The organism is Exiguobacterium sp. TDN 0502, from assembly GCF_050846835.1.
GTDB lineage: Bacteria > Bacillota > Bacilli > Exiguobacteriales > Exiguobacteriaceae > Exiguobacterium_A.
The window spans coordinates 1-57,671 of sequence record NZ_JBOZGJ010000002.1; the positions used below are offsets into that span (position 1 = coordinate 1).

Consider the following 57,671-nt stretch of genomic DNA (forward strand, 5'->3'; position numbering starts at 1 on the left):
TGACACCGAAAAAATACGGTGTACTGGCAGCCTAATCAAGGTGTTTTATATGTGTCTCATATTGCTAGGTCAGTCTATTGAACTGGAACGGTGACGCTGGTTTTTATGATGTCATCATGGAATTTGCATCATCCACTCTGAGACCCACTCTTCGATTTCGTGCTGTGACAGGACATAATCAGTTGCTCCGCGTGATAATGCCTCCGCTAGACAATCATTTTCTTCGTTTGTGACGATCAGGACATCGATTGCCGAGTCACGCTGTTGTTTCCATTGTTCCAACTGCTGAAAATCGTCTTCGGCGATTTGATCCAATGAAAGAATGGCTAGCTGTAGCTGGGCCGTTCGCTCGTCTTCGAGTGAAATGATCTCAAATTCATACTTCGGATGTTCAGACATCGTACGTGTACGCATCTCATCCAGAAATTGACGATCGCCCCGAATATAAACGGGTACCTTAGCAATTGACATCGTCTCAGAAAAGGCAACGACACGATTCCGACCTTTTCGCTTCGCTTGATACAGGGCTTCATCAGCTTCTGCAGTCATCTGAGCAAGGGTCGTATGTGATGCCGAGTACGATAATCCAATCGAAACCGTCACTTTTAATCCGTTTGCAAAAATATGGCGTTCAACTCGTTCACGTACTTTATCCATGTTCGCGACTGCGTGTGAGATCGTCTCTGCAGAAAACAACAGCATGAATTCCTCTCCACCAAACCGAATGAATTCATCATCAAGCCGGACTGCCTGCTGAACGAGTGTAGCGAGTTCCGTGAGTACGAGATCTCCTGTCGGATGCCCATGTAAATCATTGATTCGTTTGAAATGGTCCAAATCAAAGATTGCCATCCCAAATGTCCGGTGTTCTTGCTCTAATCGAGCAATGCGTCGATCAAACGCACTTTGAAGATATTTCCGATTATAGGCACCAGTCAACTCATCGACGAGAATCGTTGATGAGACGACCCGTAACTTACGAAGGAGCCGTGCCAGTCGAACATGCCGCTCTTCATTCTTGACCGATTCGTCCCAGTAGTCGTCCGCGCCAGCCTCGTAACTCGCTTGGCGTATTTCCGGACGATTTGGACCAACGACGATGACCGGCACGAATGATGACTCCATCTGCTTCATTAATTCCTTTAACAACGCTGGTGACTCTTCAATACATGTCTGATCGATGATGACCGCGTCGATCGCCACATCATGAGAAATCGCCAAGACATCTTCGATTGAACCGAAAAAGCGCGACATATACCGTGCCTGCTCAAGCGATTTTTTCCATTTGACGTTTTCAAGGAAACGCCGTGTGATCGTTACGATCAATTCCTTGCGGATTCGATTCGCCCGTGACCGTTCTGATAATTGATCAACGATCGGTTGTAATAATATTTTTACCACTTCTTGCGAAATCGATGGTTCCGTTTGTTCCCATGCTGGTTTTTCGCGTTTGACTTGATCGGCAAGCCCTTTAAAGAGCGTGTCCTTCCCAAGCCCCTCCATCCAACTGGCCAGTGCTAACAATTCTGCTTGCGGTACACGTGGCATCCGTAATAACGTCTCGACCATGATGATCGTTTGTTGCAGCTGTTTTTCTGTACGTTGTCGATTCAGTTCCATGAAATCCCCTCTCTTTCCATACATTCGAGTCCTCGGTCCACTCGAATAAAGAGAAAGCGAGGGAATTCCCCCGCTTTATCCGTTCACGCTTTTAAGTTCGGACGAACCATATCTGCTGGTACGATCCATTGATCATATTGTGCTTCTGTTAGTAAACCAGTCGCTAGTGCCGCTTCTTTTAATGTCGAACCGGACTGGTGTGCTGCTTTTGCGATTTTCGCCGCATTCTCATATCCGATATGCGGGTTGAGTGCAGTGACGAGCATCAGCGAACGTTCGACGTTCTCAGCGATGACGGACTGTTCTGGTTCGATTCCGATCGCACAATGGTCGTTAAACGAGTGTAGGGCATCTGTCAACAGACGGACAGACTGGATGAAGTTATACATGATGACCGGTTTAAAGACGTTCAGTTCGAAGTTTCCTTGACTTGCAGCAAAACCGATCGTCGCATCATTTCCGAGGACTTGCGCTGCGACCATCGTCAACGCTTCGCTTTGTGTCGGATTGACTTTCCCCGGCATGATCGAGCTACCCGGTTCGTTTTCCGGAATCGTGATTTCACCGATTCCAGCTCGTGGACCTGATGCGAGCCAGCGGACGTCGTTTGCAATCTTCATCGCGTCCATCGCTAATGCTTTAACGGCACCATGTGTGAAGACAAGTTGATCGTGGCTCGTTAGAGCGTGGAATTTGTTTTCCGCACTCGTGAATGCATACCCCGTCTCTTCACTCATCTTCTTCGCTGCCAAATCACCGAACTCCGGATGCGCATTGATCCCCGTACCAACTGCCGTACCCCCGATTGCTAGTTCCGTTAATGGATCAAGCGTCCGTTCGATCATTTGCTTCGAAAGCGCAAGCATCCGGACCCAACCGCTGATTTCTTGACCGAGTGTGATTGGAGTCGCATCTTGCAAGTGTGTCCGTCCGATCTTAACGATATCCGCAAAGGCGTTTGCTTTTTCGTCAAGTGTCACATGCAGGGCATCAATCGCTGGGAAAAGTGATTCCAATAAGACTGTTTTTGCCGCTAAATGCATCGCTGTCGGATATGTATCATTTGAACTTTGTGATTTATTGACGTCATCATTCGGATGAATCGTCGTTTCACTGCCTTGTTCTTTCAACTTGCGTGTCGCGACCCGAGCGATCACTTCGTTGACGTTCATATTAGACTGTGTACCTGAACCCGTTTGCCAAACGACAAGCGGAAACTCATCATCAAATTTCCCTGCAATGATTTCGTCACAGACTTCAGCGATGACACCCGCTTTTTCTGCCTCAAGCACCCCTAAGTCGCGGTTCGCAAGCGCCGCTCCTTTTTTCAGTACGGCAAAGGCACGGATGACTTCAATCGGCATTTTTTCCGTTCCGATCTTAAAGTTTTCCAGACTACGTTGTGTTTGTGCGCCCCATTCCTGCGCTTCCGGCACACGAATTTCCCCCATCGTGTCACGTTCTACACGGTATTCCATAAACAAATTCCCCCTTTTGATTACTTCTCCTCTAGTTTAACGCAAAAGCAGACAGAATGGGAATGAGAGAGACAGTTTTGGGGAATAGTTTATTATCGAAAAAAGGAGTGAAGATTTCATGTGGTTGATTAATTTGATGATTGTCCTACTCTTAATTCTGGCAAACGGAATTTTTGCGATGACCGAACTCGCCTTGCTGTCCTCTAAACGGTCGAAACTTGAAAGAGCAGCAGCCGATGGTAAAAAATCAGCAACCGTCGCCTTAGAGCTGCTCGATCGACCGACCGATCTGTTATCGACCGTCCAAGTCGGTATTACGTTGATCGGGATCGTCAATGGTGCCTTCGGTGGTGCTGCCTTATCTGGTCCCGTCATCAACTGGCTCGCTCAATTCGGATGGCTCGCTCCTTATGCTAGCACGATTGGTTACATCCTCGTGGTGACGATCATCACCTATATTTCGCTCGTCATCGGCGAACTTGTTCCTAAACGGATCGCCCTTGTCAGTCCAGAGCGTGTGACCATGTGGCTCGCCACACCGATGCGCTTTTTTTCGATTTTACTTCGTCCCTTCATCTGGATTCTAAGTAAATCGACGAGTTCGATTTTCCGCCTGATTGGCCTTGATCGCCTGCAAACGGAAGATGAAACGGAAGATGAGGTACGTCAACTCTTGATTCGTGGAACGCAGGAAGGAACATTCGATCGTACAGAAGCCGAACAAGTATCCCGTGTCTTTGATTTCCATGATTTATACGCCTATGAACTGATGGAGCCTCGCACCGTTACGGAATGGATTGATTTAGCAGACTCGCCGGAAACGATCCTACAAGAACTGCGTATGGCTCGCCATCGTAACTTACCCGTCGGTCACGGCGATTTGGATCACTTTATCGGATTCATTGATGCGAAAGAAGTGTTATCGATGGAATTCCCTATCCAGGAACTAGAGCGCTTGATTCAATCGCCATTGATTGTCCCCCGTCAGTTGAAGGCGACGGTTTTACTAGAGAGGATGCGTAAAGAGACCGTATCGATTGCTTTTGTCCTAGATGAATACGGTGGTTTTTTAGGCATGATCACGCTGTTCGATATTCTTGAAGCGTTCGTCGGGGAAATTTCAAGTGTCGAAGAGGAACCTGAGCTTGTCATGCGAAAAGACGGATCATTTTTAGCGGACGGTCTGTTGCACATCGATGATTTAAAACGGACGTTAGGATATAGTGACGACTTACCGGGAGAACAGTTAAACGCCTATCATACGGTAGCCGGCTTAATCCTGTACACACTCGGAGATGTACCGACACGCGGTAGCTCCATTCAAATCGGACCTTACCGGTTTGAAGTCGTCGATTTAGATGGACGACGGGTCGATCAAATCCTCATCGAACGAATTGATGAGAAACAAACACCCCTACCTTGATGGAGGGGTGTTTCGTTCGTGCTCATACTTCATACAACCGAAGTGCCTCACGGGCAACCCGGTCCGCTTTATTTTCGGATCGTGGGATCCACTTCACGAACGCAAGCGGTAATAGCTGATAACGTTCGAAGGCAGGTTCAAAAATCGTCTGTGTCCGTTTATTCTTGACGAATTCTCGCTCTACCGCAAGCGCCACTGCTTCAGAATCGGTTCGAAACGATATGACACTCTCCCCCTGCAAGATCAGTTCATGTGCCCATTCGACCGCTTTCGCAAAAGCGATGAACTCCGCCTCATGATTGTTGATGGCTTGAATTTGGTACATCTTCTCCGTTACGATACCTTCAGAATTTTTACTAAATAGTCCGACTGCTGCTTCGTCGTTCGAAGGACGGACCGTCCCGTCAAAATATAGTTCAACCATGCTCGATTGCCGCCTCGATTCCTTTTCGAATTGCTTGTTCATCCAGTCCTTTACCGATAAAGACGAGCGTCGTCTTCGGTCGTTCACTGAAGGGTTCTCGGATTGCCGTTCCATAAATCATACCGGTTCCTTGCAAAATGACTTTTCGGTCCGTGTCTGAGAAATGGATAATCCCTTTATACCGATAGAGATCTTCTGCATAGGCTTCTAACACTTCCCGTAATACCATTGCGAATCGATTTCGGTTCAAGGGTCGTTCTTCAACGATTGTCAATGCCGTGAAGTCCTCAACCGATTGATGGATCTGATCGGTTTGCTGACTGAGCCGGACTTGTTCTTCTTTCGGAAAATGGAACGTCTCAAACAATTTCTCAGGATCGACATTTCCTTGCTCCGCCTCAAGAATTGCTGCCGAGGGGTTCCGTTCACGTAAACATGCATGCAGTGTCTCTCGGTCTGATGCATTGATCAAATCAATTTTGTTCAAGAGAAGAACATCGGCGAACCCGATTTGTTTGACGTTCTCTTGAAACGACAGTTGTCGTTCTAAATGATAGGCATCCACGACCGTCACGACGCTTGAGATTTGATAGAACTGTTCGACTGCCGGTTCAAAATAAAAAGTCTGCAGAATCGGTCCCGGATCTGCGACACCGGTCGTCTCAATCAATAAGCGGTCGAATACGAGTTCACCATCACGTCGCCGTTTAGCGATTCGAAGTAACGCATCGCGTAAGTCTCCCCGAATCGAACAACAGATACATCCATTCGTCAATTCAATCATTTCTTCGTCACTGCGTTCAATTAATGCTTCATCAATATGGACAGATCCGACTTCGTTGACGAGTAAGGCAAACTTTTCAGTTGGTTGCGATACGAGTCGATTGAGTAAGGTTGTTTTACCGGCACCTAAAAAGCCGGTGATGACCGTCGTCCGTATTTTATCTTGCATGATTTCACTCCTTAACGCCCTTGCTGTTGACGCCATTTTTCTTTTCGTGCATCGAGTAGATCGATGGCATGCAGGTACCATGCCTCAGTCGTTTGCGGTGTAACGCTTGATCCCCATTCCCGTTTACCATGATGCGACAAGACCATGTGCATAAGACGATGATAGTCGGCACGCGGCAATCGGATATCCTCTTCCCGAAGTGTTTGTTCAAGTACAAAACAGCCGTATGGCATATGTCCCATCAGTACGCCGTCTGGGTCAAGCGCGATGCCCGCCACTTCTTCCTCTTCTTCCTTCACTTGTAGCAATCTAGAAAATCGATTTGCAGATGCCCCTGCATGTGTGTACTCCCATAACTTTCCGATGTCATGCAAGAGTATACCGAGCAATAACTCGTCTGCACTCGGAAGTTTCTCAAGTAGCGCAATTCCTTTTGCCGCCTGATACAGGGCATCAAAACTCTCATCCCATGAAAACTGTCGAATCTCCCGCTCACTTGCTTGAAACAATTCGTTTTTATGATCCGCTTCCGCTTCCTGAATACACTTCAACAAAGTCAAGTAGGGCTGATCACTCTCGCAAATGCCATGACCAATCGTCATCATACACGCTGTATGTTTCAGTAAACCACCGATGTAGGCATGATGGTGAAACAATGCTGCCGGTCGCGTTGAAAAATCGGACCAATAATTCTTTAACACAGCACACGCGATGTCCTTATAAGGAGAAGCAAGTCGATGGACCAACCCAATCAGTTGATCACGATATGCCTCAAGCGATTCGTTTGCCGGTAGTTGTGGAAGGAACTGTGTTGGAGATGCATCATGGACCGGCGTGACACGCTGAACTGTCAAGGATTTGTTGCCGGACTGTGGTGGATATTCCTCGACTTTTGCTTCCACTCGAACGATCCGGGTTTCCAGATAGGGATGCATCGCCTCTTCTGCCGTCCCTTGATTGATCCATTGTTTCCCTTTACATGATCCGCCCGTCGAATTAAAAGTGAATTGTAACCATTCTCGTCCGGTCTGGCTCGTCCGAATTTCCGCAGCCGCAACGAGTAAGGTTTCCTCGATTCGTTCCCCGGGAACATGTTCTTCCATCGAAAAGCCTCCAGAAGAATCCGAGAATCCGATTGCAAAATCCTCCCCTTCATACACAGGGAACGTTACGTCCGGAAGTGCTTTGAATAATTGAATCACATCATCTCACTCCTTTTTTCGTCTCTCATATCATAGCAGACACGATTTCATCACGACTACTATCAAACATATATTGTAAGCGTTTTCTAAATGAATTATGATGAAACGGAAAGGCTATCTACACGCTCAAAGGAGGAGATACGATGATTCGACCACTGACTCACATGTATCGTGAGGCAATTTTGACACTTGATCAATACGATGCCTCTAACGTCATAACAAGAGAGCAAGTCCGTCACGCCGTTCAAACGTTTGATCCGTATCAGACGACAACGACACTCGCATTCAATCAATTACTAATGCATGAATTACGTCATGCTTGTCATGATGTTCAAGAACAAGGACTAAGCCTGCAGGATACGCAAACAGAATTACTCGTTCTCTCAGCGTTCCAAAGTGATGCCGGTTATCTGCCGGAAGAGATACAAGAAATGTCACCAGCAGCAATCAAACGACATCTGTCTTCCATCGATGCTTCCTTCACCCGCTTATTACGTCAATTATTTTTACATCAGTCGCAACCAGACATCCTCTGTCAGCGATTCTTAACGATTTTCGCTGGTGCGGTCGCTTCAAAATGTCATACACGCGCCAAACGTTTAAAAGAAGCGACACTCGTTCTTCCATAACGACATAAAAAAATCCTGACTCAGATGAGTCAGGATTTTTCATTTCAACGACCTGGCATTCCAGCTCCTTGATTGGTTTTGTATGAAAATGCGGCGTTCCGCTTCGTCATATTCTATAATCATCATCCCAAACTATTCACATCCTGTCAATTCTTTTCTAAAAAAAGTGGACCGATTTTCGATTGAAAATCAGTCCGAATGGAAGAGTGAATAATTACCATGGCAATGCTTGATTTCATCATACAATGCAATGGAAGCGTTTACAACCCTTTTCCGTTAAATTTTTTCAAGAAAATGTTCATGTGCTAATGGTAAGTGGATGACCTCGATCCCACTTTGTCGCATTAAGTTCAATCCATCACCATATTCATACCCCGTTGAGTAGACGACACGCTTAATTTTGGAAGCAATGAGTGCTAAACTGCAGGCATGACACGGACTATGTGTGACATAGGCTGTTGCATGCCGGGCGCTTGTCGAATCGGCAGCCAGCTTTCCTAGCGCATTGATTTCTGCGTGAATTTCATGTTGTTTGGACCACTCGTGGTGTTCTTCTTGATTATCGCACCGGTAAAAACGGACGCCTTCTTTTTCGATCATGTCTTCGACCGTTTGGTGGTCCAAACGGGACGTATAAAGAATTCCATCCTGCTTTAAGTAAATTTCATTACAGTTTACATGCTGACTTGGTGTTCCGTTGATTCCGATCGAGATTGGTTTTTCATCTTTAACGATGACACAGGCAACGGATTTCGATGCGCATTTCGAATGTCGATCCGCCATCATTCGTGCAAACAGTAACCATGTCGTATCCCATTTCAACTGCTTTTCCTCTGTATTCAATCAGCACACCTCTCTTTCAATGAAGGAAAGGAACACGAAAGATCGTGTTCCTTAGTATGGTCGATTCGGTAACTCTCGGTTTTTTGAAGCGACTTCGATGACTTTTTGTTTCAACTCATTTTCCATCCGCTCGAGTTCATGCTCAGCGTCCCGGCGTTTTTGTTTTCCGTCCTGTTGAATCCGCAATGTTTCGTCCAGCGTCTCAATCAGGTTTTGGTGTGCGACTTTCAAGGACTCGACGGAGACGATCCCTTTTTCGTTTTCTTCAGCGATTTCAATGGATGATTCTTTTAGAAGCTTCGAATTTTGTTCTAACAACTGATTCGTCGTATTGGTGACATCTTTTTGCATCTCGAGCGCTGATTTTTGACGGGACAAACTCAGTGAGAGAACGACCTGGTTCTTCCAAAGTGGAATCGTATTGACGACGGCTGATTCAATCTTCTCTGCTAGGATTTGATTATTTTGTTGAATGACACGGATTTGTGGCGCCATCTGCAGGCTGATCGTTCGCGACAATTTTAAATCATGGATTTTCTTTTCAAAACGATCCGTCAACTGAATGAGGTCATTCAATTCCTGCAACTTCGTCTGATCTTTTGAAATCTCGACTTCTGTCCGTAGCGGTTCGATTTCATGTTGGCGAACGTGAGCAATTTTCGTCTCACCTGCTGCAATATACAGATTCAGTTCTTCGAAATAACGCTTATTCTTTTGATACATTTGATCAAGTAACGTAATATCCTTCATCAAGCCGAATTTTGAGCGGTCCAGATTGTGCACGACTTCTTCTAGATAAGCACTCATTTTTTCATACTGCAGGAAGTACGTTTCTGCCTTTTTCTTTGCACGACCGATGACCGGTACATTTGACCAGAAACTCTTTTTTTCCTGTAATGTATCTGGATCCATCTGGCGAACGCGTTGCATTAAATCGCTCAAGAGTTTTCCTGCGTCTCCCCCATCCTTCATCTTGACCTCGCTCAACACTTGGTCAGAAAATTGAGAGAGCTCACGTTGGACGGGCGCACCAAACTGCATGACGGCATCGGTCTTTTGAAGATCAATGACTTGAAGCAGCCGTTCAATCTTTTGCCGTTGCTCTGCCGGAACATCTGATGGAATCATTTCCTCCACCGGACGGACCGGCATTTTCGGTTGTGCCTGTGTCTCCGCTATGTTCAAATCAACGGAAGGATCAGAAATGGTGGGCTGATCCTGCTCATCTGGCCATTGTTGCCATGTTTCTTTATCAGAATGGGTCATGTCGATAACTCTCCTCCTGTTTTCGTTGTTCAGTCTCTTGGGTCAATACCTTCTCAATCGTCAAGAGCTCCCGTTCTAAATCAACGGTATCTCCTTCAAGCAACAATGTCTGTTGTTGCTTCAATTTTTGACCGATCATTTTCAGGTTTGAAATCAACTGATTTTTCGTATCCAGTTGCACCTGTGCACCTCTTCGTTCCAAGTCGGCATACTTTTCAGAAATCGATAATAAAGAATCGAGATAAAAGGTGAAGAAGTCTCGGACTTTTTTAACGTCACGCGGCGATTCATACAGTTCCTCGAATAAGACGTGCGCTTCTCGTGAAACGATACGCATTTCGCCTCGAATTTCGCCATCTCGGATGGAAGGTACGATTTGATCGTAGGTCTGGATTTTGGCAAACCCTTCTTCAATCGTTCGTTGTAACACTTGCAACTCGAGATCATCTGTTTCTTCGAAGCGACGTGTCGCCCGTTCTGGTTTTAAAATGACACTACCGACAAAATCCTCTTCATCATCAAGAAGAAGTTTTTTCTTCACATTTTTTCGCTTGATTTCAGTCGACTTCCGTTCAGTCCGGTAACGTCGGCCCGGCTTTGTCCGGTAACCGCTCCAGATGAACCATAATCCAAGAGCAATGAAGATTCCTGAGAAGTTAAATGTATCGGCTAGTTGTAGAAATACGAACATCAATCCGATGGAACCGAATATCCACCACGAAGACTTCATGTCATCCCCTCTTCCTTCTGATTTGCTTCTGTTATCATCTACGTATCTTTATTTTAACATTACGTGTGGTCTAACAAAAAGTTTCCCGTTTTTACGAAATGTTATGCCTCGTCTAATTATATTTCACCATACTTTTTAAATCATGACATCCGGCTGAAGAAGGAGCTTGCCATTGATTTTCTGCATGAGAGAGTGCTAAACGCCTAGCAATGAACGTGATTTGTACTGCCGCTCATCTGAAACTGCCATTCTTTATTTCGAAGTGTGCAAAAAAAATGCAATCTTTCTCGTCAGAGAAAAATTGCACTTTGACTTCTGTCTGAGATTCATAGCATCTGCTACCTGACTGACAGTTCTTGATTTAGCCGAACAGCGGCCAAACTAGAATGATGAGAATCGCGACCGGACTGAGATAACAAACACAAATTCGCCAGACCGGGACGATTTTTTTCATGAAGGGACTCGTAACCAATTCTTGTTCAATCAGGGCACGATCGAGTTTATACCCAGCAAAAATCGAAATCAATAGGGCACCGATCGGCATAAAGATATTAGAGACGAGGAAATCGGCACCGTCGAAAAATGTTTTACCCATGAACTGAACATCACTGAGAACTCCGAACGAAAGCGCAGACGGAATTCCGACGACTGCAATCGCAAGTGTTGCTAACCAAGTCGTCCGTTTTTTATCCTGCATCGTTGCCTTGTCCTTTCGATCCGTCAATGATGCAACGACGACTTCAAGCATTGCAATCGATGAAGTGACCGATGCGAAGGCAAAGAGGAGGAAGAACAACGTCAGGAAAACGGAACCAAACTGAATTTGACTGAATACTGTCGGCAGAACGATGAACAATAAAGCCGGACCTTCCGCCGGATCAAGACCAGAAGCAAAAACAGCCGGGAAGATTGCAAATCCCGCGAGAAGAGACACGGCGACATTCATCGTCACGATCCATCCAGCAGATCGATTGATTTCACCACGTTCCTTCATGTAAGAGGCATACGTCAGCATAGCTGATACACCGAGCGAGAGTGAGAAGAATGCCTGACCTAGCGCGCTCAGGACAGATGTCCGGTTCAAGACAGAAAAGTCTGGCTGAATGAAGAACTTGACACCCTCCATTGCCCCATCCAGCGTCAAAGACCGAATGACAAGCACGATAAAGCAGAGGAATAATAACGGCATCATGATTTTACTCATTTTTTCAATGCCCGATTGCACACCGCGTAACACAATCCAGCAGGTCAAAGCCAGAAAAATAAGCTGACCGGAAATCACATAAAGAGGAGATGCTGAAATCGTACCGAAAAGTTCACCTAGGGCACTGCTGTCCATCGTCGTCAATCGACCGCTAAAACCGAGAATGGTATAGATCAATACCCATCCACCGATGACGCTATAGAAAGAGAGCAACAAGAAACAGGCAATTACGCCTAGCACACCGATGAAGGTGAACTTCTTATGACCTAGCGCAGAGAACGCACGAAGCGCTGTCTTTCCACTTGTCCGACCAATCAAGAACTCGGCGATGAGAACCGGTAGACCGAGAAGTAATGTAAAGATGAGAAATAAGAGTAAAAAGGCTCCTCCCCCGTTCGTCCCCGTCGTATACGGGAATTTCCAAATGGCCCCCAGACCAATGGCAGATCCCGCTGCTGCTAAAATAAATCCAACTTTTGAAGCCCATGCGTTTCCTTTCATGGTGCTCCACCTCCTTTTCAAAATACTTTTTCATTGTACAGAAAGAATGATTGAAAGTCATCCTTTATCAAATATTTTCTTTAAAGCGTCAAAGCATAACCGCATATACGCAGTAATTCGAAGGATAAAAAAAGAGAACATCGCATCACAACGATGTTCTCACTTCATGATTTTCAGACTTTTGACATCCCACTATACATGCGAAGATATTCAGGCAGTACTTTGACAGTGACCGGTGTATGAATCGCTTTTTCCCCATCGGTGTCGAGCACCTTTGCTTCTTTCGTCTTTAGTTGAAAGCCACTTGTCAAGATGTGCGTAAACGATGGTTCGTTCGCTAACCCGATTTTCTGAAGAATGACATCGCGAATCGTCGTCAGATTCACTTCATCAACGATTACAAGATCAAGCTTTCCGTCATTGTAGGCACCGTCTGATAAATTGGTCTCGATGCCGCCAAGGGATTCACCATTTGCTGCGAGAATCAAGACAGCTTCACCTGTCATGTGCCGTCCTTCCTCTAGTATCAATTCATATTCGAATGGTTTGGTTTCCAGACTGGATCGAATCGTCGAAAGGTAGTATCCCATCTTTCCGAGACGCGCCTTTTCTTCCGTATCAATCCCAATCGACGCTTCGGCGATAAGACCGACACCAAGAAAGTTTAAAAAGTAACTATCTTCGACTTGGCCCAAATCGACGTGGACGACCTGTTGCATCGCAATCGCTTCTGCTGCCAGTCTCGGTGCCATCGGTAGTCCAAGGGTTCTCGCGAAATCATTACATGTACCACCAGGAATGATTCCAAGGATAGGGCGTTGTTCGAGTTTCGCGATGCCATTGATCGTCTCAAAGACGGTTCCATCTCCGCCGATGACGACGACTGCATCAAAGGACGAGGAGGCTTCGGCAAACGCCATGGCATCCCCAGCCTGTTTTGTGTTCTTGATGACGATTTCATCAAATCGGGAACTTAACGGTTCAATGACTTCTCCGAGTAGACCAGTACCATTCGTTCCGGCAGTCGGGTTACTGATGAGTAGAAGTTTCATTGAATGATGCCTTCTTTCTTCAAGTAATCTTGCGCAACTTCATTTGCTGTCTTTCCACCATATGCGACCTCTTCATTCATTTTCGACATCTCTTCATCGGAGATTTTACCCGCTAATTGTTCCAAGGCTTGTTTTACTTCTGGGTACTCGTCGATTGTTTCTTGACGAAGCAGTGGTGCTCCTTCATAAGGTGGAAACAGTTGCTGGTCATCCTTCAGCACGACCATATCGTATTTTGCAATTTCAGGATCCGTCGAATAGGCATCAATGACATCGATTTCACCCGATTCAATGGCTTTGTAGCGTAACTTCGGTTCCATCGTAACAACCTTTTGGAAATTGACGCCGTATTTATCTTGAATGCCTTTATATCCATCCTGACGATCCTTGAATTCAAGTGTAAAACCAGCAGTCAATTGATTCGCAACCTGCTTTAAATCAGAAATCGTCTGTAAATCATATCGCTCGGCCAACTTACGCGGTACGGCAACAGCATATGTGTTGTTGTAATTCATTGGAGGTAATAGTGCTAGGTCTTGTTTCTCAAGTCCTGTCTTGGCTTGCTCATACACTTCCTTCGCATCGTTTGACTTCGGTTTTTCATTCGTCAAACTTGCAAGGACGGTTCCTGTGAACTCTGGATAGGCATCGATATCTCCCGATTGTAATGCTTTATAAACGAATGTCGTTTTGCCAAAATTCGGTTTGACTTGAACATTTAAATCCGTTTCGTCTTCAATGACGATTTTATACATATTCATCAGAATCTCGGGTTCGACACCGAGTTTTCCGGCTACAACGAGATCTGGTCGTTCCGTTCGTCCGAATGCGAATGGTGCCGCAACGATGGTCACCATCAGGACGATTGCTGTAACGAGACGTGCTGTTTGCCGCTTACGTGTCGCCACTTCTGTTTGACGCAATAGACCGTCAAACAATAGGGCAAGCAACGCAGCAGGAATCGCTCCTAGCAGGAGTAAATAGTTATCATTACGATCGATACCAAGAAGGATGATCGACCCCAGTCCGCCTGCCCCAATCAAGGCGGCAATCGTTGCCGTACCGATGATTAAGACCATTGCGGTTCGAATCCCGGCCATCATGACTGGTAAAGCAAGCGGCAACTCCACTTTCCATAAACTCTGCATCGGTGTCATCCCGCAGGCACGCGCCGCTTCCTTGATGGATGGATCGACTTCCGCAAGACCCGTGTACGTATTACGGACGATTGGCAACAATGAATACAGGACGAGAGCGATAATCGAAGGAAGGGTTCCAATTCCGACGAGTGGAATCATCAAACCGAGTAAGGCAAGGGAAGGAATCGTTTGGATGACGGATGTCACGCCGATGGACCATTCACTCAGTCGTTTATTTCTTGATAAATAAATGCCGAGCGGAATCGCGATGGCACATGCAATCAGTAAGGAAATGACCGATAGTTGAATATGTTCAATCAAAGCTTGTAGCAATTCACTTTTTCGATCTTGATATGTCTCAATCAATCCATTCATTCAATACTCCCCCTTACTTGACGCATGAATTCTTGTACGAACGCATCTTCGCTCGCGAGTACTTCCTCCTTCGTCCCGATAAACGCGATCTCACCATCATTCATGAGACAGATTCGACTTCCGAGCTTTAAGGCTTCATTCATATCGTGAGTAACGAACAGTATCGTCTTTCCCAGTTCTTCATTCAAGTGTAACAAGTCATTTTGTAACTGTTCGCGAGAAATTGGATCCAAGGCTGAAAAGGGCTCATCCATCAAGATGACATCCTGTTCAGCGGCAAGAGCACGCATGACGCCGACGCGCTGTTGTTGCCCACCCGATAGTTCACTCGGATATTTTTTCTTCAGCGAGGCGTTCAAGCCGGTCAAGCGGAACAGTTCATCAACCCGTTTTGATACTTTTGCCTTATCCCACTTCAACAGTTCTGGTACGACACTGACATTTTCCTCAATCGTCATATGTGGAAAAAGAGCAATTTGTTGGAGGACGTAACCAATCCGTCGGCGCAGCTCATGTTCATTGATCGACATGATCGGTTCTCCATCAATCCAGATTTGACCCTCTGTATGATCGATCAGCCGGTTGACCATCTTCATCGTCGTCGTTTTCCCGCACCCAGAAGGTCCAATCAGGCAGAATATCTCGCCTTGTTCCACTGTGAAGTTGACATGTTGTACCGCCTGCGTTCCATCTTCATAGGTCTTGCCAACATCTTTGAATTCAATCACACGACATCCCTCGTTTCCCCTTTTATTATCTTTGTAAAATTCCCCTTTATCGTTCATTCTAAAACCTTTTCATCCAAATCCTTCCCCTGTTTTTCTAATTCAAAAATGCGTTAAAACAAAAAAACGCTGGATTTCCATCCAGCGCTCTCAGGTACTTCACTTAGTTATACGACTATTGTCACTCGAACGTCACCGTCACCTGGCGACGTCCCCACTCCAGTGCTTCTTGTTTCGATCCTACTAACAGATCCATGATCTTACCGCGGATGGCACCCCCGGTATCCAGGGCGATCGCATCTCCGAATCCTTCCACGTGAAGCTTCGTTCCAAGTGGTACGACAGATGGGTCTACAGCGACGATCCGCCGACCTTCGTATGTAATCGTGTTCGTGACATCATATCCGGATGCTGTCAACGCACGACCATTATACAATTGACTGCCGTTATTTTCAGGATTCGTCGTGTATGCCGTCGTTTCAAATGTTTCCACTCGTTTTGACGACCGACTTGCCTGTTTTACAGATTGCGTTTTCTCTGTCGTTTGACGTTCGTTCTTTTTTGCTTCAGCTTTTGCTTTTGCTAATTTCTCAGCTTTTGCTTGTAAACGTGCTTCTTGTGCTGCTTCTTTTTTCGCACGTTGTAGAGCTTCTGCGCGTAAGCGAGCCTGCTTCTTTTCTTGTGCTTGCTTCCGTTTCAACTGAATCGCCTGGCGTTTCATCTCGAGCGGATTTTGGACAATCGTTTTTTCTGTTCCGATACCAATCTGTGCCGCAGATGCTTCGTGATGCGGCATCAGCATAAATATGAATCCCGTTAGACAAAGGGATAATAAGAATGAAGTTCGTTTCATGATGTTGCCAACCTTTCTTGCCGTTTTACGACCCGGACAACGTAGCACGGGGCGTATCCGTTTGAAAAGCGAACACCATCAATTGAAATATATCTGTCAAAAAGTAACGAAATGGTTACACGCTTACATAAAACGCTCTCATCCGTTGGGGCGCAACGGTTTCAGTTTTTGTAACCATTCTGTTACGTTTATTCTTTTGTTACTCTTTTGTAATAAATATATGTTTTCGGTGTTTTCAGTTTCTTTCACTGTTCAGACATTGTTTTTATTCCCAATCCACTTATCCTTATGCACCGCACTGAATGAACATAAAAGCACACCGGTTAGACCGATGTGCTTTTCTTACGTTATTTTGATTTTCGTTCCAACAATTCGATTTCTGACTTTAATAACACTTGTTTTTCAAACTCCAAGCCAAGCGCTTCAAAGTTTTTCGTATGGGAAACGTCGCCAACGACCGTATTCGTTAATACGGCAGTCACTTCCGCTACCCAGCCTTCTTTTGTTTTGACCATATCGCCCACGATATAATCGAATAATTCTTCTGTTTCTTCCATCTGACTCATCTCCTGACACGTTCAATTACATTCAATCATATAAAATAACTACCGAAAAAGCTAGTCGCGCGTCAGTTGGGATAAGAACTGACGCAGGATTTTTGCTGTTAATCCCCAGATCAGATAATCACCATGCTCATAAAAGTGTTCCGTGACCGTATAGGTTCGGTCAAGATATGCTTCTCGGTTTGCCATTCGATCCGTCGGCACTTCTTTTCCCGGGCGAATGCGCCATTCCATATCTCCTTTAATGGGGGAAGAATCCATTAATTCTCGTAAAGCAACAAAAAAGACGTGATCGACTTCTGCAACAGACGGTTCAAAGTCCGTCGTATGCAAAATCCCCAGGTATGGATAGATAATGGAACGATTAGGCGTTACGAGCGGATCGAGCGTTCCGATAAGTTCGATATCGGAAGAGGTGACATTCAATTCTTCGATCGTCTCACGCACAGCCGCCGCCTTTGGCGTTTCACCACCATCAATGCGACCTCCCGGAAACGCGATTTCACCCGGTTGAGACCGTAATGTCTTCGCTCGTACTTGAAATAATAAATAGACTTCTCCGTCCTGTTCGACTAACGGTACGAGCACTGCTGCCGCGTGACGCGGTAATCGCTCTTCAGAATTGCTATATCGCTGTCGGATATCCGCTAAATTCACACGTGTCATCGCCCTTCTTGTGCAACATGATGATATGCCTCTTCCAAATGACGCATCCGTACAATCAGGTCAGCATTTTTTGCGATGCGATCCGATAAAATCGAACCTGCTACAGTTTTATAATAGGCGTTCAGTGCATGCCGCTTTGAGAGGTGTGCCTCATTTTGACGAATGTATTCCTTGAAGTTGGCAATCAATCGTTCCGTCGTAAAAAGTTGTTCGTTCACAGGTTTCATCCTTTCACACGTCCAGCGTGTCGTCGATAGTTTAATGGTAACGAGTTTTGGCTAAGATGTAAATTAAGGGGGGTTGTCCGTGAAGAAAAAATTAGATGTTCTCATTATCGGCGCCGGGCCAACCGGCTTGACACTCGCACTCGCACTCTCGCGCTATGGACTATCCTTTCGCATCATCGAACGAGCGAGCGGTCCATCTGTCGTCTCAAAAGCAATCGGTATTCAAGCCCGCTCACTTGAACTGTTTGCACGCCTCGGCGTAGCGGAAGACTTGATGGAGAATGCCATTAAGATCAATCAGGGTAACCTTTATGTGAACGGGGCGTGGCAGGCAAAACTCGATTTTACTGATTTGAATACACCTTTTCCATTCGTTACGCTCCTGCCGCAAAGTGAAACGGAGCGCATTCTTGAGGCACAACTCGCCGCACACGGTCATACGGTTGAACGGGAGACGGAATTGACTGGATTTGCACAGTTCCCGACATTCGTCACAGCCTCTTTGCAACATAAGGGAGAAACGGAAATCGTGGATGCTTCGTTCATCATCGGAGCAGATGGTGCGAATAGCTTCGTTCGCAAGGAACTTGGTCTTCCGTTTAGCGGAAAATCCTTTAAGGAATCCTGGGCGCTCGCGGATATCGAAGTCGACTGGCCCTTGTCCTCAGAAGAAGTGCATATCTTTTTCTCTGATAACGGGGTCATCGAATCGTTCCCACTGCAATCGAACCTGTTCCGGATTACTGGTAATTTAACGAATGGTCCGGTTCCAACGGATCATAATGCAATCGACGATTTCCTAAAGAACCGAGCCAAAGTCCCGTTTCACCTTAAGAAGGTCCATTGGTATTCCATGTTCCGTGTCCATAACCGAATCATCGAAAAGTTTGGTCATCACCGGATTTATTTGATTGGTGACGCAGCACACATCAATTCACCAGTCGGCGGTCAAGGCATGAATACAGGAATTGCTGATGCAATGAATCTCGCTTGGAAGTTATGGTGTGTCCATCAATTCAAAGCTAGTTTTCCTTTGCTTGATTCCTACAGTGTTGAACGGCGGGAAGCGGCGCAAGGTATTTTACGTTCGACGAATCTTGCGACGGAACTTTTGCAACTCAACATTCCCTTCCTCTTACCATTACAGGAAAAAGTCATTCGAAATAGCCTTAAAATCGCACCGTTACACCATTTTGTAACGAATCGGATCGCGCAGCTCAACAGCCATTATCCGACCAGTCCGACATTCGTTACGCAAGGACATTTCAGTCCGCTGACCCCTAAACCGGGTGAGCCGATGCCATATAGTGAAGTCGTCCATCCACGAACGAAAAAGAATGAATTGTTATTACGTCGTGCAGACCGGAACTTTCTATTATTGTTGTTCCTGCCTAAAGGAGCAACGGACACCTTACTTGAACCTTTTAAGGAACTCGCCTATACGTATCCGGATCTTTTCGAAACCGTTCCGATTCATCAGTCGCTAAAAGAAGACGGTGTCGTTGACCAAGGCGGAGAATTGGCTCGTCGTTTTGGGATCAAACAATCCGGTCTTTACCTGATTCGACCAGATGGCTATATCGCTTACCGCCAACAAGGATTAAAAAGTAAATCATTCGCCCGTTACGTTGAACGTTTACTTTATGCGCGGTAAATCGGTATGATAGGTATGAGGTGAAGACAGCTATGGATATCCAAACAGTTCGAACAGGCTTGATCATTCTATTGATCATCGCTTTTCTCATCATCGTCATAAAGCGGACGAGAGAAAATCTTCGATGGTCCTTGCTTGGAGAAGCATTCGGGGACAAAGGAGAGGATTTATTGAAGGACGCATCACATCTTGAAGCAGCACATCTTGAAATCCGGGTCGAACGTGGCATTAAAACATCTTTTTTATTCCGCCGTTTCAGCAAAGAATTAGATGACCGTGTTGCCGTCTACGTCTTGAGAGAAGATCGGGAACAAGCTGAAGATATTTTGGCAACGCGCTCTAGACGTTGAGCCTATGAAACATGATCAAAAGGCAGTGAGTACACTACTCGCTGCCTTTTGCTCATGTTTGATGTTGTGCTAGGTAAAACGCGACTTGCTTTCGTTCACGTTCACGAACAGGAGAAGATTTTTTTGAGACGACGAATGTCCGAACATCTTGATAGGAATCGCCAATTGGAAACTTTATCCGTTCCGTTCGCATACGCTGCGCTTTAGGAAAGAGGACGATCGAATGAATGGGCAGCGTCAGACCTTGTTGTTTTAATGCTTTTCGGACAACTTGTACCGTTCGTTTCGCTTGATCAATCGGATGTGGTACGTGAGAGCGGCGTCCGTGACCAGAAGCTACGACCTGACAGGACTCCTCTGTCATCCACTCCACATCCAACTCATTTCGGAAAATAAGAAAAAGACCTTTCGGACCAATCAGCGCATACGGAATCATTGTTTCGCCGGTAAGACGAATACGTTCGAACAACATCCAATCAAAACGACACACGTGACGGATTTCATTACAGAGTGCTTCTGTCTCATATCCATTCGTTGGCTGCACCTGTTTTCCTGCGAACAGTCGACGGCGGGGTGTCTCTTTTACAGGGCTTGTCATGACTTGGAGCATGAATCATCATCCTTTGTAGTATGTATTATTGATTATCTTAACACCCTTTTCCTCCAGATGACGATTCTTTCAAAAAGAAGGGAATCAAAAAAGACATTTCTGCAACTGGGTCAGAAATGTCTTTTACCGTATCAATCTTGATGAGGACGTCCGAAAACGGCTTTCTCCAAGTTCGAAATACGACGAAGCATATCATAGTTCGATGAACTAGAGACTTGCGGCTCCGCTTGTTCGACGCGACGCTCTTCCCGTCGCTCTGGTTGAGCCGATGCTTGTTTCAACGCCTCATTTTCTTTCTTCAGACGTTCGATTTCACGTTCGAATCCTTCATAATCTTTAATGATTTGATCCAAGTATCCGTCGACATCCTCGATGACATAGCCACGAAGGCCGGTTTTGAATTCCTTTTTGTAAATATCGTCCGCTGTCAACAATGGCTTATACATCCTCTTCACTCCCACTGATCATTGTATTGTAATTCTTGTTCGAGCCAAGACAAATCATCTTGTGTGATTAAAAACAATTGGTAATCGGATTGTTCCATTTCCATTCTAGCACGCTCTACTAAAAATTTCGCGGATCCTCCGTGTTCTTCATCAAAAACCGATAACAACCCTTGGCTTTTTTGAATCATGAACTCGGTTTTATTACGCAACTGGGATGGATCCGTATAGGGTTTCTGGCTGATGGCCTCGACGAAGTCGGCTTGTTCAAGAATCGACAGATACTGTGCTTGAACCGGTTCTTTCCAACGTGCTTCCTGCTCTAAAAAGGGTAAGAGAATTCCTAGCCGGATGTCAGGATATTCTTCTTTCAGCTCAAGAATGACTTCGCACGCCCAGAGTTCACAACCGGGTGACGCACTCGTGATGAACCATTCTGTTCCTCGATCTTCAATCAAGCGAATCATCCGTTCCCGATATGCTGCCTTTAGGACGCGAATACCTGGATGTTTTTGATCAAAGATGCCTAATTCATTCGGCTTGTATCCCGTGACGGCGATAACTTTCACGACTCACACTTCCTTTTCAACCGGCGTTCTCGATGATCAATCTCTGCTAAAATTCGTTCTTTTTTCGTGATTAACCAATGATGACGCTCGACTTGCTGTCGTGCTTGTTCAGTATAATCATAAGCAAGCACCGGGTCTTTTGCAATGTGCTCCGCCCATTTCGCAAGTTCGATATAACCCAAGTAACTGTCGCTCTTTAAGAAACAATCCCGAGCTTGTTCGTGATTGTTCATTTTTTTATGCAAATATCCTTGGCGCAGCCATCCTTCAGCCGATAAGTCTTTAACCTGTTGAAAATGGGCATGAGATCCTTCATGGATTCCAAGATCGGCTAACCAAATCGCGATGTTCTCTTGGATCGGTGAAGGTGCCTCCGCCCGATGCGTGACGAGGCGGTTGCATGCATCGTAAAGTCCGACGAGTGTTAAACAGTCATCAAGGTGATGTTGCAAGACGCCCGTCATGATATCGGGATGTTGGTGTTCGACATACTGAAAATAATGCATCGGTGCTAAAAATCCAGGTAAGTCCCCTTCCCGCTCAAATCCGATTCGCTCTTCCATCGCCGTCAAGCGATACGAGTCATACATCCCTTTAAAAATCCGCCGCGCGACATGCAGAAGATCCAGATGACCGACTTTCGGCAAGCGGGGCACACGTTCACGGACAAAGACATGCCGTGTCTTGATTTGCGGCCAATCAAAACTTTTCCCATTATAGGTCACGAACCGGACATCCTCTCCGATATCGTGTAGAAAGTGATGATAAAAGGCAGCTTCAAAGTGCGGATGCGGCAAAAAATATTGCCGCATCAGTAAACCGCCCTGTTCGAAGCGGGCGAATCCGAGTAAGAAAATCGTCGTTCCGGTGCCACGCAACCCTGTTGTCTCGGTATCAAAAAAGATGACTTGTTCTAATGGAACATCGAGGGCAAGTGGTGGATGAGGTAACTGGAGTGATTCATAGACTTCGGCAAAACTCCGGTCTCCATGCCGGTCCGTAAGGGTATACCGTTTATCGATTCGAACGATCCATTCTTCTTCGAATGTTAAGATGTCAGCTCCCCGATCAATCCAGGCTTGTTGTTCTTCCGTCCATCCGATTGGTGTCTTCGGTGTTTCCGTTTCTGACGCAATAGGCGTCTGACTTTCCGGGACATCCGATGTAGATTTCAGCATTCGTCTCAGACGATTTTTCATGATAACCCCTTCTCCATTTCTGATAACAACTGAATCGTTCGTTCTTTTTCATCTGCTACTCCGACCATGCCGATACATGCCGGACAACCATCCTGGCACGGGCATGTCACGATTGAATCGCGGGCAGCACGCAACATGACACCGCGTTGTTTGTAGATGGATTGTGCTAGTCCGACGCCCCCCGGATACCGGTCATACAGATAAACGGTCGGCTGTTGTGTATGTGTCGCCTTGACTTGCGGTACGACGAAAACATCACTGGCATCACACATCAAGTACAGTGGGGCGACACGCCGCAGGCTATTTGCGACGCCTTCTAACACTTGTTCAAGCTCCGTCGAGGATCGGGCGTGATCCGGTAATGTAAACCATACTCCCGTCGTATGAATTTCCCGTTCCGGCAGATGAATTGGACCAGAGCCGATGTTTTCATGGGTGCCAAACTTAATTTTCTTGAACATCGTCGCCATCCCCCGCACACTCACGTCTCCACGAGCCACACTATATTCGCCTTCAGCATATCGTTCATCTTCTTCGAGCACGGAGAGATCAACTGAAAAATTAGCATCCGTATAATAATCGACGTCCACCGCACGCACGAACGCTTTTTTCTCTTCAAAATCCAAATGCTCGACTTGATATTGATCCGCTCCGTGAAGATAGATGGCCTCGTCATGTAACAACGTCATCGCACTGAACGTATCCATCTCACCGATGACACGATTCGGTACCTCTGTCTGATCGACGATGATGACATTCTCTTGATCGCTCGAACGAAGCGATATCCCATGTGCCGGAAATGCGTCATTCATCCAGTAATAGCGTTCGCCTCGTTCATGTAAGACACGTTCTTCGACGAGATATTCTAAAATATCTTCTGTTTCAAGCGTCCCGAATGATTCTCCTTTTGAGAAAGGTAACTCGAACGCAGCACATTTGACGTGATCGACGGCTATGATCAGATTATCTGGATCGAGTCGAGCCGCCTCCGGGGATTGATTCAAAAATAACTCCGGTCGTTCGGCAACGTATTGATCGAGCATCCCGGAAGAAGCAACAAGGATGATTAAGGCATCGTCTTGACGGCGTCCTGCCCGCCCTGCCTGTTGCCAAAGGGAAGCAATTGTTCCCGGGTACCCGTTCATGATACAGACTTGAAGTTGTCCGATGTCGACCCCTAGTTCGAGCGCATTCGTCGAGACGATTCCTGTGATCTCGCCTTGGCGTAACCGCCGTTCAATATCACGTCGTTCACTCGGCAAATAGCCTCCCCGATATCCCTCGATGGATCGTGGACCAAGTTCATGCGGATAGATGCTTCGCAAATAGGTCAATAACACTTCGACCCGGACACGGGAACGGGCAAAGACGATCGTTTGAAACTTTTTCTTGATGAATCGCATCGCTAATTGCTTCGTCTCAAGCGTCGCCGAACGTCGAATGCCGAGCTGTGCGTTGACGATCGGCGGTTGATAGACTAGAAAATGTTTACGTCCTGTCGGTGCACCATTCTCATCAATCAGACCGACTGTTTTTTCCGTTAATCGTTCCGCCAGCTCCTGGGGATTGGCAATCGTTGCACTCGTCATGATGAAAACGGGATCACTTCCATAATACCGGCAAATTCGACGTAAGCGCCGAATGACGTTGGCAACGTGGCTGCCAAACACTCCTCGGTACGTGTGTAACTCATCAATGACGATATACTTCAAATTCTCGAATAGTTCAATCCATTTCGTATGATGCGGCAAAATACCGGAATGTAACATATCCGGATTCGTAATGACGATATTTCCCGCCTTTCGTACTTTCGTCCGAACCGTCGGAGATGTATCACCATCATAGGTAAAACATCGAATCGGTGCTTCGAGCTGGTCGATCATTTCAAGCAATTCACTATTTTGATCTTGCGCGAGCGCTTTTGTCGGGTAAAGGTACAATGCCCGAGCAGTCGGATGCTGCAAGAGATGTGACAAGACCGGCAAATTAAAGCAATAGGTCTTTCCTGAAGCGGTCGGGGTAACGATGACTGTCGACTCGCCAGCTTGAACACGCTCAAACGCCAATCCCTGGTGACGATAGAGCTGCGTAATACCGCGTGTTCGTAAGGCTTGCCGTAATTTTTCGGGTAATCGTTCTGGAAAATCAACATAGCGCCCCGCTGTCGCTTCCATTGTTTTCATATACGTAATCCGTTCCATAAAGGAGCGGTCTTGTTTTAGTTCTTCGAGAAACGCAACGAGCGTCTGCTTCGCTTGCATGGCTTCACTCCCTTCCATCCTTCATTATACAAAAAAAGAGGCAAGACCAAAGAACGATCTACTCGTCTTTGGTCTTGTCTATCTTTGCAAATGTCACTTATGGGGTTGTAGTATCCGTAGAATCATTTCCACGGCCATTGTTTGAATTGGAATTGTTATTTCGCTCTGTTGAACCGTTTGAATTGTTTTGAGCGTTCGCTCCATCATTTGAATTCGGTGTATCTGTTGCTGGTTCGTCCGTCGTTGGTTCGTCCGTCGTCGGCTCATCCGTTGTCGGTTCGTCCGTCGTCGGCTCATCCGTCGTCGGCTCATCCGTCGTCGGCTCATCCGTCGTCGGTTCATCCGTTGTCGGCTCATCCGTTGTCGGTTCATCCGTCGTCGGTTCGTCCGTCGTCGGTTCATCCGTTGTCGGTTTTTCTTCCTCAGGATCTGCGACGGTCACTGTCGTCGTGACTGGTCCAGATTCCTCACCGGATGCTTTCGCGATGACCTGGAACGTTGATCGTCCTGGTTTTAGACCGCTGATACCAATCCGATTCGTCGTACTCGTCCCGACTTTAGACGTTTTTCCATCAGCGTCCGTCATTGAGACCTCGAATGAAACATTGTCATAACCATTGGCACGAAGCGCAGCGTCATTGTAGTTCCACGTCAATTCACCGCTCTTTGTGTCCTCATCGTAAGATGCTTGTAATCCAGTCGGAGCGGGTACTGTCTTTTTTTCAACGACAGGTTCCTTCGTCCCTTTCACGTACAGTTCATTGCCGATGCTAAGAACAGAACTTGGCTGTTCGAACGGCGCTGGTGTACGATCTCGTGTTTTCGTAATGAAGTCTTTCCAGATTTGCTGTGCCATCGTGCTATTATACGGACCGCTCAGTCCAGAACCATTGTTGTTTCCGGATTTTGTCGTTCCCGTCCAGACACTGATTGATACATCAGATGTATATCCGGCAAACCAAACGTCTTTATACGAGTTCGTCGTCCCGGTCTTACCGGCTGCATCAAACGATAAGCCAGCACTTGGGAATGTACCGCCTGGTTTTAAGACGTCACGTAACATATCCGTCAACATGTAAGCTGTATAGTCTTCCATCGCTTTTTTCGATTTGACTGGTGATTTGATTTTTGAGCCGTCACTGTACTCGATCGATTTGATGACGTGTGGCTTAATATAATCGCCCCCGTTACCAAGCGTCGCATACGCACCGGCCATTTGTGTCGTGTTAAAACCATGCTTCATGCCACCGATGGCATAAGCTGGCGAAATCGACTCATCGTCTTTCATTTTCAAGCCAGATTTTGCAGCGAACGCTTCGACTGCATCCCCACCAATTTCTTGGAACGTTTGAATGGCTGGTGTATTTGCTGAAATCTTCAACCAATGGCGAATCGTGTTCGTTCCACGGTATCCGTCGTAATAGTTTCCAATTTCTTTTCCATTGACTTCAATCGGTTTATCCGTCAACTGTTTCGCTGTTGACCATTTATCGTTTTCGATTGCTGGACCATACGCGAAGAACGGTTTTGCAGAAGAACCCGGTTGATGCGGTTCATTAGCGTAGTTTCGGCGTGACGTACCTTTCCCAGGATTTTTTCCGTCGACGATGGCAAGCACCTCACCGGTCTGGGTATTGATCGCTGTTGCAGCGGTTTCTGCATATTCCGGCAAATTCACGATTTGATCTTTTTTAATTGCTTCATTCATATAATCATGCATCGGTTTATCAATCGACGTATAGATCTTTAACCCTTGCCCGTAAATATCTTTCCCGTCTAGTCCGAAATCATCTTCAAGTTCTTTCGTCACCATATCGAAGATGACATTGTCATACGACTCGTCCTTCGTCGACTTCGGTGCCGGGTTGATTAATTTTGAAATCGGTTGTTTTACTGCCTTATCCCGCTGAGCCTCTGAAATGACACCCGTCGTCTGCATCGCATTGAGGACTTGTGTCTGACGCCATTTCGTCAATTTCGGATCCCCTTTAATCGGATCGTAGGCTGTCGGACGTTGTGGGAGTCCAGCAAGCATCGCTGCTTCGGCATAATTCAACTTATCGACGGGTTTATTGAAATAGGCTTTCGAAGCCGTCTGAATTCCAAAGGCATTTTGACCATAATAGTTTTTGTTCAAGTACATTTCTAAAATCTGGTCTTTCGTGTAATCCTGCTCTAACCGAATTGCGAGCCATTGCTCTTGTACTTTTCGGGTAATCGTCTTGTCAAAACTGAGGAATGACTGTTTGACGACCTGTTGCGTGATTGTTGAAGCCCCTTCGGATCCGAATCCATCGGTGACGTTGGCGATGATGGCACCACCAAGGCGACGGAAATCGATGCCGTTGTGCTGATAAAAGCGACGGTCCTCAATCGAGATGAACGCATCTTTGACGACTTCCGGCACTTCATCGATCGACACATACTCGCGACTCGTTCCGCCTTTCGTAATTTCTTCCTTATTACTTGCATAAATCTTTAACGGTAATGCATCACGAAGTTCAGCCTCATCCAGTTCTGGTGCCGTAGCAATCGCATAAGCGGCAAAGCCGCCGCCAATCAACATCATCAGGATGAATAATCCGGTAGCAATCAATAATAACTTTTTCCAGAGTGGACCTTTTCCACCGGAACCGCCACCCGATGTTTTCTTTTGAGGACGTTTTGCCCGTTTACTCTTTTTTTCAGATGACTTCGTCTCTTCTCGACGTGCGACACGACTTCTTTCCATATGCTATCCTTCTCCTTCAACCAATAATGTCTGAATTGAAATATAGTTCGTCCACTGCCTGTAAATAATCAATGGCAGGGTACGCGCCAGTCTCGACTTTTATCCCGTCTTGTTCGATTGCCGAAAGCGGAATCGATTTCCGACCGCTTTCTAGCTGATCCCACCAGGGGAACACATGCTCGACGGAAAGCACATATTGCACATTATACAGACTGAATCGAATGATGACAAAACAAATTCCTCCATGTTCGACACATTGACGCATGTGTGCGATTTGATGGGGGTGAAAGTTTTTTATGGGAAAGGACGTCTTGTTCGTCGTTTCCTTTGCTTCAAAATCAATATACTTTCCACGATAGACGCCATTATAGTCCGTCGTTGACGGTTGTTTGAAATACGCCTCCTTAACAACGGCAGCAGACCGTTTCGGATAATCCACTTGAACGATTTGTAACGGAGTGGGTTTCTTGTGAATGATTGCCCGATTATGCGTCAAGTAAAACGTATTACTTTCATTCAATAGTTTTTCCAGTGTCATGCCTCGGTTCGAAAACGTCGAAGCAGTCGAACGTGCCTTCTTGATTTGATCACCATGCGACTCGAGTGGCTTTTGAAATTTTTTCCCATTCGGGTAATTCAAAACGATTCCCCTCCTATCGCGTTTATTGTACCATGATATGTGATTGTACCGTATCGGCCGAGAGGAGTAGTTAAAAACCAATGACAATTGAACCGTTATTACAAGAGATTGAACGTATCTATCAAGCAGGACGTGCCGGAACCGAATATGACTTCAATCGAGATGTCGTGCCGTTCGTTGAACGGGCCGATCAATTGATAGCTGAGTGGCAAATGAATGCCCAAGATAGTCCTTACTTACGACCGAACATGGTTGAAAGTGCCGTTGATCAACTGAAGCAGATTTCTGTCCAAGCCTTTCAACCGAAAACAAGCCTGAAACGTTTTAATGAAACGATTAAATCCGTTCGTTATATTGATCGATTAATGAACGGTGAAGAATAACAATTAAAAAACAGGAATTATCTTCCTTGAGTCGAACATCTTATCATATGAGGAAATGTTTCTAAGTTTCCACTTGTCGGGCTATAGCTTTTCAGCCGCCTAGCGTGTAAAGTGGCATCAAGAGCATTTCTTTTTAAAAGACTGTGTAATTATCGTGCAATTGGAGGAGATTCATTTGAACAAACGGGTACAATTGAACGTCAAAGGCGTTGATGTCAAAGGATTTCCTAAGAACTCAAGCCCTGCCCCGAAGAAATACATCATGTTCGTCGACGAGACGGGAACACCGAAAGGGAATACACAATTTAACTTAACGGGTGTCTTGATGGAATATAAATATGCCATCGATTCGGATGAGACGGGTGAACCGAGTCCGCTTCGTCAACGTTTGATGGATTTCAAGGCAAAAGTCTTTGAGGATCCACACATCCCGCTTCACTTAAAAGAGATTTTAAAAGCCGAACATCCATATGGGAAAGAAGACGGGATCACGATTGATATGCTACGTCACTTTTGGGTCGCCTTACCTGAATTTTTAGTTGACATCGACTGCACGATTGTCAGCGTCGAAGTCGATAAACAGAAGCTTCAAGACTTCTTCTCGACACCGAAGGATCCGTATGTCGTGGCCTTCGCCCATCTGATGAAGTCATTCTATTCCTTCCTTGATGAAACAGAAGCGACGAGTGCACGCGTCGTCCTTGAAAGTCGTGACGATTATCAGAACTTGCTGATTCAAAAGGCTTTCTTCGATATCTTCAATTCAGGAACGGTCCATCTCGACGTCGAAAAAAGTCGTCAAAAAATCAAAGGCTTCATCTTTGCTGAAAAAGACAGCGACCTCTACCAATCTGGTCTTGAGATTGCCGATTTGGTCTGCTTACCTTTATCCCGCGTTCGTCGTGGTGTCATTGAGGTAAAACCACGGTTTGTCCATTATGGGGACGAAAACCGGATTTTTAAGGCCATCAAAGATAAGATTTACATTCGTCGCGATAGCCCGGACCAAGATTTCCGAAACTGGGGTTTCAAGAAGGTACCGATCACGAAAAAGCGTCGTGAGTGGTCAGACACTCCCTGGAATGGGTAATGACATAAAAAAGTGGATCCCTTACGGGGTCCACTTTTTTATGGTGTCGCTAAACCTTTTGTCCGCTTTTTCCCCTCTCGACACATGTCGAGTAATGGGCACGCTTCACAGTTCGGACGTTGTGCCTTACAGTGATACCGTCCGAAGAAGATGAATTGATGATGCAGTTTTGACCAACGCTCGCGTTTGAATCGTCGCATGAGTGTTGCCTCGACCTGTGTGACGTTATCTTTCCAGCGACAGATCCCGAGGCGCTTTGAGACGCGTTCAACGTGCGTATCGACCGCAAATGCCGGAACGTCAAAGGCGACAGATAAGACGACGTTTGCCGTCTTGCGTCCGACGCCTGGCAGTGCCTCTAGTCCGGCTCGTTCCGTCGGGACTTCACCGTCATGTTGCGCAAGAAGTTGTGCCGCCAGTGCCTTGATGTTTTTTGCTTTGTTCCGGTACAATCCAAGTCGTTTGATTTTATCCTCAATTTCCTCGACGGGTGCTGCAGCGAGCGAAGCGGGATCCGGATACGCCGCGAACAATCCAGGTGTCACCTGATTGACGAGCACGTCGGTCGCTTGTGCACTCAGTGCAACGGCGACGACCAGTTCGAATGGATTCCGATGGATCAGCTCACAAAAGGCATCCGGAAACATCTCTTCTAACGTCGCTTCAATCCGATCGATTTCTGCCTTCCGTAACATCTTCTTAACCTCCCCGCGCCGCGAGATCCTCAAGCGTCTTGATGCCTTCACGTTCCCACGTTCGCAGAATTTGATTGATATAGGTCATCTTACGGACATTATGATAGACCGCTTCTCGCAGTGCAGCGAGCACCAGTTCTTCCGAAATATTCTCGATCGTCAGCCACTGGATGATCTGCTCCATTTGAAACGGTGACATCATGCCGAGTTCCCGTTCGAATTGTTGGAAAACGGACGGGTTGATCGTATCAAAATTCGGTGCTTCCTGTTCCGGTGGTGCCATCAGTTTTTCGTAAAGCGGAACCAGTGAATAACGCTCTGAGCCACTGACGTTCTCCATCGCAAGCAGTCCTTTTTGCAGTAGACCTAGTGTCGTCTCAATCGTTTCCGTCTCTGACAGTCCGAGTCGGTTACTCAACTCTTCCGGAGACGGCATTTCCATCCCTTCCGCCCGACAAGCGAACAGTTGACCAATTAACGTGAACTCGACGAAGCTAATGCCCAGACGTTTTGCCTCCGTAAACAACCGCTTCGGTAAGACGACCGTCCCCTCTTCGAATAATTGAATTAAATTATGATTCATCGTATTTCCTCGATTCTCTAGTCTAAACAAGAAATCGACCCGTCGAGACGATGGGTCGATGTTTTTCTTTGCTGCTTATGGATAGAGACGGTTCAGCAGACGTGGGAACGGAATCGTTTCCCGAACGTGCTCGACGCCTGTGATCCAAGCGACTGTCCGCTCTAAACCAAGACCAAAGCCACTGTGCGGAACAGATCCATATTGACGTGTTTCGAGATACCATTTGTAGGCACCTGTCTCGTCAAGACCATGTTTCTTCATCTCAGCGAGCAGTTTTTCATGATCTTCCTCACGTTGTGAACCACCGACGATTTCCCCGTATCCTTCAGGCGCAATCAAATCATCACATAAGACGAAGTCTGGGTTTTCCGGATCTTCCTTCATGTAGAACGGTTTGATTGCTTTTGGCCAGTGCGTGATGAAGACAGGACGTGCGAAGCTGTTTGCGATCGCTGTCTCGTGTGGGGCACCAAAATCATCGCCGAATTCGATATCGTCGAACCCTTGTTCTTTGAGCATGTCGATTGCTTCCGTGTACTTGACACGTGGGAACGGTGCTTTAATGTTTTCAAGGACCGTTAAGTCACGCCCAAGTAATTCAAGTTCAGCGCGGCAGTTCTTCAGTGCCGACTGCACGAGGTGCGAAACATAGTTTTCTTGGACTTCGAGGTTCATCTCGTGATCGTGGAATGCCATCTCCGGCTCCATCATCCAGAATTCGATCAAGTGACGACGTGTTTTTGATTTTTCAGCACGGAACGTCGGGCCGAACGAGAAGACCTTTCCAAGTGCCATTGCTGCTGCTTCCATGTAAAGCTGACCGGATTGTGACAGGTACGCATCTTCATCGAAATATTTCGTGTGGAACAATTCTGTTGTTCCTTCTGGTGCGCTACCGGTCAAGATTGGCGGATCGACCTTGATGAATCCTTCTTGGTTGAAGAATTCGTACGTTGCACGAATCAATTCGTTCCGAACGACCATGACTGCATGCTGACGCTTTGAACGTAACCAAAGGTGACGGTTATCCATCAAGAAGTCCGTTCCGTGTGCTTTTGGTGTAATCGGATAATCAACTGCTTCATGGATAAGTTCAATCTTTGAAATTTCCATTTCATGACCGATTGCTGTCCGACCGCCATCAGATTTGATGACACCTGTCACCCAAAGTGATGATTCCTGCGTTAAGCCTTTTGCTTGCTTGAACAAGTCTTCACCGACCGTTTCTTTGACGACGACACCCTGCATGAAACCAGAGCCATCTCGCAGTTGAAGGAAGGCGATTTTACCGCTTGAGCGTTTGTTCGCTAACCAACACCCAATCGTCACTTCTTCTCCTACATATTTGTTTACATCCCGAATCATTGCTTTCAACAGTCAACATCCTCTCTCTATTAAACGGCCGTATGCGCCGTGATGAATCCTTCAATCCGGTCGAGTGCCTCTAGGACACGTGCCGGATCTGTCGCGTAAGATAAACGGACATAGTCCGGTGCCCCGAATCCTGAACCCGGAATCAAGGCGACTTTCGCTTCCGATAAAACAGCTGTACACCAGTCATCGACATTGTCGAATCCACACATCTCAGCAGCCTGCTTTGCATGTGGGAACAAGTAGAATGCACCTTCAGGCTTCAGACACGTCAATCCTTTGATCTCAACGAGGCGTTCGTAAATTTTTTCAAGACGTTCTTCGAAGATGACACGCATCGCTTCGACTGGTGCATCACCTTCTTCGTACGCCGCAACCGATGCTGCTTGCGCAATCGATGTCGGATTCGACGTCGAATGGCTCGCTAAGTTCGTCATCGCTGAGATAATTTCTTTTGGTCCGATTGCATACCCGATTCGCCAGCCTGTCATCGCATGCGATTTCGAGACCCCGTTGATGATGACCGTCCGTTCGCGCATTTCTGGCAAGGACGCGATCGAGATATGTGTCGCACCATTGTAGAGCAATTTCTCATAAATCTCGTCACTGATGACGAGCAGATCGTGCTTGATTGCGACATCTGCTACCATCTCGAGCTCTTCTTTCGAATAGACCATTCCTGTCGGATTCGATGGTGAATTCAAGACGAGTGCTTTCGTCTTTGGTGTGATATGTTGCTCGAGCAATTCCCGTGTCACTTTGAAGCGAGACGATTCATCCGTCTCTAAAATGACCGGTACGCCGTCACTGAGTTTAATTTGTTCCGGGTAACTGACCCAGTAAGGGGCAGGGACGATGACTTCATCGCCTGGGTCGAGAATCGCTTGGAACAACGTCGAAAGTGCATGTTTTGCTCCTGAAGCAACCATGACTTCCGAGCGTTCGTATGGCATCCATAAGTCACGGCGTGTTTTTTCAATGATCGCATCCTTCAAGGCAACGGTTCCGCCTGACGGTGTGTATTTCGTATCGCCTGCTTCTGCTGCTTCAAATGCCGCTTGGATGATGAATTCCGGTGTATTGAAATCAGGCTCTCCCGCACCTAAACCGATGATGTCTTGACCTTCTTCACGCAGTGCCTTGGCTTTCGCTGTGATGGCTAGCGTCGTAGACGGTGTCAATTGTCGTACGCGTTTCGATAACATGTGGCCCACTCCCTTTACTTGATTCGTAATCGTTTGATGAAAGAACCTTCTTGATACGTGTAATACGAATAATCATAGCCTGTCTTCGTCTTTGAAACGATCTCGATGACGGCACGGTCCTCAAAACCGTACTTAGCAGACACGATGTCTCCGAGTTCCGGATGATCCGCGATGACCGTTTTGATGGCAATGCCATCAGCGACCGGTCGTGTCTCGATCGTTCCTTTTTTCGGAACGAACGCCCGTACCGCCTGCCCGCTCTGTTTCATCGTAAAAACGACATATTGACGTTTCCCGTTAAAGACAGTTTCGAACCGGACGTCCGTCGGTTTGAGTTCTTTTTTCAGACGCGCCTCTGCTTGCTCCGCGACGTTCTGTTCCCGGTCTTTTGCTTCAGCGATCGTCACCTGATAAACGGCGGTGCCAAGCACAGCCAAGATGAGAAGTGCACTCAGCAGACCGAGCGTGATTTTCCACTTCATGTACGGTAGATGGTGAAGACCATCTGCTCCTTATCTTTTTCATCGAGAGCAAGACCGAACATTAAATCTTCTGTTTTCAGCGTCCGGTTCAACAAGTCGACGATTTTATACGTATCGTCATGGCGGTTCACTTTGACGGTCGCAAGTGTTTCGATTTTTGAATCCATCTGTAAGTCCTCCCTCATTTTTCTTTATCTATTATAATGCGATAGGGTTTATCTGAATAGACTCAATCGCCATCATTCAAGAACAATTCAAGTTCAGCCGTCAATTCGTCAAGCGGTTTTGATAAAACAGGTACTTTCGGTAGACTCGTGACGAACCGTTTTCCGTAACGCGTCGTCTCAATCCGGCGATCGAGCACGAAGACGACACCCCGGTCGTTCGTCGTCCGGATCAGGCGACCAAATCCTTGCTTAAAGCGAATGATCGCTTGCGGTAGACTGTACTCGAAAAATGACGATTTTCCGAGTTTCTCAATCCGTTCCGAGCGCGCTTGGACGATCGGTTGATCCGGTGGGGCGAACGGCAAGCGGACGATGACGAGACAACTGAGGTCATCTCCGGGAATGTCGACCCCTTCCCAAAAACTTGCTGTTCCGAACAAGATACAGGCATCGAGTTGCTTGAACTGCTTCATCAGTCGTTGCCGTGAACCTTGCGTGACCCCTTGTGAGAGTAACGTAAACCGGTCTGGGAGCAACGGCTTCGTTGCCTCGTGCGTCAGTCGTAGCAAGTCGTTTGAGGTAAACAAGACGAGCATCCGTCCTTCCGTCACCTCCGCAATTTGTAAGATGGCTTCCGCAATCGTCTCCGCAAATTCCGGCAATGGTACGTCCTGTAGGAGTGGAAGATCCGTCGGAATCATCAATCGCACGTTATCGGCATATCCGAACGGCGACGGCACAACGAACCGTCGTGTCTCAAATGCATCGAGTCCTAATCGGTTCTCAATGAACTGGAACTTGTTCGAGACGGTCAACGTCGCTGATGTCAGAATACACGTGCGCTTTGAAAAGACATCGCGCCGCAGTCGCTCCGAGATATCAATCGGTTGTGTATAGACCCGTGTCAACTTTCGGTTCTTGACGGACGTCTCGATCCATGACACCGTCTCGTCATGCGGGGCAAGCATCGTCTCGAAGATCGCAAGTTCCGCTTCCTCGATTTGCGACGTGATTGCTTTTAGGTCCGCGACGAGCGATCGCTCGCGGTAACTCATCTGTTCCCGGTGTTCATGGAACAGCTTATGAATCGCGCGGATTGCCTGACGCAGGCGGCGCAAGACCAATTCAACCCGCTTGGCACTCTCCTGGACGGCACGCATCGAACGATCGAGTCGCTTGAAACGAATGCTGATCATCCCTTCCCGTCGTGCTTTCCGAGAAGCCAGCTCAAGTCCGTATGCTTGAATGATCATCAACAGACCGTCTGCTTCCTCAAGCAGCGTCGTCAGTGCTTCATCGACCGTCTCACTATGGGCTTCGACCATCTCGGAAATATCCCATTCTTCCGACAAGTCCAGCAAGCGGTGCAACAGTTTTTTATCGGACGAATACCCGAGCTGACGGAACAGCCGGTCGAACGTATGACCATCGAAGACGAGACCGAAATGATGACTCGCGACTTCTTCGATTTGATGCGCTTCATCTAAAATCAACGGACTGCCTTTTGGTAAGACTCCTGCTTCGAATTGCAAATCACTGAACAGCAACGCATGATTCGTGACGATGATCGTTGCATCCTTCGCCTGGCGAATCGCATGCTGGAAAAAGTCCCGGCTGTACCATGGATCAAACCGTCCGAGCTGCGATTGGCTGTCTGATTGAATCAACTGTTTAATCCCGATGTTTCCTTGCGCTGCACCACCCGGTAAGCTGACTTCTTCTAAATCTCCGGTTTCGGTCTCCGTCAACCAGACGAGCAGAATCGCCTTTGCGAGCGTGAAGTTATACGCCTCTTCCTGGTCGTTCAAGAAAAACTCGAATTTCCGTAAATCGATATAATTACTCCGTCCTTTAAGCAGCGCGATTTGGACCGGTGCATCGAACAATTGGCGCAGCAATGGTAAATCACGTGCGAACAATTGCTCCTGCAATTGAATCGTATGTGTACTGACGACGATCGGAACTTCATGTTCGAGCGCGTAATGGGCAGCTGGAACTAAGTAACCAAGTGATTTTCCTGTTCCGGTTCCCGCTTCGACGAGTAACGGTGCCTCTTGATCAAGCGATTGATACACGTGGCGCATCATCTCAAGTTGTCCACGCCGCTCTTCATAGCCTTCAAACAACCGTGGAAACGTGACGGCATTCAATTCATCGACGAATGGTCCGAACGGTTCAAGAACGGGCGGATGCGCCAAGCGTTCAATCGTCCGGCGCTTTCTTAAAGCGATTTTCCGGAACCGATCAAACCGTGCATCTTCTTCGATGCCGACCGAACGAATCGCATGATCGATTTCCTCTTCAACCGCACTAAAAAGGCGCGGGGATAACCGTCTTAAATGCTTCAACGTCTCAAGCGGTAACTGTTGGAGCCGTCGCAATAGTTCAAGCAGTAATTCAGCCGTTGCCGCAGCATCACTCCCCGCCCGGTGCGCTTCCTGATGTACGAGCTGCAAGGCTTCCGATAGATGGGAAAGGGCATGACTTTCTGCTGTCGGAAGTAAAATCCGTGCAAGCTCCACTGTATCGATGACTGGACCCGTATAGGGTAAGTAACCTTCTTCTTCTAACGCATCATTTAAAAAATTCAGATCAAACTGCACGTTGTGGGCCACGAAGACACCACCATCGAGCAGGGACAAGACACGCGGTGCGATGACATCAAATGTTTCAGCATCCTGAACATCTGCATCCGTGATACCCGTCAGCTGGGAGATGAACGGAGGAATCGGTTGTGTCGGACGCACGAAGGCAGACAATTGTTCTGTCAGTTGTCCATCTTCGATGACCGCCATGCCGATCTCAATCATCTCATCACCAGCTTTTATGGAGTGACCTGTCGTTTCCAGGTCGACTACGACGTACTTTTTCTTCAACACTGATCCTCCACCTTTAATCCATCCTCTTTACCGGATGGCATCTCATGTTCCATCTTAACAAAAAAAGAGACCCGCTGGCATGGTCGGGTCTCTAAAAATTTCATAAGATCGTGTGGGCGATTTCTTGAGACAACATTTGTGTGATGTCGTTCTGTTCGTTGAGGACCGCAACTTTAGGTACATGAGTCGCGATTTCTTCCGTTGACAGTTGGGCATATGCCATGATGATGACCTCGTCCCCGACTTGGAAATGACGGGCTGCCGCACCGTTCAAACAGATGACACCTGATCCACGAGCCCCTTTGATGGCATATGTTTCGATCCGCGCACCGTTCTGATTGTTCGTCACTTGGACTTTTTCATTTTCCAAAATCCCGACAGCGTCGAGTAGATCTTCATCAATCGTAATCGAACCAACGTAATGTAAGTTCGCCTCGGTGACTCGGGCCTTGTGTAGTTTAGCGTGCATGAATGTGCGTAACATCGTCATGCTCCTCTCGTATATAGTAAGTTGTCGATCAAGCGTGCCGATGCGAACTGCACGGCGACAGCTAAGAGAATCGTCGTCGTGTGTTCAGCGACGGGTCGTAGTGATGGATAATCGACGGCTTCGACGTAATCGATCGTCGTTCCCTCGAATTGAAGCGCATCGCGTGTCCATTTGAGAACCGTTTCAACCGATACGCCTTGATCAAGTGCTTGTTTTGCTTGCTGCAGTGCCTGCTGGATTCCCGGTGCTTGCGCCCGCTCCGAGTCCGATAGATAGACATTACGTGACGATTTTGCCAGTCCATCCGCTTCGCGAATGATCGGGCAACGGACGATTTCAACCGGAACGAAGTAATCAGCGACATACGCTTCAATTAACGCGAGTTGTTGCGCGTCTTTTAACCCGAAATACGCACGTATTGGACGGACGACGTTCAATAGTTTGCTGACGACTGTCAACACACCATCAAAATGTCCCGGCCGAGACGCACCGCATAAGACATCGTCTCCTGACCGGACCGTGACACGGGCCATATCCAGCGGATACATCGTCTCATTCGTCGGATAAAACAGGTAATCGACACCTTCTGCTTCCGCGATTTTCTGATCCCGTTCTGCGTCCCGTGGATAACGATCCAAGTCTTCGTTTGGTCCGAATTGTGTCGGGTTGACGAAAATACTTAAGACGACGATTTCATTCTCCTGACGTGCTTGTTTGAGTAATGAGGCATGCCCTTCATGCAGGAAGCCCATCGTCGGTACAAAACCGACGGAATCCGCTCCCGCTAAAAGCTCTCGTAACGTCTGAACGTCTTGAACAATCTTCATTCCTTGTTTCCTCCATAAAGCGCACCGATCAGCTCTTCATCCATTTGAAACGAATGCGCAAGTTCTGGGAACGCACCGGCTTTGACATCTTTGACGTAAGCAGCGATGGCTTCCGTTCCAGATGTATTCCAGTCCGTGTAGGCTTTGACGAACTTCGGTAATCGTCCGACACCATACGTCAAGATGTCATGATAGACGAGGACTTGTCCGGCAACGTCTGCACCGGCACCGATTCCGATGACGGGAATCGAGAGGAGCTCTTGAATCCGTTTTGCGAGCGGATGCGGCACACACTCGAGGACGAGCATCTTCGCACCGGAACGCTCTGCTTCCAAACTATCTGCAATCAGTTGTTCGGCTGCTTCTAATGATTTCCCTTGGACCTTAAAGCCTTCGAGAACACCAACGGATTGTGGTGTGAGTCCAAGGTGTGCGACACACGGCATCCCGGCATCCGTCAAACGGCGAATCGTCTTTAAAATCTCCCCTGCTCCTTCGAGTTTCAAGGCATCTGCCTGGGATTCTTGGAAGATGCGCGCTGCTGCGTCAAGCGTGCGATCAAATGAACCATGGTAGCTCGCAAATGGCATATCGACGATCATGAATGTCTGAGGTGCCCCACGACGTACCGCACGTGCGTGATGAACCATATCATCGACTGTGACGGCGATTGTTGAATCATAGCCGAGGATGACGTTCCCGAGGGAATCGCCGACGAGCAACATATCAACTCCTGCTGCTTCCGATAATTTTGCTGAAGGATAGTCATACGCCGTCAGCATGACGAGCTTTTCTCCAGCCTGTTGTTTTTTGAGTAGTGGACCCATTGTGTGCATCATGTTCTCTCCTTACGTGTGTAGGGAGGACAAAAGGAAAACGCCTTTCTTTCCAAAATAAATGCATGCGGAAAAGAAGGCGGAATAATTGAATATCGTCCTTCTGTCCCTGTCCGTTAAGATCAAGGCAGTTGAAACAGCTAAAACTGGCACCTGTCAATTCGGTATGGTTCCGGCAAGCGGATACCATCCGTGGTTTTATTATACATGACGGGAAAAGCTCTCTGCAAACCGTCTGATTCAAACCCTCATTCTTTTTCCCAGTAAATCAGCTCTGCCGAATGGAAACGGGTCTCCCCTGTTTCCGTCTCAATCCGAATCGTGCCCGTCTCGTCAATACCAAGCAATATTCCGGAAGCGGTCATCTGACGTGTCCGTAGCGTCACTCGTTCATGTAAACGATCTGCGAGTGTTTCCCACTCGGAGACGAAAGATCCGAACCCTAGCTCGAGCCACTGTGTGTATAGTCGTTCAAATCGATTCAAAAAAGTCGCGACGATCTCCGCACGTCGGAAATTCCTTCCTGATTCTCGAACGAGCGAAGTAGCACGATCTTTGATCCCTTCCGAAAACTGCTGATGGTGGACATTGATACCGATACCGATGATGACGGAACTGATCCGATCTGCCTCGGTCTGCATCTCCGTTAAAATTCCTGCTACTTTACGACCATTGATCAGAATGTCGTTCGGCCATTTGATCGTGACTGGTGTATCAAGTGAACGTAATGTTTTTGCCAGTGCAATTCCGGCTACAAGCGTTAATTGTCCCGCTTGATGCATCGGTACATCCGGACGGACGAGCAGACTCATCGCGATGCCCTCGTTCTTTGCTTCATGCCAGGTTCGTCCCAGTTGCCCTCGTCCGTTCGTCTGATGATCGCAGACGACGAGTGTTCCTTCTTTTGCTTGCTGCTGGGCTTGTTCGTGTGCGATCCGCTGCGTTGTATCGAGTTCGTCAAAATGAAGGATTCGTCGACCAAGACGTGATGTCGTTAACCATTGTTCAATTGCAATGGGTGTCAATAAATCCCCTTCGTCGACTAATTGATAGCCTTGTTTTTTATTGGAGATGATGTGATAGCCTTCATCCTTTAATGTTTGCATATGTTTCCAAATAGCGGTACGTGAAATATTTAGAGTCTCTGCCAACTCCTGCCCTGAATACCATGTCCGCTTGCGTAGTTCCATCAGGATTTGTTCTCGGACTGTATGTGCCAACGTTTTACCTCCTCCATCAAGGATGCCTGATCATTTCGGAAAGCGTGTACGACAACGCCGAACTCTAAATGCAACAGCGCTTCTTTGATCTGTTGTTTTCGAAGACCAAAACGAATCATATCTTTTCCGTCTACAGCAAGCTCTTTTCGTCCTCGAATCGGTAAGTCCGAGCGATCCGGATAATCGTTTCCTGTCATTTGACGCAAAACGTCCAGTTCCTCATCTGATAACTGATAACGATCCCAATCCGTTAAAGGGCGATGTACTAGTGGTGCCAGGCGCGCAGCGAGATGCACTTGTTGCTTCGACCGTTTCCAACGCGTCAATTGATCGCGTGTTAGACCGGCATCGAGTGCGAGCGTCCAGACAGCATCCTTTGAGACACCTTGGAGTGACTGCTTAGCCAGCGCTTCTATGATTATCGCATCCATACCTGGTAGATACCGTTCGATTCCAGTGCGGAGCATTGCGTTAAGTGCTTGTTGCTTTCCTGGTCCAAGTAACAGCTTTTCGAACTCAATCGCAATCCGCTCAATCGCGACAGCGGCTAGATGTGGGGCGAGTTCCGTAATCGCTTGTTCCGTCGCTGGATCAAGATCGAATTCGAGTTGGCTCATGAAACGAAATGCCCGCATCATTCGTAACGCGTCCTCATCAAAGCGTTCCTTCGGCGTACCGACCGTCCTTATGATCCGCTCTTTGATGTCCTGTTCGCCGCCGAATAAATCGACGCGTCCGGTCGGTCTGAGAGCCATTGCATTAATCGTAAAGTCACGTCGTGTCAAATCTTCTTCCAAACTAACACCAAGCGTCACCGCATCCGGTCGCCGGCGGTCGCTATATGTCGCTTCAGAACGGAATGTCGTGATTTCGTAGGGCACGTGGTTGAGAACGACGGTCACCGTACCGTGTTCAAGTCCCGTTGGAATGACGACCGGGAATAAGTCGATGATCTGTTCCGGTAACAGCGAGCTTGCTAAATCGTAATCTCCTGGTAACCGGTCGAGCAGCATGTCACGGACGGCACCACCGACGATATAGGCTTCACCACCCGCCTGTTCGATCGTTTCAATGATGTGATGTGCCCCTTCAAGCAAGTTCATGACGTGCACACACCCGTTCGTAAACTTGTTCATAACGGCGGACGATTTCGTTCGAATCAAAACGGCGCCGCGTATCACGAATCCCTTCCTCTGCCATCCGTTCGCGTAACATCGGGTCGTCTGCAAGTTCGCCGATACGTGCCGCTGCCATTTTGACATCGTACGTCGGAACGATATACCCGGTCTGCCCGTCCTGAATGACCTCCGGTAAACCACCAGCCGTTGAGACGATGCTCGGGACTCCGATTGCCATTGCTTCGAGGACGACGAGTCCAAATGCTTCTTTTTCCGAGAGCAGGACATGGATGTCACTGATGGCAAGCAACTGCGCGACATGTTCCTGCTTGCCAGCAAAAATCACTTTGTCATCAATACCGAGTTCTTTTGCCCGTCGCCGTGTCTGCCCCATCTCCGGACCATCTCCGACGAGCAGTAGACGCATCTTCCGGTCCTTCGCTGCAATCGCAAATGCTGCGAGCGTATCATCAATCCGTTTGACCGGTCGGAAGTTCGAGATGTGGATGACGACGATTTCATCCGATTCGATGCCATAGTGTCGTTTCAATCGTTCGTCACGCATCGGATAATAGACACTCTCATCAATCGAGTTCGCAATGACGTCGATATCGAAGTGCGCGTTGAGCGTCGCATTCGTCTCAAGCGCTAGACTTTCTGAGACGGCCGTGACGGCATCCGATCGTTCAATGCCGTACCGGATCGCCGGTTGCATCTCAAGATCCTGACCGATGATGGTGATGTCCGTTCCGTGCAATGTCGTCACGACGGCAACGCCTTTTTTCTTCGCCATGTTTCGACCGAGATCCGCACAGACCGCATGCGGAACGGCATAATGCGCATGGATGACATCGAGATCAAACAGATCGATGACTTCTGCTACTTTTGATGCCAGCGTAATGTCATACGGTGGGTATTTAAAAACGGAATATTGGTTGACTTCCACCAAATGAACCGTAATGTTTGGACGATATTCCGTCAGGCGAAAGGGCATGCTCGACGTGATGAAGTGAACGTCATGTCCACGGTCGGCTAATTTCATTCCAAGCTCTGTTGCGACGACCCCACTGCCGCCGACGGATGGGTAACAGAGAATTCCAATTGCTTTTTTCATGTTAAGACCACACTCTCTTTATGACTTCTATTCGTCTCTATTCTAAGCAAAATCGACCGGAATGACCACACTCACCACTTTTCGACTGATTTTCCGAGGAAATGCTAGTCTTTTTCTGACCCTACCGTTACCCTAGAGAAAGAGTCTTGTTTGAAAGGAGCAAATGGAAATGGCACCTCCCTTCCAGTTCCCGATCCGGATTCAGAACATTCTCTGGATTTTGGTCGGATCATTCATTTTTGCATTCGGTATTTATCATTTTAACGTCCAAAATGAACTCGCAGAAGGCGGGTTCACCGGAATCACCCTGATTTTAAAAGGCTTGTTCGGTTTATCGCCATCGATCACGAACTTAGTCCTGAACGTTCCGCTTTTCTTCGTCAGTTATAAGATCCTCGGGCGGACGACGTTCGTTTACACGCTCATCGGAACGTTTAGTTTTTCCTTTTGGTACGGTCTGATCGCGAAGTATTCCCCACTCGTTTTTGATTTACGGGAAGACATGGTGTTAGCGGCACTGTTCGCCGGTGTTTTCATCGGTGTCGGACTTGGGATCATCTTCAATAACGGCGGAACGACAGGCGGCGTCGATATCATTGCCCGTTTGACGAAACGTTACTTCGGTTGGTCGATCGGTCGGACGTTCTTGATCTTCGACTTCTTCGTCATCATCGCCTCCTTGACGTACCTCGACTACAAACAGGCAATGTATACATTACTCGCCGTCTACGTCGGTGCCCGCGTCATCGACTGGATGCAAGAAGGGACGTACGCCGGAAAAGCAGCGATGATCATCAGTGATCACCGGACGGAAATCGCGGACGGCATCCATGCGACGATGAACCGGGGAACGACCCGTCTGATTGCAAAAGGCGGGTATTCGGGACGCGATCTCGAAGTACTCTATGTCGTCGTTGCCCGCAACGAAATCAATCGCTTGAAGACACTCGTCAAAAGTGTCGATCAGCACGCTTTCATCACCTTACATGATGTCTATGAAGTGACGGGAGAAGGGTTTACGTTCGACGAAAACCGGGTTCCGATTAAAGAAACGTAAACAAAAACACGGATCGCTCGCTTGAGCAATCCGTGTTTTTCTGTTTAATCATCGCTTGATGGGTTAAAGACGATCAAGGCGAGACGAAGGAATTCGGCGACGGCAACGAGTGTTGCCGCGACGTACGTCCAAGCGGCTGCATTCAAGACACGGCGTGAACCGCGTTCTTCTTCCGCATCGATGATACCGTGTTCTGTCAACTGTGCCATTGCCCGGTTTGAAGCATCGAACTCGACCGGTAACGTAACGAGTTGGAAGACGACCGCACCGAGCATCAAGATGACGCCGAGCATCGCAAGACCGCTGAAACCGGCAAATAGACCAACCAACAGAAGCGGGAACGATAAATTCGACGTGATCGACGCGACAGGTGCAATCCGGTGGCGGACACGCATCATGTTATAGTCCGTCGCATCTTGAATGACGTGACCGATTTCGTGTGCTGCAATCGAAACGGCTGAAACCGTCGAACCGTAGTAGACGTCTTCCGACAGACGAACGACTTTGTTCGTCGGGTCATAATGATCGGACATCGTTCCGCCGATCGGCTCGAGCCGGACATTCGTGATGCCGTTTTGCTTCATGATGAAGTCAGCGACCTGCGCTCCCGTCACCCCGCTTTGAATCGGAACATCCTGGTATTTTTTATAGGTGCTCCGCACCCGCATCTGAGCCCAAATCGGGACGATGATGATGATCGCGAGATAAATCAAATAGTTTGCCACGAGACATCGTTCCTTTCTTTTTTTGATTATAGGTCTATTTTATGTTCAAGCGACCTTATTGTCAATTGAATCGCGCGCAACAAGCAGATATCCCATCAAAAGACATAATCCCGTCAACCAAAACGAACCGTATCCGATCCACTGGATATGTTCAGCGAGTGCCGGATACCGCGGCCATTGCCCGAGGACATAATCGACGACGTCGTTATGGATGACCCAAATCGCAACAAGAACGAGTTCCTTCGGGCGAAACGTCATCACGGGACTGTACAGTAACGCTTGGAACGCCATCGCTCCATGTGACACCATCAGCATCAGTGCCATTGCGGTTAAATAGGCGTTTGACGTACCGAGTTCATTCAGCATCAAGGCGTTCATGACGACCGCCCAGACGCCGTATTTGATCAATGTCACGAAGGCGAGTGCTTCAAACAACCGGGAACGTCGACCGAAGATCCAAAGAAAGACGATGATCGTAAAGAACAGCGATGCGGTTGGGCTATCCGGAATGAACGGATAATAATACCACTTCGATGTCGCAAGTTGTGGTTCGTACCAGTAGTAACCGTATAAGGTGCCTGCTAAGTTGATCAATCCGACGATCCAAAGCACGGCTTTATGGCGGAGTAACGTAAGTAATCCTTGCAATGGTTTCACCTCATCATCGACAAAAGCCGGAGGATTGCTCCCCCGGCTTTTGGCTTATTTATTGTTTTCGCCGCCTTCACCGTATGAAGCGATGAATTTCGCAAGTTCTTTATGATCCGCATCTGATCCTTTGAACTGACCAGCAGGCATCGAACCGATACCTTTGACTGCAATATCATAAATCTCTTCTTCTGTCTTTTTCGTACCGACGAGTGCTGGAGCTGCCGCGCCACCCTCGAGGTTCTTACCATGACAGTTGACACATGACTGGTTCGAATAAATTTCGTACCCTTTAGCCGATGTATCAATTTTTGGTCCTTCGTCCATCGTCAACTCACCTTGTTTGTGGATTGTATCCCAGTGAGTCGTTTGAACGGATTCCCATGTCAAGAAGACGATCGAGACGACTGCGAGGAGCATCATGCTGACTGCGATCGGACGTTTCGCAGGACGACGTTCAAGACCTTGGTCGAGCCATGGCGCGACGAGAAGTGCTGTGAACGCAAGACCTGGAAGGATGACCGTACCCATCAAGATGTATGGACCTGCAGCGAATTGGTATTTCAAGAGCTGATAGAGGAATAGGAAGTACCAGTCCGGAAGTGGAATGTACGACGTATTCGTCGGATCGGCAATGTTTTGAAGTGGTGCTGCTTCGACGATTGTCAGTGTCATGAAGCCGATCAAGAAGACCGCTCCAACCATCCATTCGCGAAGTAAGAAGTTTGGCCAGAACGCTTCCGTTCGACCTGGATATTCCGAATAGTCTTTCGACTTGTTCGGCATCCGGTTGTTGATCGACACCCGTGAATCGGTGACGAATTTCATTCCTTTACCACGATGCATCGTGTTCTCCCCCTTTTTTGTTGTCTAGATGATAGTCGGTTTAAAGTGGTCCAGAGATCCCTTGTTTACGGATCATCATGAAGTGGGCCCCGAGCAAGACGAACAATGCTGCAGGAAGGAAGAAGACGTGAATCGCAAAGAATCGAGCGATTGTACTTGCGCCGACGATTTCTCCACCCGCAAGGAGGGTCTTCGCGATACCACCGATGACCGGAATACTTTCAGCAATCTGAATCGTAACTTTTGTTGCGAACAAGGCTTTCATGTCCCAAGGCAATAGGTATCCTGTCAGACCGAGAGCTAAGACGACGAAGAACAAGAGAACGCCGACGACCCAGTTCAATTCACGTGGTTTTTTGTATGAACCAGTGAAGAAGACACGTAATGTATGTAGGAACAACATTACGATAACAACAGATGCGCCCCAGTGGTGCATACCACGAACGATTTGTCCGTGCGCGACTTCATTTTGAAGATAGTAGACGGACGCGTGTGCGTTGATGATGTCCGGTACATAATACATCGTCAAGAACATCCCCGAAAGAATCTGGATGACGATCGTAAAGAACGTCAATCCGCCAAAACAATAAACGAAAGCTGAAAAGTTATGTGCCGGGTTGACGTGCTCCGGTACTTCATGGTCGGCGATATCTCGCCAGAGCGGCGTAATGTCAACGCGCTCATCAATCCAATCATAGATTTTTTGCATCATCGCTTACGCACCTCTTTCGACTGGTTTACCAAGGTAGAGGTAACCATCTTTCTGTTGCATTTCATACTCATCGAGTGGTTTCGTAGGAGGCGTACCAGGTACGTTCGTGCCATCCTTCGTATACCGTCCGAAGTGACATGGGCAATAGAATTGCTCCGGGTGCGTCGGATCTGCGCCGAAGCTGACTTGGCAACCTAAGTGTTTACAAATCGGTGAAAGAGCCAAAATTTCTCCCTTTTCATCTTTGAACACCCAAGCAGACAATGTTTCTTCGAACTCATACCACGCATCTTGCGTTTGTTTCTTGAAGTCGACCCGTTTTGGTTCTGTCGTGATATCCGACAACTTCATTACTTTTACTTTATCGCCTGCTCCTGATTTCTTCAGGACTGGATCAACTGCGAAGTTGACCATCGGCATGACCATCGTCGCCGCCATGAAACCGCCGACGCCTGTCAATGTATACGTCAAGAATTGACGACGTGTTACGTTAGACCCGTTTTGAGCCATCTCGATCCCCCCTTGTGATGTACGCTGTGCCCCAAGACGACAGTACTTCACACAAATTTCTCACATGGTAATAGTATCTTAATAAAATCATTGCGTCAACCGCTTCATAGCGCGGTCCAACGGTTTCCTAACTGTTCGAGAACTTGTCCAACAAAATTCCCGACCATCTGACCTTGTTGGTCACGACTCATCGTCTCAAGAGCTAGACGTGGCACGTAGATAATCTCTTCGGCGGCAGTCTCCTTCCACCTTAAATCAGCGGTGATGAAGGTGATGAAACGGAATTGCCCGGAAGCAGCCGCTTGACGCCATCCTTCCAACTGTCCAATCGACGGTTCATCGATATAGGTCATGGCGGGTAAGAGCAACGCCCGTCCGGATAGCTGGCGTTCGACTTCGGACGCCACCGTCAATGTCATGTCTGCGCATTCCGCGTAGGCATGCATCGCCTCATCGAAACCGATCGGAAGCAAAGGCACGATCAGCGTATCGATATACGCTTGCTCGCTTCGTGTCCGCTGTACGTCGGATGGTTTGAAACGCAAGTCATTTCCCCCTTTCTTTCGTACTTACAATTCGTCACATTTAATGTATCATATCCACATTTCCTCCTGCTTCTTTAATGTGAACGTTTTATGAAATTCCAGTCTATTTTTCTTCATATTTTGCACAAATCTTCACATACAAAAAAGGATCATACCACCTTGCAACAGGTGATATGATCAAGCGTTTAGGGCAACTGGCTTCTAACGAGTCGCAATTGTTCGGAGAGAGAGTGGAACCTGCTTTGATCCCGAGCATCTAATGCTTCATCGATCAGTCGGACTAACCGTTCTTCTTCCTGACGGTTGACGGTGACGGCAATGAAGTGTGTCGCCTCATCGGCAACTCTTGGTTCGACGGCGACTTCCGGACGGAACGGATTCTCTTCTAGTAATGAAAGATATTCATCGTCCATCATCATCCCCTGGAAGTTGAGCTCGATATAAACATCCTCTGTCGTCAAGCGGATATCATGATAGGCCTTTTCTGGATCCGTCGTCTTCACATCCCCTTTTTTAAACAGGAATGGCTCTGCATCGAATCCGTATGTCGTCATGATGATGGCTTTAGGCGCAAACATCGCGTTTTGAACGAAATGGACATGGTCGAGCTTTTCCTCATTTCGCAACCAGTAATCGATAAGCCATTTTGCTTCTCGTCTTTTTAGCGTGTAATAGGTTAAGATGCGGCGTAAGAAGCGTTGCTTTTTCTCTATCATCTCAATCCTACTCCCTTCTCCCATGAAGTCACTCATTCATTCGTTCTACATAATCAACGAGTTCATTATCCTCTGGTGCCAATTGGGCAGCCCGACGTAAGAACTGCTGCCCTTCTTCACGCCGCCCTTCTTCGACGAGGGCAAATCCATACTCTTTCAAGAAGAGGGCATCTTCCGTGAACGCGGCTTCGACTGAGGCATAATGCTCCATCGCTTGCGTATATTCCTCCAAGGCATATAGAGCGCGTGCCCGATACCATGTCAAAATCGGAGCCGTGACATGTTCTTCGATGGCTGAAATCGTCTCAAGCATGGCATCGTGGTCCTCATCCTCAGCAAGCAATGACAAAAGACGCTCCGCTGCGACGATCGATTCCGGATTTAAGGCAAGCGCCTCGCGTAAGGCTTGAACGCTTCCGGACCGGTCGCCGAGTTTCAGAAGGAATAAGGCTTCCATCGTCCGCAGTTCGTCGTTATAGTCGTCTCGTTCCATCCCTTGCTTAATGACGTTCAACGCTTCCTTCGTCAGACCGAGTTCAGCTTGACTTTCCGCATACGGGACATACGCGGATGTATAGTCCGGATCCTGTGCGATCAATTGCTGGAACGTCTCAACCGCTTTTTGGTGTTGTCCGACACGGTGCGCCGTCATCGCAAGACCAAACAGTGTATGCAAATCAGACCGTTCAGCAACAGCGCGCTCATACAGTGGAATCGCATCCTCGAACTGACCCGTCATCGCGAGTGACTCTGCGTATAGGGCGTCGAGCGGTAATTCAGCACGCAACTCAGGACGTTCGGCGATTTCCGCGAACAATGGAACGGCTTGATCAAACGCACCAAGCGTCATATACAGTTCAGCCAGTCCGTATGCGAGCAATGGTTCTTCCGGTGCAAGATTACGGGCTTCCTTCAGCTTCGCTAACGCAACTTCATCCAGTCCTTGTGACTGGTAGAGGTCTGCGAGTAACACGAGCGACCGGGGACCGTATTCCGTGTCCGACGGATCCACCTGCTCGAGCACGGAAATCGCTTCCTCTTCCCGATCCAGGTCGATGTAACATTCAGCGAGTAACAAAGCGACGCCAGCGTTACCGGCGTACTCGACGTAAAGCGGTGCAAGCAGGTTGACCGCCCGGTCGGACAGACCGAGTTCAATGTAAAGATCTGCGACGGCCAGACGATCCTCGTCTGAGCCCGACTTTTCTAATGCTTCTAACGCCGTTAAGGCTTCGGAGGTGTGTCCATGTTCCAATTCTTCGATAATGCCGTTCAATAGTTGTTCGTTCAAGGCAAACGCCCCACTTTCTGTCGTCCGACTGCTCCTTATTCAGGTATGCCGGATTGAAGTTTCTTTAAATCATCATAGAACGTTGGGTAGCTGACTTCAACTACTTCACGTCCATGAACCGTAATTTCAGGATTGATCGTCGTTGCGATCGTCAACATCATCGCCAGTCGATGATCGCCGGCACTGTCGACGTCCGCTGCTTGTAATGGTGTCGGTCCTTCGATGATCATCCCATCGTCTGTTGCTTCGATGTGTGCACCGAGCCGTTTTAACGCCGCAACGACTGTCTCGATCCGGTCCGTCTCTTTGACGCGGAGCTCTTCCGCATCCCGGATGACCGTCCGCCCCTCTGCCTGTGTCGCAAGCAGAGCAAGTAACGGGATTTCATCGATTAACGATGGAATCTGTTCCCCTTCCACCGTAATCGCTTGTAAAGCTGTCGTCTCAACCGTCACGTCCGCCGTCTCTTCCCCACCAGTTTCAGAGCGGTTCGTGATTTCAACACTTGCGCCCATCTGACGTAATGTCTGCAAGAACCCGACTCGAGTCGGATTCATCAGGACATGTGTCGTCGTGATGCGACTTTCTTGCCCGATGACGGCTGCCGTCCACCAGAAAGCAGCAGATGATGGATCTCCAGGAACGTCAATCGCCGTGGCACGCAGACGCGCTGGACCTTGCAATCGAATATGACGTCCATCTTCGAAATCGTCAATCGAGATATCGATGCCGAACTGCGGCAGCATCCGTTCCGTATGATCACGTGATAAAACCGGCTCGATGACCGTCGTCTCCCCGTTTGCATATAAACCTGCGAGGAGGACAGCACTTTTCACCTGCGCACTTGCAACCGGTAATGTATAGGTCGTTCCGACTAGTGGCGTGCCCGTAATATGAATCGGAGCCGTTTCTCCGTCCAGCTTTGCCCCGAATAAAGTCAGAGGTTCTAAAATCCGTTTCATCGGACGACGTCGTAAGGAGTCATCGCCGTCAAGCGTGTACGACGCTTCACCACCGGCTAGAATACCGCTCAAGAGGCGAATCGTCGTTCCGGAATTGCCGCAGTCGATCGTCGCTTCCTGAAGCGTATCCGTACCGGTAATGCGGATTTCGTCGGCAGTCCGCTCCACTTTCGCACCAAGCGACTGCATCGCCTGTAAGGAAGCAAGGCAATCGGCTCCCTCAAGTGCATTTCTGACGCGCGTCGTTCCTGATGCAATTCCACCGAATAGAAAAGCACGGTGTGTAATTGATTTATCTCCGGGTACTTGTACGGTTCCGTTTAAACCCATGCTAAACACCTCACAGTTTGATTGTACGCTTGACGAAGCTGTTCATCGTCTACGGATTTCACGATGAAACGTCCTTCTTGCTCGAGGACGAAACGTATGGTTGCCTGTTGATTCTTCTTATCCCGACGCATCAGTTCAAGATAGGTCTCGAACGGTTTTCGGGCAGGGAGTTTCGTATCCAAACGGTGAATCAGTCGGGCGATCCGCTCCGCTTGTTGTACATCCCCTTCGAGACATTTGACGAAAACAAGACCGATCCCGACGGCTTCTCCGTGTGACAGACCGTGACTCGCATATTCGACGGCATGTCCGAACGTATGCCCGTAATTCAAAAATGCCCGCATCCCCTGTTCTGTCTCATCCTGTTCGACGATATCTCGTTTGACACGGATGCCACGGGCAAGCCACTCTTCTAAATCGAGTCCTTTGATCGTGTCGAGCGATGCTTCAAGCAATGTATCCGCAAACGACGGCCGCGCCAACAGACCGTGCTTGACGAGTTCAAAAAAACCGCTACGCCATTCCCGGTCTGGCATTGTCTGCAGGAGTGTCAAATCATAGAGGACAGCGACCGGTTGATAAAAGGCACCGACCAAGTTTTTACCGAGCGGTAAGTTCAAACCGACTTTTCCGCCAACACTCGAGTCATGGGCAAGTAACGTCGTCGGAATTTGAATGAACGGAATCCCCCGCAAAAAGCTAGCTGCGACGAATCCTGCCAAGTCTCCAATCATCCCGCCGCCAAATGCGAGGATGAGACTGTTACGCGTCATGCCCATACGGACGCCTTCTTCGAGGAGTCCGCCGTATACGGTCAGCGTTTTGCTTTGTTCACCTGGTCGTACCGTACTGATATGAATCGCACTCGTATCGATCTGTTGACCGAGTGCTTCTAACAAAGCTGGTACATGTAGTCGACCGACCGTCTCATCCGTAATGATCCAGATGCGGTCGGCCTCCTGAACAGCTTGAAGATTTGCGAGATGCGCTAATGCTCCGACTCCGATACGTACTGGGTAAGTAGGTTTCAACCGGATGTCTAAATCGATCAAAACGCCCGAACCTCCTCTTTATAGGCGTCTACTGCATCCTGAAGACGTTTCAGCGTTGATGTTCCGAACATTTCAAGAATCGCGACTGCGATTTCGAATGCCACGACAGCCTCTAATACCACGGAAGCTGCCGGAACAGCACAGGCATCACTCCGCTCGATTTGAGCCGTGAAAGCTTCCTTCGTCTCGATGTCGACCGATTGAAGCGGTCGGTAGAGTGTCGGAATCGGCTTCATCGCTACCTGGACCCGGATCGGCATCCCTGTCGACATCCCGCCTTCGATTCCACCGAGATGGTTCGTTCGTCGACTATAACCATTCGCATCATGAATGATTTCATCTTGAACCGTACTGCCTTTGCGTCTTCCGAGCTCGTACCCATCGCCGAAACCAACCGACTTCATCGCATTGACACTGATGACGGCTTGCGCGATGCGGCTATCGAGCTTCAGGTCGTTTTGGGTGAACGAACCGACGCCAGGCATCATCCCGGTGACGACGACTTCGATTTCTCCACCGAGCGTATCCCCCTCTTGTTTCGCCTCATCAATTGCTTCCATCATCCGCTTTCCTGCGGTTTCGTCAACGCATCGTACCGGTGAAGCATCAATCGTTGCTTGATGGATTACTGGATCTTTCCATGGCGCATCGATTCCACCAATCGATCGAACGTGTGAAAAAATTTCAATCCCGAGTTCAGCTAGCAATTGTTTAGCAAATGCTCCGACAGCCACACGTGCGGCCGTCTCACGCGCTGAAGAGCGCTCGAGTACGTCGCGTAAATCACGATGGTCATACTTCAATCCGCCAACGAGGTCCGCATGTCCCGGACGCGGACGTGTCAAGGTCCGTGGTCGTTCTAGCTGTTCTTCGAGCGGTTCCGCTTGCATCACCTGCGTCCAGTGGGTATGGTCCTTGTTTTCGATGAATAGACTGATCGGCGATCCCGTCGTATATCCATGACGAATACCACCGCGCGCATCGATCTGATCCTGCTCGATTTGCATCCGTCTTCCGCGACCATATCCGCCTTGACGTCGCGTCATTTCACGCTGAATGGCTTCAAAGTCAATCGTCAGACCTGCTGGCATTCCATCAATGATGACGGTTAATCCTTTTCCGTGTGATTCTCCTGCTGTCATGTAACGCATTTGCTTCATCCCTTCCTACCTTCAGCCGATTTTTTCATAAAAGAAGCTTTGTTTCATTTTCAAACCGAAGCGCTCCGGTTGGAAAATCTGTTCCGTTCCGCCGACGAATAAGATGCCACCTGGCTTTAATGCTTTGACGAATGAACGATAGACATGCGCTTTGGCTTCTTCAGTAAAATAAATCAGCACATTCCGACAGATGATCAGGTCAAATCCCGTATCATAACGATCGCCGAGCAGATTATGTTTACTGAAACGGACGAGCCGTTTAATCTCCGGTACGACTTCAAACGTTTGTTCCTGTTCCATGAAATAACGCTTTTTACGCGCCTCGACGACCTCATTCAAAGCAGAAGCTCCGTATCGTCCAAGTTTCGCCTTTTCAAGCACCAGTTCATCCAAATCGGTCGCCTGAATGGTAAAGGCAGAAGGGTCGAGTCGTTCACTTAAGATCATGGCAAGGGAATACGGCTCTTCTCCAGTCGAACATGCGGCACTCCATGTCCGGATTCGTCCGTGTGCCCGCGATTCAAGGATCGGTAGAATATCCTGCTCCAATTGTTGCCAGCGAATCGGATTGCGAAAAAATTCACTGACGTTGATCGTCATCCGGTCTAAAAACTCCTCATAGAGAGATGTACTCTTCTCCATCGCCTGCATATAGGAGGCAAACGTGCTGTATCCCTTTTTGTCACGTAATGCCGTCAACCGTCGTTTCATTTGTGCTTCTTTATACTGACCGAGATCAATCCCTGACTTGGTCTTGAATCGTTGAATGAAAAGTTCATAATCTTCCAATTGGCACACCTCGCTCACTCTCGATATCGACTGATCACGCTTGTGATCACTTCAACTTATTTTCTATAGTAGCATAAAGCTATAGGCATTCCAAAAATCAATTGATACGTCTCGTCACTCCTGCTTGCAATAAAAACGACAAAAGGGATTCGATGTGATCGAATCCCTTCCCCGTTGTCTCGTTATTCAAGTATCATGCGTTAACTGGCTGTCCTTGAAACCAAAGCGCAAGCTCACGTTTCGCACTTTCTACACTATCTGAACCGTGAATGACGTTCTCACTCATCGTATTCGCAAAATCACCGCGGATTGTTCCTGGTGCTGCCTCGAGCGGTTTCGTCTTCCCGATCATTAGACGAGAGACTGCGACGACATCAGCGCCTTCAACACGTAACGCCACGACAGGACCTGATGTGAGGAAAGTGACCAACTCTCCAAAGAACGGTTTCTCCGCGTGCTCTTCGTAATGAGCTTTGGCTAACTCTTCCATGACGTTCATCATCTTCATTTCACGAATGATGAATCCTTTGCGTTCGATCCGTCCGATGATTTCCCCAATCAATCCACGTTCTACGCCATCTGGTTTGACCATTAAGAATGTCTGTTCCATCTTTAGTTCCCCCTATGAAATGCTTTTAGAAAAGCGCTTACATAGTCAGTTTACTGGCATTCGGAAAGAACATCAAGAAATTTTTGACAATCTTTATCCTTTTCGTTTCCCAACGTACCGCGCCACTTCTTCAAGTGACCGTTTTGCTGAGGATTTAGGCAATGGTTCAAGCCGTTTGATGGCTCGCTGAATATAACGATCAACCGTTTGTTGTGTTCGTTCCAAGGCGCCGGACGTCTGTAGGAACGATAGCAAAGGCGCCACTTCCTCGTGGGTCGGCATGCTCTCGATTTGCGAAAGACGTTCATAGAAGTCAGCGTTCTCTGCACCATAAAAGACGGGAAGGGTTTTATGCCCATGACGCAAATCTTCGGCAACCGGCTTTCCGAGTTGTGTCCGATTCGCCGTGAAATCAAGCAAATCGTCCGCAATCTGGAACGCAAGACCGATATCACGACCGAATAACCGTAGCGCTTTCGTATCAGCTTCCGAACAATTAGCGACAATGGCACCCAGGTGACAGCTTGCTTCGATCAAGATCGCTGTTTTTCGCTCGATTCGTTTGATATACCGTTTAATTGATTGGTCCCAGTCATACTGATCATAAATCTGCTCGATCTCTCCTTCACAAATTTCTCGCATCGTATGCACCATGACTTGGACGAGCTCCGGCTTACCGACTTCCCCAATCAAGCGGACAGCTTCTCCGAACAGATAGTTACCGGAGTACAGAGCGACTTCCTCATCGAAATATTGCATGACAGTCGGTTTTCCGCGTCGAAGTTCAGCGTCATCGATGACGTCATCATGAACGAGGGATGCCATATGAACGAGTTCAAGACTTGCCGCGACACGTACGAGTTCGTCCCGATCTGCCTCACCGAATTTCGATGCGAGTAGCACGAATGCTGGACGAATCCGTTTTCCACCTGCTTTGAGCAGCTGTTTTCCTGCCGCATCGATCGTCGGTTCCTCTGAAGCAATATGGCTGATCAAAAAACGGTCGACTAAATTAACTTCTTTTGTGACATCACGATAAATGGAGTGCAGTGACATCTCACCACTTCTTCCCAAGGTGCATCGCAGCAGCCCCACCCGCGAATGCCTTGACTTCTACCTGCATGAAGCCTGCTTGTTCGAAGAGTTGTTTCAGTTCGACGCGGTCGAGGAAAACTTCCGTCGATTCTTGCAACCAATTGTATTGATCATATGATTTAGCGAGCAATCGGCCGACCTGTGGCATGATTTTTCCGAAGTACAGTGAATAGGCTTCACGGAAAATCGGAGCAGTCGGTTGACTCGTCTCTAAGCAAACGACCGTTCCACCCGGTTTTAGGACACGATGCATCTCTTTAATGACTTGTAAATAATCCGGTACGTTCCGTAAGCCGAAACCAATCGTTACGTAATCGAAGGAGTTGTCCCCAAATGGTAAGTCCATCGCATTTCCGTGAATCAACTCGATGTTTTTCATCTCGAGCGCTTCTACCTTTTCAACACCGACCTTTAACATGTTCTCTGAAAAATCAAGTCCTTTAATGACGCCAGTCGGTCCTGCTGCTTTTGCCAGCTGGATCGTCCAGTCAGCTGTTCCGCAACAAAGATCAAGACACTTTGCGCCAGGGAACACTTGCATCCGCCGCATCGTCTCGCGTCTCCATAATTTATGCAACCGAAAACTGATGATCGAATTCATTTGGTCATAGTTCGTTGAAATCGATTGAAATACTTCATACACTTTTTTTTCTTTATCTTTTGTCTGCACACCGCTCACCCTTTCCAAGATCTCATGCTACCGCCATCTGTTCCAGATGCGATAACAGTAATTTCTGAGCGACAGGATCCAATCGTTTTGCCTGATCCTGAATGATCCGTCGCCCTTGTCGTGTCAGCCATTCTCGTTTGCTGATGGTCGCTAGTCCCTGCACTAAGCCGAATTCCGCCGTTAACCATAACAGAACCCGTTCTTCCGTCGTCTCATAGTTCATTTCGTGCAAGGCACATTTTGCTTCATTGACACGTTGAACCGTACGACCGAGTGAGACGAGAATCTCTTTTGGTAATCCTGCCAACTGCTCGAAAAAATAACTGGAGAATAAATCTCCTGCCAAAACGAGAAGCTGACGTTCTTTTGAACCGCGGAGCGTCTCATTGACACGTTCATGCAGACGCAGCGCGACTTGAGCGAAATGAATCGCCTTGACAAGTGCTTCCGTATCAAGCGCATCTTGCTGAGCGACATCAACCAACCAACTGATCTGTTCACGATCGATGGAAGGGAAATCCACATGTCGAGCCAATCGTGTCGTTTGTTTAGTGGTGAGTGCAGTGATGATTTCATCCACGCGCAGCTCTTGTTGTTCCATGCTTTTACCCCCCGATCTCCAGTGCCATCCCGTTGATGGACGTTCTTCTTTTTTAATATACCATAATCGGCGGGCTTTCACGCTTCTGAATGTCCACAAAAAAGCCGCCCGAGAATTTCTCGGGCGACTATGTAGCCAAATTACTTCACAGCATCTTTAAGCGCTTTACCTGGTTTGAAGGCAGGTACTTTGCTTGCTGGAATTTCGATATCTTCTTTCGTGCGTGGGTTGCGACCTTTACGGGCTGCACGCTCACGGACTTCGAAGTTACCAAATCCAATCAATTGGACTTTCTCTCCAGACTGAAGTGTCTCAGTGATCGATTCGAATGTTGATTCAACAACTTTCGTCACGTCTTTTTTCGTAAGACCTGATTTTTCGACGACTGCTTGAATGAGTTCAGTTTTGTTCATTACTTTCACCCCCTCCCAATCACTTCTTCGAGGGTAATCATACCCCATAAACGTTGATATTACAACATTTTCGTGTAAATAACGTTCAATTTTCAGATTCTTCGCTCGATTTTTCCGAAAACACAGGTTCGCCTTTTTCGTTTATCGTAT

The 57,671-nt window shown here is 47.8% G+C and carries 61 protein-coding genes (1 of these 61 running past the window's edge); 7 read left to right on the top strand and 54 right to left on the bottom strand.

Going from position 1 to position 57,671, the window contains the following annotated elements; genetic code table 11:
* Positions 1-114: 114 nt before the first annotated feature.
* Positions 115-1,620, bottom strand: a complete 1,506-nt coding sequence (locus ACRPK8_RS03185; protein WP_432236901.1) for a diguanylate cyclase — start codon at positions 1,618-1,620, stop codon at positions 115-117.
* A gap of 83 nt (positions 1,621-1,703) precedes the next feature.
* The gene (gene fumC / locus ACRPK8_RS03190; RefSeq protein ID WP_432236902.1) at positions 1,704-3,098 is read right to left on the bottom strand and encodes a class II fumarate hydratase; all 1,395 of its coding nucleotides are present in this window, start codon (positions 3,096-3,098) and stop codon (positions 1,704-1,706) included.
* A 118-nt stretch (positions 3,099-3,216) separates the two neighbouring features.
* Here fumC and ACRPK8_RS03195 point away from each other — a divergent pair, with 118 nt between their 5' ends.
* A complete protein-coding gene (locus tag ACRPK8_RS03195; RefSeq protein WP_432236903.1) occupies positions 3,217-4,521 on the top strand; it encodes a hemolysin family protein in 1,305 nt (434 codons plus the stop codon).
* A 22-nt stretch (positions 4,522-4,543) separates the two neighbouring features.
* On the opposite strand, the gene ACRPK8_RS03200 is transcribed toward ACRPK8_RS03195, so the two are convergent.
* Genes ACRPK8_RS03200 through ACRPK8_RS03210 form a run of 3 tightly spaced genes read right to left on the bottom strand, consistent with a single transcriptional unit; the run spans position 4,544 to position 7,099 of the window.
* Positions 4,544-4,945 carry a reverse transcriptase-like protein gene (locus ACRPK8_RS03200; protein WP_432236904.1) on the bottom strand — a complete coding sequence of 134 codons (402 nt, stop codon included), beginning with the start codon at positions 4,943-4,945 and terminating at the stop codon, positions 4,544-4,546.
* Entirely contained in the window at positions 4,938-5,897 is a 960-nt protein-coding gene (locus ACRPK8_RS03205) for a CobW family GTP-binding protein (RefSeq protein ID WP_432236905.1), read from the bottom strand. Before ACRPK8_RS03205 ends, ACRPK8_RS03200 begins: the two co-directional genes overlap by 8 nt.
* Positions 5,898-5,908: 11 nt before the next feature.
* On the bottom strand, positions 5,909-7,099 hold the full coding sequence (locus ACRPK8_RS03210) for an HD domain-containing protein (protein WP_432236906.1): 1,191 nt from the start codon (positions 7,097-7,099) through the stop codon (positions 5,909-5,911).
* Between the two features lie 143 nt (positions 7,100-7,242).
* On the opposite strand from ACRPK8_RS03210, the gene ACRPK8_RS03215 reads away from it, so the two are divergent.
* Positions 7,243-7,728: a hypothetical protein gene (locus ACRPK8_RS03215; RefSeq protein WP_432236907.1), complete on the top strand. Its 486-nt coding sequence runs from the start codon at positions 7,243-7,245 to the stop codon at positions 7,726-7,728.
* A gap of 276 nt (positions 7,729-8,004) precedes the next feature.
* On the opposite strand, the gene ACRPK8_RS03220 is transcribed toward ACRPK8_RS03215, so the two are convergent.
* From ACRPK8_RS03220 to yvfG, 11 genes are all read right to left on the bottom strand, one after another.
* The gene (locus ACRPK8_RS03220; RefSeq protein ID WP_432237132.1) at positions 8,005-8,514 is read right to left on the bottom strand and encodes a deoxycytidylate deaminase; all 510 of its coding nucleotides are present in this window, start codon (positions 8,512-8,514) and stop codon (positions 8,005-8,007) included.
* A gap of 108 nt (positions 8,515-8,622) precedes the next feature.
* Positions 8,623-9,837 carry a toxic anion resistance protein gene (locus tag ACRPK8_RS03225; protein ID WP_432236908.1) on the bottom strand — a complete coding sequence of 405 codons (1,215 nt, stop codon included), beginning with the start codon at positions 9,835-9,837 and terminating at the stop codon, positions 8,623-8,625.
* A complete protein-coding gene (locus ACRPK8_RS03230) occupies positions 9,824-10,567 on the bottom strand; it encodes a 5-bromo-4-chloroindolyl phosphate hydrolysis family protein (RefSeq protein ID WP_432236909.1) in 744 nt (247 codons plus the stop codon). Before ACRPK8_RS03230 ends, ACRPK8_RS03225 begins: the two co-directional genes overlap by 14 nt.
* 361 nt (positions 10,568-10,928) lie before the next feature.
* Positions 10,929-12,272: a sodium-dependent transporter gene (locus ACRPK8_RS03235; protein WP_432236910.1), complete on the bottom strand. Its 1,344-nt coding sequence runs from the start codon at positions 12,270-12,272 to the stop codon at positions 10,929-10,931.
* 173 nt (positions 12,273-12,445) lie between these two features.
* A complete protein-coding gene (locus ACRPK8_RS03240; RefSeq protein ID WP_432236911.1) occupies positions 12,446-13,324 on the bottom strand; it encodes a diacylglycerol/lipid kinase family protein in 879 nt (292 codons plus the stop codon).
* The gene (locus ACRPK8_RS03245) at positions 13,321-14,838 is read right to left on the bottom strand and encodes an ABC transporter permease/substrate-binding protein (RefSeq protein ID WP_432236912.1); all 1,518 of its coding nucleotides are present in this window, start codon (positions 14,836-14,838) and stop codon (positions 13,321-13,323) included. Before ACRPK8_RS03245 ends, ACRPK8_RS03240 begins: the two co-directional genes overlap by 4 nt.
* Positions 14,835-15,566, bottom strand: a complete 732-nt coding sequence (locus tag ACRPK8_RS03250; protein WP_432236913.1) for an ABC transporter ATP-binding protein — start codon at positions 15,564-15,566, stop codon at positions 14,835-14,837. The genes ACRPK8_RS03245 and ACRPK8_RS03250 overlap by 4 nt, the downstream gene beginning before the upstream one ends.
* A gap of 178 nt (positions 15,567-15,744) precedes the next feature.
* The gene (locus ACRPK8_RS03255) at positions 15,745-16,416 is read right to left on the bottom strand and encodes a 3D domain-containing protein (protein WP_432236914.1); all 672 of its coding nucleotides are present in this window, start codon (positions 16,414-16,416) and stop codon (positions 15,745-15,747) included.
* 347 nt (positions 16,417-16,763) lie between these two features.
* The gene (locus tag ACRPK8_RS03260; RefSeq protein ID WP_432236915.1) at positions 16,764-16,973 is read right to left on the bottom strand and encodes a hypothetical protein; all 210 of its coding nucleotides are present in this window, start codon (positions 16,971-16,973) and stop codon (positions 16,764-16,766) included.
* Positions 16,974-17,033: 60 nt separating this feature from the next.
* Entirely contained in the window at positions 17,034-17,645 is a 612-nt protein-coding gene (locus ACRPK8_RS03265; protein WP_432236916.1) for an NUDIX hydrolase, read from the bottom strand.
* The gene (gene yvfG / locus ACRPK8_RS03270; protein WP_432236917.1) at positions 17,642-17,863 is read right to left on the bottom strand and encodes a protein YvfG; all 222 of its coding nucleotides are present in this window, start codon (positions 17,861-17,863) and stop codon (positions 17,642-17,644) included. Before yvfG ends, ACRPK8_RS03265 begins: the two co-directional genes overlap by 4 nt.
* Positions 17,864-17,951: 88 nt before the next feature.
* Between yvfG and ACRPK8_RS03275 the strand changes: the two genes are divergently transcribed.
* Together ACRPK8_RS03275 and ACRPK8_RS03280 are read left to right on the top strand one after the other, a co-directional pair.
* The gene (locus tag ACRPK8_RS03275) at positions 17,952-19,526 is read left to right on the top strand and encodes an FAD-dependent monooxygenase (RefSeq protein WP_432236918.1); all 1,575 of its coding nucleotides are present in this window, start codon (positions 17,952-17,954) and stop codon (positions 19,524-19,526) included.
* A gap of 32 nt (positions 19,527-19,558) precedes the next feature.
* A complete protein-coding gene (locus ACRPK8_RS03280) occupies positions 19,559-19,876 on the top strand; it encodes a hypothetical protein (protein WP_432236919.1) in 318 nt (105 codons plus the stop codon).
* 52 nt (positions 19,877-19,928) lie between these two features.
* Here the strand turns inward: ACRPK8_RS03280 and ACRPK8_RS03285 are convergent, their stop codons facing one another.
* The 7 genes from ACRPK8_RS03285 to recU form a co-directional block, all read right to left on the bottom strand.
* A complete protein-coding gene (locus tag ACRPK8_RS03285; protein WP_432236920.1) occupies positions 19,929-20,486 on the bottom strand; it encodes a nuclease-related domain-containing protein in 558 nt (185 codons plus the stop codon).
* A 131-nt stretch (positions 20,487-20,617) separates the two neighbouring features.
* The gene (gene gpsB, locus ACRPK8_RS03290) at positions 20,618-20,932 is read right to left on the bottom strand and encodes a cell division regulator GpsB (RefSeq protein WP_432236921.1); all 315 of its coding nucleotides are present in this window, start codon (positions 20,930-20,932) and stop codon (positions 20,618-20,620) included.
* Positions 20,933-20,937: 5 nt separating this feature from the next.
* On the bottom strand, positions 20,938-21,498 hold the full coding sequence (locus ACRPK8_RS03295) for an SLOG family protein (RefSeq protein WP_432236922.1): 561 nt from the start codon (positions 21,496-21,498) through the stop codon (positions 20,938-20,940).
* Positions 21,495-22,676: a ribonuclease H-like domain-containing protein gene (locus ACRPK8_RS03300; RefSeq protein WP_432236923.1), complete on the bottom strand. Its 1,182-nt coding sequence runs from the start codon at positions 22,674-22,676 to the stop codon at positions 21,495-21,497. The genes ACRPK8_RS03295 and ACRPK8_RS03300 overlap by 4 nt, the downstream gene beginning before the upstream one ends.
* A gap of 17 nt (positions 22,677-22,693) precedes the next feature.
* On the bottom strand, positions 22,694-24,958 hold the full coding sequence (locus ACRPK8_RS03305) for a DEAD/DEAH box helicase (RefSeq protein ID WP_432236924.1): 2,265 nt from the start codon (positions 24,956-24,958) through the stop codon (positions 22,694-22,696).
* Positions 24,959-25,055: 97 nt separating this feature from the next.
* Positions 25,056-27,689, bottom strand: a complete 2,634-nt coding sequence (locus ACRPK8_RS03310) for a PBP1A family penicillin-binding protein (RefSeq protein WP_432236925.1) — start codon at positions 27,687-27,689, stop codon at positions 25,056-25,058.
* Positions 27,690-27,705: 16 nt separating this feature from the next.
* Entirely contained in the window at positions 27,706-28,335 is a 630-nt protein-coding gene (gene recU, locus ACRPK8_RS03315) for a Holliday junction resolvase RecU (RefSeq protein WP_432237133.1), read from the bottom strand.
* A 74-nt stretch (positions 28,336-28,409) separates the two neighbouring features.
* Here recU and ACRPK8_RS03320 point away from each other — a divergent pair, with 74 nt between their 5' ends.
* Together ACRPK8_RS03320 and ACRPK8_RS03325 are read left to right on the top strand one after the other, a co-directional pair.
* Positions 28,410-28,712 (top strand): DUF1798 family protein, encoded by a 303-nt coding sequence (locus ACRPK8_RS03320; protein WP_432236926.1) that lies wholly within the window; start codon positions 28,410-28,412, stop codon positions 28,710-28,712.
* A gap of 175 nt (positions 28,713-28,887) precedes the next feature.
* Complete coding sequence (locus tag ACRPK8_RS03325) at positions 28,888-29,802, top strand: DUF3800 domain-containing protein (RefSeq protein ID WP_432236927.1); 915 nt, start codon at positions 28,888-28,890, stop codon at positions 29,800-29,802.
* Positions 29,803-29,840: 38 nt separating this feature from the next.
* Here the strand turns inward: ACRPK8_RS03325 and nth are convergent, their stop codons facing one another.
* The 13 genes from nth to bshA form a co-directional block, all read right to left on the bottom strand.
* Complete coding sequence (gene nth, locus ACRPK8_RS03330; RefSeq protein ID WP_023468615.1) at positions 29,841-30,497, bottom strand: endonuclease III; 657 nt, start codon at positions 30,495-30,497, stop codon at positions 29,841-29,843.
* A 4-nt stretch (positions 30,498-30,501) separates the two neighbouring features.
* On the bottom strand, positions 30,502-31,080 hold the full coding sequence (locus ACRPK8_RS03335; protein ID WP_432236928.1) for a DnaD domain-containing protein: 579 nt from the start codon (positions 31,078-31,080) through the stop codon (positions 30,502-30,504).
* Positions 31,081-31,155: 75 nt separating this feature from the next.
* Positions 31,156-32,445, bottom strand: a complete 1,290-nt coding sequence (gene asnS, locus ACRPK8_RS03340) for an asparagine--tRNA ligase (protein WP_432237134.1) — start codon at positions 32,443-32,445, stop codon at positions 31,156-31,158.
* A 29-nt stretch (positions 32,446-32,474) separates the two neighbouring features.
* Entirely contained in the window at positions 32,475-33,656 is a 1,182-nt protein-coding gene (locus ACRPK8_RS03345; protein WP_432236929.1) for a pyridoxal phosphate-dependent aminotransferase, read from the bottom strand.
* A 14-nt stretch (positions 33,657-33,670) separates the two neighbouring features.
* The gene (locus ACRPK8_RS03350; RefSeq protein ID WP_432236930.1) at positions 33,671-34,138 is read right to left on the bottom strand and encodes a hypothetical protein; all 468 of its coding nucleotides are present in this window, start codon (positions 34,136-34,138) and stop codon (positions 33,671-33,673) included.
* A complete protein-coding gene (locus ACRPK8_RS03355; RefSeq protein ID WP_012370646.1) occupies positions 34,135-34,305 on the bottom strand; it encodes a YpmA family protein in 171 nt (56 codons plus the stop codon). The genes ACRPK8_RS03350 and ACRPK8_RS03355 overlap by 4 nt, the downstream gene beginning before the upstream one ends.
* Before the next feature lie 62 nt (positions 34,306-34,367).
* Positions 34,368-37,181 (bottom strand): ATP-dependent DNA helicase DinG, encoded by a 2,814-nt coding sequence (dinG, locus tag ACRPK8_RS03360; protein ID WP_432236931.1) that lies wholly within the window; start codon positions 37,179-37,181, stop codon positions 34,368-34,370.
* Between the two features lie 103 nt (positions 37,182-37,284).
* Positions 37,285-37,668 carry an aspartate 1-decarboxylase gene (gene panD / locus ACRPK8_RS03365; RefSeq protein WP_053453717.1) on the bottom strand — a complete coding sequence of 128 codons (384 nt, stop codon included), beginning with the start codon at positions 37,666-37,668 and terminating at the stop codon, positions 37,285-37,287.
* Between the two features lie 2 nt (positions 37,669-37,670).
* On the bottom strand, positions 37,671-38,501 hold the full coding sequence (gene panC / locus ACRPK8_RS03370) for a pantoate--beta-alanine ligase (RefSeq protein WP_432236932.1): 831 nt from the start codon (positions 38,499-38,501) through the stop codon (positions 37,671-37,673).
* Entirely contained in the window at positions 38,498-39,337 is an 840-nt protein-coding gene (gene panB / locus ACRPK8_RS03375; RefSeq protein WP_432237135.1) for a 3-methyl-2-oxobutanoate hydroxymethyltransferase, read from the bottom strand. Before panB ends, panC begins: the two co-directional genes overlap by 4 nt.
* Before the next feature lie 248 nt (positions 39,338-39,585).
* Positions 39,586-40,557, bottom strand: a complete 972-nt coding sequence (locus tag ACRPK8_RS03380; protein WP_432236933.1) for a biotin--[acetyl-CoA-carboxylase] ligase — start codon at positions 40,555-40,557, stop codon at positions 39,586-39,588.
* A complete protein-coding gene (locus tag ACRPK8_RS03385) occupies positions 40,527-41,693 on the bottom strand; it encodes a CCA tRNA nucleotidyltransferase (RefSeq protein ID WP_432236934.1) in 1,167 nt (388 codons plus the stop codon). The genes ACRPK8_RS03380 and ACRPK8_RS03385 overlap by 31 nt, the downstream gene beginning before the upstream one ends.
* A complete protein-coding gene (gene bshA / locus ACRPK8_RS03390) occupies positions 41,647-42,789 on the bottom strand; it encodes an N-acetyl-alpha-D-glucosaminyl L-malate synthase BshA (RefSeq protein ID WP_432236935.1) in 1,143 nt (380 codons plus the stop codon). The genes ACRPK8_RS03385 and bshA overlap by 47 nt, the downstream gene beginning before the upstream one ends.
* Positions 42,790-42,958: 169 nt before the next feature.
* Here bshA and ACRPK8_RS03395 point away from each other — a divergent pair, with 169 nt between their 5' ends.
* Positions 42,959-43,846 (top strand): YitT family protein, encoded by an 888-nt coding sequence (locus ACRPK8_RS03395; protein WP_432236936.1) that lies wholly within the window; start codon positions 42,959-42,961, stop codon positions 43,844-43,846.
* Between the two features lie 44 nt (positions 43,847-43,890).
* Here the strand turns inward: ACRPK8_RS03395 and ACRPK8_RS03400 are convergent, their stop codons facing one another.
* From ACRPK8_RS03400 to ACRPK8_RS03485, 18 genes are all read right to left on the bottom strand, one after another.
* Positions 43,891-44,571 carry a zinc metallopeptidase gene (locus tag ACRPK8_RS03400; protein WP_432236937.1) on the bottom strand — a complete coding sequence of 227 codons (681 nt, stop codon included), beginning with the start codon at positions 44,569-44,571 and terminating at the stop codon, positions 43,891-43,893.
* 45 nt (positions 44,572-44,616) lie between these two features.
* Entirely contained in the window at positions 44,617-45,219 is a 603-nt protein-coding gene (locus tag ACRPK8_RS03405) for a DUF1405 domain-containing protein (protein ID WP_432237136.1), read from the bottom strand.
* A 54-nt stretch (positions 45,220-45,273) separates the two neighbouring features.
* The gene (locus ACRPK8_RS03410) at positions 45,274-46,065 is read right to left on the bottom strand and encodes a c-type cytochrome (RefSeq protein WP_432236938.1); all 792 of its coding nucleotides are present in this window, start codon (positions 46,063-46,065) and stop codon (positions 45,274-45,276) included.
* Positions 46,066-46,105: 40 nt separating this feature from the next.
* The gene (gene qcrB, locus ACRPK8_RS03415) at positions 46,106-46,777 is read right to left on the bottom strand and encodes a menaquinol-cytochrome c reductase cytochrome b subunit (protein ID WP_012370658.1); all 672 of its coding nucleotides are present in this window, start codon (positions 46,775-46,777) and stop codon (positions 46,106-46,108) included.
* Positions 46,778-46,780: 3 nt separating this feature from the next.
* Positions 46,781-47,287, bottom strand: coding sequence for a Rieske 2Fe-2S domain-containing protein (locus tag ACRPK8_RS03420; protein WP_432236939.1), 507 nt, complete (start codon positions 47,285-47,287; stop codon positions 46,781-46,783).
* 104 nt (positions 47,288-47,391) lie between these two features.
* On the bottom strand, positions 47,392-47,832 hold the full coding sequence (locus ACRPK8_RS03425) for a DUF2487 family protein (protein ID WP_432236940.1): 441 nt from the start codon (positions 47,830-47,832) through the stop codon (positions 47,392-47,394).
* Between the two features lie 185 nt (positions 47,833-48,017).
* Positions 48,018-48,548, bottom strand: a complete 531-nt coding sequence (locus tag ACRPK8_RS03430; RefSeq protein ID WP_432236941.1) for a ReoY family proteolytic degradation factor — start codon at positions 48,546-48,548, stop codon at positions 48,018-48,020.
* Between the two features lie 28 nt (positions 48,549-48,576).
* Positions 48,577-49,839 carry a tetratricopeptide repeat protein gene (locus ACRPK8_RS03435; RefSeq protein WP_432236942.1) on the bottom strand — a complete coding sequence of 421 codons (1,263 nt, stop codon included), beginning with the start codon at positions 49,837-49,839 and terminating at the stop codon, positions 48,577-48,579.
* Positions 49,840-49,874: 35 nt separating this feature from the next.
* Positions 49,875-51,131 carry a 3-phosphoshikimate 1-carboxyvinyltransferase gene (gene aroA / locus ACRPK8_RS03440; RefSeq protein ID WP_432236943.1) on the bottom strand — a complete coding sequence of 419 codons (1,257 nt, stop codon included), beginning with the start codon at positions 51,129-51,131 and terminating at the stop codon, positions 49,875-49,877.
* On the bottom strand, positions 51,122-52,183 hold the full coding sequence (aroB, locus tag ACRPK8_RS03445) for a 3-dehydroquinate synthase (protein WP_432236944.1): 1,062 nt from the start codon (positions 52,181-52,183) through the stop codon (positions 51,122-51,124). The genes aroA and aroB overlap by 10 nt, the downstream gene beginning before the upstream one ends.
* Positions 52,180-53,334, bottom strand: coding sequence for a chorismate synthase (gene aroC / locus ACRPK8_RS03450; RefSeq protein ID WP_432237137.1), 1,155 nt, complete (start codon positions 53,332-53,334; stop codon positions 52,180-52,182). Before aroC ends, aroB begins: the two co-directional genes overlap by 4 nt.
* Positions 53,335-53,355: 21 nt before the next feature.
* Positions 53,356-54,132: a CheR family methyltransferase gene (locus ACRPK8_RS03455; protein WP_432237138.1), complete on the bottom strand. Its 777-nt coding sequence runs from the start codon at positions 54,130-54,132 to the stop codon at positions 53,356-53,358.
* Between the two features lie 193 nt (positions 54,133-54,325).
* Complete coding sequence (gene ndk / locus ACRPK8_RS03460) at positions 54,326-54,742, bottom strand: nucleoside-diphosphate kinase (RefSeq protein ID WP_432236945.1); 417 nt, start codon at positions 54,740-54,742, stop codon at positions 54,326-54,328.
* A gap of 93 nt (positions 54,743-54,835) precedes the next feature.
* The gene (locus tag ACRPK8_RS03465; protein ID WP_432236946.1) at positions 54,836-55,798 is read right to left on the bottom strand and encodes a polyprenyl synthetase family protein; all 963 of its coding nucleotides are present in this window, start codon (positions 55,796-55,798) and stop codon (positions 54,836-54,838) included.
* A gap of 1 nt (position 55,799) precedes the next feature.
* Positions 55,800-56,507 carry a demethylmenaquinone methyltransferase gene (locus tag ACRPK8_RS03470; RefSeq protein ID WP_432236947.1) on the bottom strand — a complete coding sequence of 236 codons (708 nt, stop codon included), beginning with the start codon at positions 56,505-56,507 and terminating at the stop codon, positions 55,800-55,802.
* Between the two features lie 22 nt (positions 56,508-56,529).
* Positions 56,530-57,108, bottom strand: coding sequence for a heptaprenyl diphosphate synthase component 1 (locus ACRPK8_RS03475; protein ID WP_432236948.1), 579 nt, complete (start codon positions 57,106-57,108; stop codon positions 56,530-56,532).
* Positions 57,109-57,248: 140 nt separating this feature from the next.
* Entirely contained in the window at positions 57,249-57,521 is a 273-nt protein-coding gene (locus tag ACRPK8_RS03480) for an HU family DNA-binding protein (protein ID WP_012370671.1), read from the bottom strand.
* Positions 57,522-57,606: 85 nt separating this feature from the next.
* Positions 57,607-57,671 carry the 3' portion of a hypothetical protein gene (locus ACRPK8_RS03485; RefSeq protein ID WP_432236949.1) on the bottom strand. 670 nt of this gene lie beyond the right edge of the window, so only the last 65 of its 735 coding nucleotides appear in the window; its start codon lies off the right edge, out of view; the stop codon is at positions 57,607-57,609.

Excerpts from the sequence above, each read along its gene's own strand:
- asnS (WP_432237134.1), bottom strand. The coding sequence starts at position 32,445 with ATGATTCGGGATGTAAACAAATATGTAGGAGAAGAAGTGACGATTGGG.
- ACRPK8_RS03465 (WP_432236946.1), bottom strand. The coding sequence starts at position 55,798 with ATGTCACTGCACTCCATTTATCGTGATGTCACAAAAGAAGTTAATTTA.
- fumC (WP_432236902.1), bottom strand. The coding sequence starts at position 3,098 with ATGGAATACCGTGTAGAACGTGACACGATGGGGGAAATTCGTGTGCCG.
- ACRPK8_RS03310 (WP_432236925.1), bottom strand. The coding sequence starts at position 27,689 with ATGGAAAGAAGTCGTGTCGCACGTCGAGAAGAGACGAAGTCATCTGAA.
- ACRPK8_RS03430 (WP_432236941.1), bottom strand. The coding sequence starts at position 48,548 with ATGATAGAGAAAAAGCAACGCTTCTTACGCCGCATCTTAACCTATTAC.
- ACRPK8_RS03255 (WP_432236914.1), bottom strand. The coding sequence starts at position 16,416 with ATGAAACGAACTTCATTCTTATTATCCCTTTGTCTAACGGGATTCATA.
- ACRPK8_RS03280 (WP_432236919.1), top strand. The coding sequence starts at position 19,559 with ATGGATATCCAAACAGTTCGAACAGGCTTGATCATTCTATTGATCATC.
- ACRPK8_RS03205 (WP_432236905.1), bottom strand. The coding sequence starts at position 5,897 with ATGCAAGATAAAATACGGACGACGGTCATCACCGGCTTTTTAGGTGCC.
- aroC (WP_432237137.1), bottom strand. The coding sequence starts at position 53,334 with ATGCGTTACATGACAGCAGGAGAATCACACGGAAAAGGATTAACCGTC.
- ACRPK8_RS03410 (WP_432236938.1), bottom strand. The coding sequence starts at position 46,065 with ATGCATCGTGGTAAAGGAATGAAATTCGTCACCGATTCACGGGTGTCG.
- ACRPK8_RS03215 (WP_432236907.1), top strand. The coding sequence starts at position 7,243 with ATGATTCGACCACTGACTCACATGTATCGTGAGGCAATTTTGACACTT.
- gpsB (WP_432236921.1), bottom strand. The coding sequence starts at position 20,932 with ATGTATAAGCCATTGTTGACAGCGGACGATATTTACAAAAAGGAATTC.
- ACRPK8_RS03265 (WP_432236916.1), bottom strand. The coding sequence starts at position 17,645 with ATGACACGTGTGAATTTAGCGGATATCCGACAGCGATATAGCAATTCT.
- panC (WP_432236932.1), bottom strand. The coding sequence starts at position 38,501 with ATGAAGATTGTTCAAGACGTTCAGACGTTACGAGAGCTTTTAGCGGGA.
- ACRPK8_RS03230 (WP_432236909.1), bottom strand. The coding sequence starts at position 10,567 with ATGAAGTCTTCGTGGTGGATATTCGGTTCCATCGGATTGATGTTCGTA.
- ACRPK8_RS03285 (WP_432236920.1), bottom strand. The coding sequence starts at position 20,486 with ATGCTCCAAGTCATGACAAGCCCTGTAAAAGAGACACCCCGCCGTCGA.
- ACRPK8_RS03200 (WP_432236904.1), bottom strand. The coding sequence starts at position 4,945 with ATGGTTGAACTATATTTTGACGGGACGGTCCGTCCTTCGAACGACGAA.
- ACRPK8_RS03305 (WP_432236924.1), bottom strand. The coding sequence starts at position 24,958 with ATGCAAGCGAAGCAGACGCTCGTTGCGTTTCTCGAAGAACTAAAACAA.
- ACRPK8_RS03220 (WP_432237132.1), bottom strand. The coding sequence starts at position 8,514 with ATGATGGCGGATCGACATTCGAAATGCGCATCGAAATCCGTTGCCTGT.
- ACRPK8_RS03260 (WP_432236915.1), bottom strand. The coding sequence starts at position 16,973 with ATGGAAGAAACAGAAGAATTATTCGATTATATCGTGGGCGATATGGTC.
- nth (WP_023468615.1), bottom strand. The coding sequence starts at position 30,497 with ATGTTACGGAAGGCAGAAATCGATCGGATTGAAGCGACGTTAGAAGAG.
- ACRPK8_RS03475 (WP_432236948.1), bottom strand. The coding sequence starts at position 57,108 with ATGGAACAACAAGAGCTGCGCGTGGATGAAATCATCACTGCACTCACC.
- ACRPK8_RS03385 (WP_432236934.1), bottom strand. The coding sequence starts at position 41,693 with ATGAACAAGTTTACGAACGGGTGTGTGCACGTCATGAACTTGCTTGAA.
- ACRPK8_RS03395 (WP_432236936.1), top strand. The coding sequence starts at position 42,959 with ATGGCACCTCCCTTCCAGTTCCCGATCCGGATTCAGAACATTCTCTGG.
- ACRPK8_RS03225 (WP_432236908.1), bottom strand. The coding sequence starts at position 9,837 with ATGACCCATTCTGATAAAGAAACATGGCAACAATGGCCAGATGAGCAG.
- ACRPK8_RS03300 (WP_432236923.1), bottom strand. The coding sequence starts at position 22,676 with ATGCTGAAATCTACATCGGATGTCCCGGAAAGTCAGACGCCTATTGCG.
- ACRPK8_RS03420 (WP_432236939.1), bottom strand. The coding sequence starts at position 47,287 with ATGGCTCAAAACGGGTCTAACGTAACACGTCGTCAATTCTTGACGTAT.
- ACRPK8_RS03335 (WP_432236928.1), bottom strand. The coding sequence starts at position 31,080 with ATGAATCATAATTTAATTCAATTATTCGAAGAGGGGACGGTCGTCTTA.
- qcrB (WP_012370658.1), bottom strand. The coding sequence starts at position 46,777 with ATGATGCAAAAAATCTATGATTGGATTGATGAGCGCGTTGACATTACG.
- ACRPK8_RS03350 (WP_432236930.1), bottom strand. The coding sequence starts at position 34,138 with ATGAAGTGGAAAATCACGCTCGGTCTGCTGAGTGCACTTCTCATCTTG.
- ACRPK8_RS03245 (WP_432236912.1), bottom strand. The coding sequence starts at position 14,838 with ATGAATGGATTGATTGAGACATATCAAGATCGAAAAAGTGAATTGCTA.
- panB (WP_432237135.1), bottom strand. The coding sequence starts at position 39,337 with ATGCACACAATGGGTCCACTACTCAAAAAACAACAGGCTGGAGAAAAG.
- ACRPK8_RS03355 (WP_012370646.1), bottom strand. The coding sequence starts at position 34,305 with ATGGATTCAAAAATCGAAACACTTGCGACCGTCAAAGTGAACCGCCAT.
- ACRPK8_RS03480 (WP_012370671.1), bottom strand. The coding sequence starts at position 57,521 with ATGAACAAAACTGAACTCATTCAAGCAGTCGTCGAAAAATCAGGTCTT.
- ACRPK8_RS03235 (WP_432236910.1), bottom strand. The coding sequence starts at position 12,272 with ATGAAAGGAAACGCATGGGCTTCAAAAGTTGGATTTATTTTAGCAGCA.
- ndk (WP_432236945.1), bottom strand. The coding sequence starts at position 54,742 with ATGGAACAGACATTCTTAATGGTCAAACCAGATGGCGTAGAACGTGGA.
- panD (WP_053453717.1), bottom strand. The coding sequence starts at position 37,668 with ATGTTACGCACATTCATGCACGCTAAACTACACAAGGCCCGAGTCACC.
- ACRPK8_RS03240 (WP_432236911.1), bottom strand. The coding sequence starts at position 13,324 with ATGAAACTTCTACTCATCAGTAACCCGACTGCCGGAACGAATGGTACT.
- ACRPK8_RS03185 (WP_432236901.1), bottom strand. The coding sequence starts at position 1,620 with ATGGAACTGAATCGACAACGTACAGAAAAACAGCTGCAACAAACGATC.
- aroA (WP_432236943.1), bottom strand. The coding sequence starts at position 51,131 with ATGGGTTTAAACGGAACCGTACAAGTACCCGGAGATAAATCAATTACA.
- ACRPK8_RS03320 (WP_432236926.1), top strand. The coding sequence starts at position 28,410 with ATGACAATTGAACCGTTATTACAAGAGATTGAACGTATCTATCAAGCA.
- ACRPK8_RS03195 (WP_432236903.1), top strand. The coding sequence starts at position 3,217 with ATGTGGTTGATTAATTTGATGATTGTCCTACTCTTAATTCTGGCAAAC.
- ACRPK8_RS03345 (WP_432236929.1), bottom strand. The coding sequence starts at position 33,656 with ATGTTATCGAAACGCGTACGACAATTGACACCGTCTACGACGCTAGCC.
- bshA (WP_432236935.1), bottom strand. The coding sequence starts at position 42,789 with ATGAAAAAAGCAATTGGAATTCTCTGTTACCCATCCGTCGGCGGCAGT.